This window comes from Clostridium lentum (genome assembly GCF_014287815.1).
In the GTDB taxonomy this organism is placed as follows: Bacteria; Bacillota; Clostridia; order Clostridiales; family Clostridiaceae; genus Clostridium; species Clostridium lentum.
In genome coordinates this window covers 1-57,671 of sequence record NZ_JACOOQ010000006.1, presented here as the reverse complement: position 1 = coordinate 57,671, position 57,671 = coordinate 1, and the positions used below count along the sequence as shown (strand labels likewise).

At 29.4% G+C, this 57,671-nt stretch carries 50 protein-coding genes, 1 other RNA gene and 1 pseudogene (1 of these 52 running past the window's edge); 47 read left to right on the top strand and 5 right to left on the bottom strand.

All coding sequences use genetic code 11. The annotated features are described in order from the left end of the window. From lepA to dnaJ, 8 genes are all read left to right on the top strand, one after another. Positions 1 to 1,029: the 3' portion of a translation elongation factor 4 gene (gene lepA / locus H8R92_RS05030; protein WP_022212512.1), read on the top strand. Its footprint begins 777 nt before the window's first position; only the last 1,029 of its 1,806 coding nucleotides appear in the window; its start codon lies off the left edge, out of view; the stop codon is at positions 1,027 to 1,029. 198 nt (positions 1,030 to 1,227) lie between these two features. After that, a complete protein-coding gene (locus H8R92_RS05025) occupies positions 1,228 to 1,497 on the top strand; it encodes a hypothetical protein (RefSeq protein ID WP_022167181.1) in 270 nt (89 codons plus the stop codon). 268 nt (positions 1,498 to 1,765) lie between these two features. Beyond that, positions 1,766 to 2,932, top strand: a complete 1,167-nt coding sequence (locus H8R92_RS05020; protein WP_186834870.1) for an MFS transporter — start codon at positions 1,766 to 1,768, stop codon at positions 2,930 to 2,932. Positions 2,933 to 3,140: 208 nt separating this feature from the next. Beyond that, positions 3,141 to 4,271, top strand: a complete 1,131-nt coding sequence (gene hemW / locus H8R92_RS05015; protein WP_186834869.1) for a radical SAM family heme chaperone HemW — start codon at positions 3,141 to 3,143, stop codon at positions 4,269 to 4,271. A gap of 184 nt (positions 4,272 to 4,455) precedes the next feature. Continuing rightward, positions 4,456 to 5,487, top strand: a complete 1,032-nt coding sequence (gene hrcA / locus H8R92_RS05010) for a heat-inducible transcriptional repressor HrcA (RefSeq protein WP_186834868.1) — start codon at positions 4,456 to 4,458, stop codon at positions 5,485 to 5,487. 20 nt (positions 5,488 to 5,507) lie between these two features. Continuing rightward, entirely contained in the window at positions 5,508 to 6,071 is a 564-nt protein-coding gene (gene grpE / locus H8R92_RS05005) for a nucleotide exchange factor GrpE (RefSeq protein WP_186834867.1), read from the top strand. Between the two features lie 38 nt (positions 6,072 to 6,109). Further along, complete coding sequence (dnaK, locus tag H8R92_RS05000) at positions 6,110 to 7,966, top strand: molecular chaperone DnaK (RefSeq protein ID WP_022212579.1); 1,857 nt, start codon at positions 6,110 to 6,112, stop codon at positions 7,964 to 7,966. 123 nt (positions 7,967 to 8,089) lie between these two features. Beyond that, positions 8,090 to 9,226 (top strand): molecular chaperone DnaJ, encoded by a 1,137-nt coding sequence (gene dnaJ, locus H8R92_RS04995; protein ID WP_186834866.1) that lies wholly within the window; start codon positions 8,090 to 8,092, stop codon positions 9,224 to 9,226. A 48-nt stretch (positions 9,227 to 9,274) separates the two neighbouring features. On the opposite strand, the gene H8R92_RS04990 is transcribed toward dnaJ, so the two are convergent. After that, a complete protein-coding gene (locus H8R92_RS04990) occupies positions 9,275 to 9,937 on the bottom strand; it encodes a hypothetical protein (protein ID WP_186834865.1) in 663 nt (220 codons plus the stop codon). 215 nt (positions 9,938 to 10,152) lie between these two features. On the opposite strand from H8R92_RS04990, the gene H8R92_RS04985 reads away from it, so the two are divergent. The 18 genes from H8R92_RS04985 (at position 10,153) to ppdK (ending at position 29,213) form a co-directional block, all read left to right on the top strand. Beyond that, complete coding sequence (locus tag H8R92_RS04985; protein WP_186834864.1) at positions 10,153 to 11,703, top strand: nitrite/sulfite reductase; 1,551 nt, start codon at positions 10,153 to 10,155, stop codon at positions 11,701 to 11,703. Positions 11,704 to 11,876: 173 nt separating this feature from the next. Next, a complete protein-coding gene (gene trmB / locus H8R92_RS04980) occupies positions 11,877 to 12,536 on the top strand; it encodes a tRNA (guanosine(46)-N7)-methyltransferase TrmB (protein WP_186834863.1) in 660 nt (219 codons plus the stop codon). 218 nt (positions 12,537 to 12,754) lie between these two features. Continuing rightward, positions 12,755 to 13,915: an O-antigen ligase family protein gene (locus H8R92_RS04975; RefSeq protein WP_186834862.1), complete on the top strand. Its 1,161-nt coding sequence runs from the start codon at positions 12,755 to 12,757 to the stop codon at positions 13,913 to 13,915. Positions 13,916 to 14,107: 192 nt separating this feature from the next. Then, a complete protein-coding gene (gene prmA, locus H8R92_RS04970) occupies positions 14,108 to 15,049 on the top strand; it encodes a 50S ribosomal protein L11 methyltransferase (RefSeq protein WP_186834861.1) in 942 nt (313 codons plus the stop codon). Between the two features lie 19 nt (positions 15,050 to 15,068). Beyond that, complete coding sequence (locus H8R92_RS04965) at positions 15,069 to 15,833, top strand: RsmE family RNA methyltransferase (protein ID WP_022212572.1); 765 nt, start codon at positions 15,069 to 15,071, stop codon at positions 15,831 to 15,833. Further along, on the top strand, positions 15,833 to 17,137 hold the full coding sequence (mtaB, locus tag H8R92_RS04960) for a tRNA (N(6)-L-threonylcarbamoyladenosine(37)-C(2))-methylthiotransferase MtaB (RefSeq protein ID WP_186834860.1): 1,305 nt from the start codon (positions 15,833 to 15,835) through the stop codon (positions 17,135 to 17,137). Before H8R92_RS04965 ends, mtaB begins: the two co-directional genes overlap by 1 nt. Before the next feature lie 130 nt (positions 17,138 to 17,267). Further along, positions 17,268 to 17,612, top strand: coding sequence for a histidine triad nucleotide-binding protein (locus tag H8R92_RS04955; protein WP_022212570.1), 345 nt, complete (start codon positions 17,268 to 17,270; stop codon positions 17,610 to 17,612). A gap of 120 nt (positions 17,613 to 17,732) precedes the next feature. Next, the gene (gene rpsU, locus H8R92_RS04950) at positions 17,733 to 17,909 is read left to right on the top strand and encodes a 30S ribosomal protein S21 (protein WP_003441547.1); all 177 of its coding nucleotides are present in this window, start codon (positions 17,733 to 17,735) and stop codon (positions 17,907 to 17,909) included. 458 nt (positions 17,910 to 18,367) lie between these two features. Beyond that, positions 18,368 to 18,646, top strand: a complete 279-nt coding sequence (yqfC, locus tag H8R92_RS04945) for a sporulation protein YqfC (RefSeq protein ID WP_022212569.1) — start codon at positions 18,368 to 18,370, stop codon at positions 18,644 to 18,646. A gap of 10 nt (positions 18,647 to 18,656) precedes the next feature. Continuing rightward, complete coding sequence (yqfD, locus tag H8R92_RS04940; protein ID WP_186834859.1) at positions 18,657 to 19,790, top strand: sporulation protein YqfD; 1,134 nt, start codon at positions 18,657 to 18,659, stop codon at positions 19,788 to 19,790. A gap of 29 nt (positions 19,791 to 19,819) precedes the next feature. Beyond that, positions 19,820 to 21,856: an HD family phosphohydrolase gene (locus H8R92_RS04935; protein WP_243166601.1), complete on the top strand. Its 2,037-nt coding sequence runs from the start codon at positions 19,820 to 19,822 to the stop codon at positions 21,854 to 21,856. 81 nt (positions 21,857 to 21,937) lie between these two features. Further along, positions 21,938 to 22,438 (top strand): rRNA maturation RNase YbeY, encoded by a 501-nt coding sequence (ybeY, locus tag H8R92_RS04930; RefSeq protein WP_022212566.1) that lies wholly within the window; start codon positions 21,938 to 21,940, stop codon positions 22,436 to 22,438. 26 nt (positions 22,439 to 22,464) lie between these two features. Continuing rightward, on the top strand, positions 22,465 to 23,166 hold the full coding sequence (locus H8R92_RS04925; protein WP_186834858.1) for a diacylglycerol kinase: 702 nt from the start codon (positions 22,465 to 22,467) through the stop codon (positions 23,164 to 23,166). 92 nt (positions 23,167 to 23,258) lie between these two features. Beyond that, on the top strand, positions 23,259 to 24,149 hold the full coding sequence (era, locus tag H8R92_RS04920; protein ID WP_022212564.1) for a GTPase Era: 891 nt from the start codon (positions 23,259 to 23,261) through the stop codon (positions 24,147 to 24,149). A 16-nt stretch (positions 24,150 to 24,165) separates the two neighbouring features. Beyond that, the gene (recO, locus tag H8R92_RS04915; protein WP_022212563.1) at positions 24,166 to 24,906 is read left to right on the top strand and encodes a DNA repair protein RecO; all 741 of its coding nucleotides are present in this window, start codon (positions 24,166 to 24,168) and stop codon (positions 24,904 to 24,906) included. Positions 24,907 to 24,911: 5 nt separating this feature from the next. Then, on the top strand, positions 24,912 to 25,523 hold the full coding sequence (locus H8R92_RS04910; protein ID WP_022212562.1) for a DUF4342 domain-containing protein: 612 nt from the start codon (positions 24,912 to 24,914) through the stop codon (positions 25,521 to 25,523). A gap of 191 nt (positions 25,524 to 25,714) precedes the next feature. Continuing rightward, positions 25,715 to 26,353: a transcriptional regulator CcpN gene (gene ccpN, locus H8R92_RS04905; protein WP_022212561.1), complete on the top strand. Its 639-nt coding sequence runs from the start codon at positions 25,715 to 25,717 to the stop codon at positions 26,351 to 26,353. Between the two features lie 229 nt (positions 26,354 to 26,582). Beyond that, complete coding sequence (gene ppdK, locus H8R92_RS04900) at positions 26,583 to 29,213, top strand: pyruvate, phosphate dikinase (protein WP_186834857.1); 2,631 nt, start codon at positions 26,583 to 26,585, stop codon at positions 29,211 to 29,213. A gap of 45 nt (positions 29,214 to 29,258) precedes the next feature. Here ppdK and H8R92_RS04895 read toward each other — a convergent pair whose 3' ends face one another. Further along, positions 29,259 to 30,323 (bottom strand): CotS family spore coat protein, encoded by a 1,065-nt coding sequence (locus tag H8R92_RS04895; RefSeq protein ID WP_022212559.1) that lies wholly within the window; start codon positions 30,321 to 30,323, stop codon positions 29,259 to 29,261. Between the two features lie 149 nt (positions 30,324 to 30,472). Here H8R92_RS04895 and H8R92_RS04890 point away from each other — a divergent pair, with 149 nt between their 5' ends. The 9 genes from H8R92_RS04890 (at position 30,473) to H8R92_RS04850 (ending at position 38,598) form a co-directional block, all read left to right on the top strand. Further along, a complete protein-coding gene (locus H8R92_RS04890; RefSeq protein ID WP_186834856.1) occupies positions 30,473 to 31,501 on the top strand; it encodes a deoxyguanosinetriphosphate triphosphohydrolase in 1,029 nt (342 codons plus the stop codon). Between the two features lie 183 nt (positions 31,502 to 31,684). Then, the gene (gene dnaG / locus H8R92_RS04885) at positions 31,685 to 33,466 is read left to right on the top strand and encodes a DNA primase (protein WP_186834855.1); all 1,782 of its coding nucleotides are present in this window, start codon (positions 31,685 to 31,687) and stop codon (positions 33,464 to 33,466) included. Positions 33,467 to 33,492: 26 nt separating this feature from the next. After that, complete coding sequence (rpoD, locus tag H8R92_RS04880) at positions 33,493 to 34,608, top strand: RNA polymerase sigma factor RpoD (protein ID WP_022212556.1); 1,116 nt, start codon at positions 33,493 to 33,495, stop codon at positions 34,606 to 34,608. Between the two features lie 149 nt (positions 34,609 to 34,757). Beyond that, the gene (locus tag H8R92_RS04875) at positions 34,758 to 35,453 is read left to right on the top strand and encodes a tRNA (adenine(22)-N(1))-methyltransferase (protein ID WP_186834854.1); all 696 of its coding nucleotides are present in this window, start codon (positions 34,758 to 34,760) and stop codon (positions 35,451 to 35,453) included. 20 nt (positions 35,454 to 35,473) lie between these two features. Beyond that, positions 35,474 to 36,256, top strand: coding sequence for a Nif3-like dinuclear metal center hexameric protein (locus H8R92_RS04870; protein ID WP_186834917.1), 783 nt, complete (start codon positions 35,474 to 35,476; stop codon positions 36,254 to 36,256). 78 nt (positions 36,257 to 36,334) lie between these two features. After that, on the top strand, positions 36,335 to 36,550 hold the full coding sequence (locus H8R92_RS04865) for a hypothetical protein (RefSeq protein ID WP_022212553.1): 216 nt from the start codon (positions 36,335 to 36,337) through the stop codon (positions 36,548 to 36,550). A 44-nt stretch (positions 36,551 to 36,594) separates the two neighbouring features. After that, positions 36,595 to 36,962: RNase P RNA component class A (rnpB, locus tag H8R92_RS04860), an RNA gene on the top strand. A 228-nt stretch (positions 36,963 to 37,190) separates the two neighbouring features. After that, a complete protein-coding gene (locus H8R92_RS04855) occupies positions 37,191 to 37,829 on the top strand; it encodes a hypothetical protein (protein WP_186834853.1) in 639 nt (212 codons plus the stop codon). A 124-nt stretch (positions 37,830 to 37,953) separates the two neighbouring features. Continuing rightward, positions 37,954 to 38,598, top strand: a complete 645-nt coding sequence (locus H8R92_RS04850) for a pentapeptide repeat-containing protein (protein ID WP_022212551.1) — start codon at positions 37,954 to 37,956, stop codon at positions 38,596 to 38,598. A 60-nt stretch (positions 38,599 to 38,658) separates the two neighbouring features. Here H8R92_RS04850 and H8R92_RS04845 read toward each other — a convergent pair whose 3' ends face one another. Then, a complete protein-coding gene (locus H8R92_RS04845; protein WP_186834852.1) occupies positions 38,659 to 40,230 on the bottom strand; it encodes a ClC family H(+)/Cl(-) exchange transporter in 1,572 nt (523 codons plus the stop codon). 389 nt (positions 40,231 to 40,619) lie between these two features. Between H8R92_RS04845 and H8R92_RS04840 the strand changes: the two genes are divergently transcribed. From H8R92_RS04840 to H8R92_RS04820, 5 genes are all read left to right on the top strand, one after another. Next, entirely contained in the window at positions 40,620 to 42,698 is a 2,079-nt protein-coding gene (locus tag H8R92_RS04840) for an efflux RND transporter permease subunit (protein WP_186834851.1), read from the top strand. Then, entirely contained in the window at positions 42,699 to 45,200 is a 2,502-nt protein-coding gene (locus tag H8R92_RS04835) for a hypothetical protein (protein ID WP_186834850.1), read from the top strand. Positions 45,201 to 45,401: 201 nt separating this feature from the next. Continuing rightward, positions 45,402 to 46,367 (top strand): Ig-like domain-containing protein, encoded by a 966-nt coding sequence (locus tag H8R92_RS04830; RefSeq protein WP_022212547.1) that lies wholly within the window; start codon positions 45,402 to 45,404, stop codon positions 46,365 to 46,367. A 160-nt stretch (positions 46,368 to 46,527) separates the two neighbouring features. Continuing rightward, positions 46,528 to 48,549 carry a tetratricopeptide repeat protein gene (locus H8R92_RS04825; RefSeq protein WP_186834849.1) on the top strand — a complete coding sequence of 674 codons (2,022 nt, stop codon included), beginning with the start codon at positions 46,528 to 46,530 and terminating at the stop codon, positions 48,547 to 48,549. 134 nt (positions 48,550 to 48,683) lie between these two features. Beyond that, a complete protein-coding gene (locus H8R92_RS04820) occupies positions 48,684 to 49,877 on the top strand; it encodes an acetate/propionate family kinase (RefSeq protein WP_022212545.1) in 1,194 nt (397 codons plus the stop codon). Between the two features lie 129 nt (positions 49,878 to 50,006). Here the strand turns inward: H8R92_RS04820 and H8R92_RS04815 are convergent, their stop codons facing one another. Further along, positions 50,007 to 51,179, bottom strand: coding sequence for an AI-2E family transporter (locus tag H8R92_RS04815; protein WP_022212544.1), 1,173 nt, complete (start codon positions 51,177 to 51,179; stop codon positions 50,007 to 50,009). A 229-nt stretch (positions 51,180 to 51,408) separates the two neighbouring features. On the opposite strand from H8R92_RS04815, the gene H8R92_RS04810 reads away from it, so the two are divergent. From H8R92_RS04810 to H8R92_RS04800, 3 genes are read left to right on the top strand one after another with little or no spacing between them, the layout of a single operon-like run. Continuing rightward, complete coding sequence (locus H8R92_RS04810) at positions 51,409 to 52,497, top strand: ribose-phosphate pyrophosphokinase (protein ID WP_022212543.1); 1,089 nt, start codon at positions 51,409 to 51,411, stop codon at positions 52,495 to 52,497. 30 nt (positions 52,498 to 52,527) lie between these two features. Continuing rightward, positions 52,528 to 52,719, top strand: coding sequence for a hypothetical protein (locus tag H8R92_RS04805; RefSeq protein WP_022212542.1), 192 nt, complete (start codon positions 52,528 to 52,530; stop codon positions 52,717 to 52,719). A 16-nt stretch (positions 52,720 to 52,735) separates the two neighbouring features. Then, the gene (locus H8R92_RS04800; RefSeq protein WP_022212541.1) at positions 52,736 to 53,590 is read left to right on the top strand and encodes a DUF6734 family protein; all 855 of its coding nucleotides are present in this window, start codon (positions 52,736 to 52,738) and stop codon (positions 53,588 to 53,590) included. A 51-nt stretch (positions 53,591 to 53,641) separates the two neighbouring features. Here the strand turns inward: H8R92_RS04800 and H8R92_RS04795 are convergent, their stop codons facing one another. Beyond that, complete coding sequence (locus tag H8R92_RS04795) at positions 53,642 to 54,322, bottom strand: DUF624 domain-containing protein (protein ID WP_022212540.1); 681 nt, start codon at positions 54,320 to 54,322, stop codon at positions 53,642 to 53,644. A 424-nt stretch (positions 54,323 to 54,746) separates the two neighbouring features. Here H8R92_RS04795 and H8R92_RS13160 point away from each other — a divergent pair. The 4 genes and pseudogenes from H8R92_RS13160 to rplT form a co-directional block, all read left to right on the top strand. Further along, positions 54,747 to 55,385 (top strand): annotated as a pseudogene (locus H8R92_RS13160) (hypothetical protein); the annotation flags it as partial. A gap of 186 nt (positions 55,386 to 55,571) precedes the next feature. Beyond that, the gene (locus H8R92_RS13155; RefSeq protein WP_022212538.1) at positions 55,572 to 56,606 is read left to right on the top strand and encodes an MGH1-like glycoside hydrolase domain-containing protein; all 1,035 of its coding nucleotides are present in this window, start codon (positions 55,572 to 55,574) and stop codon (positions 56,604 to 56,606) included. A gap of 341 nt (positions 56,607 to 56,947) precedes the next feature. Further along, positions 56,948 to 57,145, top strand: coding sequence for a 50S ribosomal protein L35 (rpmI, locus tag H8R92_RS04785; RefSeq protein ID WP_022211151.1), 198 nt, complete (start codon positions 56,948 to 56,950; stop codon positions 57,143 to 57,145). A 25-nt stretch (positions 57,146 to 57,170) separates the two neighbouring features. Continuing rightward, complete coding sequence (gene rplT / locus H8R92_RS04780) at positions 57,171 to 57,530, top strand: 50S ribosomal protein L20 (RefSeq protein ID WP_022167232.1); 360 nt, start codon at positions 57,171 to 57,173, stop codon at positions 57,528 to 57,530. The last annotated feature ends 141 nt before the right edge of the window (positions 57,531 to 57,671 follow it).

The window sequence follows — 57,671 nt, the reverse complement described above, 5'->3', positions numbered from 1 at the left end:
GTAGGATATATAACAGCATCTATAAAAAATGTAGCAGATGCCAGAGTTGGGGATACAGTAACAGAAGCAAATCGTCCAACAGCAGAAGCTCTTCCGGGATATAAGAAAGCTGTACCAATGGTTTACTCTGGTATATATCCAGTAGATGGTGCTAAGTATGATGAATTAAAGGAAGCATTAGAAAAGTTACAAATTAATGATGCTGCTTTAGATTTTGAACCTGAAACATCTATAGCATTAGGTTTTGGATTTAGATGTGGATTTTTAGGACTTCTTCATATGGAAATAATCCAAGAAAGAATTGAAAGAGAATTTAATTTAGATATTATTACAACAGCTCCATCAGTTGTTTATAAGGTTACTAAAACTAATGGAGAAACAATTGAGCTTACTAACCCAACTAATCTTCCTGAACCGACAGAGATAGATTATATGGAAGAGCCAATTGTTAAGGCATCAATTATTGCGCCAACAGATTATGTAGGTGCTATAATGGATTTATGTCAAGAAAGAAGAGGAATTTATATAGATATGGAATATCTTGAAACAACAAGAGTTGCTATTAACTATGAAATTCCTTTAAATGAAATAGTATATGATTTCTTCGATACATTAAAATCAAGAACAAGAGGATATGCTTCATTTGATTATGAATTTAAAGGATATACTACTACTGAACTTGTTAAGCTTGATATATTATTAAATGGAGATGTTGTTGATGCATTATCAATGATAGTTCCTAAAGAAAGAGCTTACCATAAAGGTAGAGGAATTGCTGAAAAGCTAAAAGAAATAATTCCAAGACAAATGTTTGAAGTTCCAATACAAGCAGCAGTTGGATCTAAAGTTATAGCCAGAGAAACCGTTAAAGCTATGAGAAAAGACGTTCTTGCTAAATGTTATGGTGGGGATATTTCAAGAAAGAAGAAACTTTTAGAAAAGCAAAAAGAAGGAAAGAAGAGAATGAGACAAGTTGGATCTGTAGAAGTACCACAAGAAGCATTCATGGCAGTACTAAAAGTAGACTAGTAAAAAAGCTGGAGATTTTAAAATCTCTAGCTTTTTTTATAATTATGAATGATGAGTGATGAATGATGAATTAAGGAATAAACTCACAGAGTTTAGAAAAAATTAATAGTGTTCTGTAATTCATCATTGATAATTCACAATTCATCATTGGAACAAGTATATTATATAGAAAATTATTTTTATAGGTAGAAAAGCTTTATGCTGGAATTAAGTATTAGGGATGTAGGAATTAAAGGTAAGAAACTGAGGAATAAGGGGTTAGTAACTGGAACACTTAGAAGAAAAGATGGACAGATAATACCTATCTTTCTTTCAAGTAATCTATTAGAACAATATATTGTTATTACTGATTATTGCAAAGACTTAGATGTTAAATTTGAAAATGAAATAATACATGTGCATATAAAAGAAGCTCAAAGACATTTTACTAAGAATAATGTTATTAATATGGACTTTATAGAAATATAATAATATAAAGATTTAATTATTGAGTTTTGCATTATTTTGAAAAATTTATTTGCGGCAATGAAGAGCCATATCAAGAAAAGTTCCTTGGTATGGCTTTTTATGCTTATAATATATGATTGTTGCATCTTTTTTATAAAAATAGTAAAATTAGGTTGAAATATAAAGGAGAGATAAATATATGTTTAGACCAATTTAAAAACTTCATTAAGGAAAAATACCTATATTTTTTATAGGTTTATTTGTGCTACTGAAAATGGAGGGATTAAAATTGAATAAGAAGAACATATATTTAATGTATTTAATAATTTTTTTACAAAGTTTAGTTTTTTATGGTTCTATAGCAACTTTATATAGGCAAAAAAGAGGGCTTTCTATGACGGAAATTTTTATTATTGAGTCGGCGTACTTTATAATAGTTATAATCTTAGAAGTGCCATGGGGGAAGCTTGCTGATAAAATAGGTTACAAGAAGATAGTGGTCATTGCTAATTTTATTTACTTTTTATCAAAGATAGTTTTTTATAATTCAGGTTCATTTTTAGGCTTTTTAATAGAACGAATATTTTTAGCGGCAGCTTTAGCGGGACTGTCTGGCTGTGACTCGGCATATTTATATAATTCTATATATGATAAATCGTTATGCGATAAGGTTTTTTCAAAATACAATTTTTATACAACTTTAGGATTTTTACTAGCTTCACTTAGTAGTGTTTTTATAATTGAAATTTCTATGGAAAGTACAGTGTTATTTACCATAGTGGCTTATGGAATTGCATTTATACTGTCACTGTTCTTAGATGAAGTTCCTAAGGATGAAAAAAATGCAAGTATAAAAATGAATTTTAAAGAAACGTTTAATAATAAGAATATTATCGTATTTATTATTTCAATTACCTTATTTTCGGAAATCGTACAAGGCATAACCGTATATTTAAATCAAAATAAATATATTAGTTGTGGTATAGACGTAAAAAAATTTGGTATTATATTAGCTCTTTCTCAAATAATATCTTTGATTACAGGGAAATCATATTACTTTAAAAGAATCTTAGGTGAAAGAAAATATATAAATATATTATATTTAATTATTTTAGTAGCAACGTTGATATTGTGGAGAACAACATCAGCAGTGGTAAGTGTTATTTCGGTAATGAGTATTTCACTAAGTGATGCATTGTTTGCACCAATAGTGATGGAGATAGAAAATAAGTCTGTAACCACCGGAGATAGGGCAACGATTTTGTCCATATATTCTGTAATAGGTAGTGTGGTTTCTGCAGTTATTAATCCGCTAATAGGATTAGGTGCTGATTATTCATTAAGAACTTCTTTTTTGCTTTGTAGTATGCTGTGTGTTATAGCTTTGATAGCAATGAATTACTATTTAGCAAGAGAAAATAGCAAAATGAAGCTATGTGATGAGAAGAGGATATAAAAAGTCAGTGTTAATTTAAAATAGTATAGTTTCATAAAGTAATATATAATAATAGCCATAGTGTAAGTGGCTATTATTTTTTTTACGCTTAGAAAATTATAAAATTTTTAGCATATGGGATACTAATAAATTAGCCACTTCTTATATACGTCGTTACTAATGCGTTAAAAAGAAAATTATAGTGCTATAAAAATTTGGAGGAATAAGAATGAAGGAAACAAGTTTATATATACATATACCATTTTGCAAACAGAAGTGTTTTTATTGTGATTTTCCATCTTTTGCAGGAAAGGAGAAGTATAGGGAAGATTATATAGAAGCTTTATGTAAGGAGATATTAGATAAGTGTCAGAAATACAAAATAAAAAGTATATTTATTGGTGGAGGAACTCCTTCATATTTAGAAGTACATGAAATTAAAAAGCTCCTTGAAACAGTAAATAAGCTTCAGTTTGCAGATAATATGGAGTTTACCATGGAATGTAATCCAGGTACAGTTAATGAGGAAAAGCTTATTGCCATGAAGGATGGTGGAATAAATAGAATAAGCTTTGGTTTGCAGTCATGTAATAATGAGCTCCTTAAAGTAATAGGAAGAATACATACTTATGAAGAATTTGTAGAAAATTATAAATTAGCTAGGAAGCTAGGTTTTAATAATATAAACGTAGATCTTATGTATGGTCTGCCAAATTTGACAGTGGATTTATGGAAGGATACTCTTGCAAAGATATGTAGTTTAAAGCCAGAGCATATATCAGCATATAGCCTTATCATAGAAGAAGGAACTGCTTTTTATACATTGCATATGAAGGGTAAATTAAATTTACCATCTGAAGAAGAGGAAAGAGAAATGGATAAACTAACAAAAGATATACTTGGTAGTGGTGGTTATAATCAGTATGAAATATCTAACTATAGCTTAGAAGGAAGAGAATGTGAACATAATAAAGTTTATTGGAAACTTAAAGAATATATAGGGGTGGGTTCATCATCTAGTTCGTATATAGATGGCTTTAGGGTTGTTAATAATCCAGATGTAAAAAGTTATATTGAAAAAATACAAAAAAATGAAAGTGTTGAAATTGAGAGATATAAAAATACCATTAAAGATGAAATTGAAGAATATATGTTTATGGGATTAAGACTTAATGAAGGTATAAGTAAAATGGAATTTAAGCAAAAGTTTAACACTGATATAGACAGTATATATGGAAATATAATAGAGAAGAATATTAAAAGAGATCTTCTTGAGCTAAAAGATGATAAATTATCTTTGACGGTAAAAGGAATAAGCTTAGCAAATGAGGCTATGTCAGACTTTATATTAGAAAAATAGATTGAATAGAAAATAAGAGTAATTTAAAGAAAAAAAGAGAAAAATCACACTATTTTAAATAGTAAATAATAGGTGGCAGAATATGAGAAAATATGAAATTGACAAAAAAAGCGAATAAGAATATATTGATATTGTAGTCATTAGCACTCGGTGTTAGTGAGTGCTAACAATAGGGGTGATGAGATTGGCTATTGATGATAGAAAAATTAGAATACTCCAAGCCATTATAAACGACTATATTGTGACAGGTGAACCTGTTGGATCAAGAACAATAGCTAAAAAATACGACTTAGGTATAGGATCTGCCACTATTAGGAATGAAATGGCCGACTTAGAGGAGATGGGATATTTAGAGCAGCCTCATACATCTGCAGGCAGAATCCCCTCCAGTAAAGGCTATAGATTATATGTAGATCAATTGATGCAGAGGGAACAGCTTACAAGAGAAGAAGAGCTTAGAATTAAGGAATATATCATTAATTCAGCTATGTATGAAGTGGATAAGGTATTAAAAGAAGCATGTGTGTTATTATCAGAGTTAACTAATTTAACTTGTATAGTGGAAACTCCTTCTATGAAAAGAAGCAGGATAGTATCGATGCAGCTTATAGGTATTGATAAGTCCAATATAGTAGCTATAATAGTTACAGATAGTGGAGTTATAAAAAACCATAGAATAAGAGTATCACATATGCCTATGGAAAGTGAATTAGATAGAATCAATGAAGTTCTTAATATTAAGTTAAAAAACCTAACAATAGATGCAATAAATCTACAGGTGATTAATGAAATAAAGGAAGAACTTAAGGGATTTGATGATTTATTTAATGCAATACTTCCAGCTCTATATAAGAGTTTAAATGAAAGTACAAAATCAGATTTATTAGTTGAAGGAACTACCAATCTTTTCAATTATGCAGAATATAACGATATTGAAAAAGTCAAAGATATGCTTCAACTTATAAGTAATAAAGATTGTGTTATTGAATTATTAGAGCCAAGTGGTGATATTACCATAAAGATTGGTGATGAAAATTATATTCCAGAAGCAAAAGATTGTTCTGTAATAACAGCAGAATATTGTTTAGGTGGAAGACCAATTGGTAATATAGGTTTAATTGGACCACAGAGAATTAATTATTCAAAAGTAATTTCAATAATGGCTCAAGTAATAAAAGAACTAAATAAAAGTTTAAGAAATCAGAGTCTTGAGTAGTGTGAGAAGAGGTGTATTGAATGGAAGAAAATAAAGATTTAAATGAAGAAATCATTGATGAAGCAGAAGCTACAACAGAAAGTACTGAAGAGGTTAATGAGGCTGAAAACAATGAAGAAAATGATTTAGCTTTAGTTAAAAAGTTAAAAGAAGAAAATGATAAACTTTCAAAAGAAGTTGAAGCATTTAAAGATAGATTATTAAGGGTTACAGCCGAATATGAAAACTTTAGAAAGAGAACTGCCAAGGAAAAGGAAGGAATATATGCAGATGCATGTGCAGATGTATTAAAAGAAGTTATTCCAACAATAGATAATCTTGAAAGAGCTTTAGCAGTTGATGGAAGCGTTGAAGATTTGAAAAAAGGAATTGAAATGACTATTAAAGGATTTCAAACTTCACTTGAAAAACTTGGAGTTGAAGAGATAAGTGTTGAAGAAGGATTTGATCCTAATATGCATCAAGCAGTAATGCATATTCAAGATGAAAATTTAGATAAAAACGTTGTTGCTGAAGTATTCCTGAAAGGATATAAGAAAGGTGACAAAGTAATAAGATATTCAATGGTAAAAGTAGCAAATTAGTTTAATTTTAATAGATAGAAATTTAGGAGGAAATAATTATGGGAAAAATTATAGGTATTGACTTAGGTACAACAAATTCATGTGTAGCAGTTATGGAAGGTGGAGAGCCAGTCGTAATAGCAAACTCAGAAGGAGCAAGAACTACTCCATCAGTAGTTTCATTCCAAGCTAACGGAGAAAGATTAGTTGGTCAAGTAGCTAAAAGACAAGCGATTACTAATCCAGATCATACAATAATTTCAATAAAGAGAGAGATGGGTACAGACCATAAAACTCATATTGATGATAAAGAATATTCACCACAAGAAATATCAGCAATGATTCTTCAAAAGATAAAAGCTGATGCAGAAGCTTATTTAGGTGAACCAGTAACTCAAGCAGTTATCACAGTACCAGCTTACTTCAATGATGCTGAAAGACAAGCAACTAAAGATGCTGGTAGAATAGCTGGATTAGAAGTATTAAGAATAATAAACGAACCAACAGCAGCTTCACTTGCTTATGGATTAGATAAAACAGATCACAGCGAAAAGATATTCGTATATGACTTAGGTGGTGGTACATTCGACGTATCTATACTAGAATTAGGTGATGGTGTATTCGAAGTATTATCAACAAATGGAGATACTAAGCTTGGTGGAGATGACTTTGATAACAAAGTTATGGATTATATAGCTGAAACATTCAAAGCAGAAAATGGTATTGATTTAAGAAATGATAAGATGGCTCTTCAAAGATTAAAAGAAGCAGCTGAAAAAGCTAAGATTGAATTATCATCTTCAATGCAAACAAATATTAACTTACCATTCATCACTGCTGATGCAACAGGTCCAAAGCACATAAATTTAGATTTAACTAGAGCTAAATTCAATGAATTAACTCATGATTTAGTTCAAAGAAGTATCGAACCAATGAAGAAAGCTTTAGCAGATGCAGGACTTTCAATTAGTCAAATAGACAAGGTTATATTAGTTGGTGGATCAACAAGAATACCAGCTGTTCAAGAAGCAGTTAAGAACTTTACAGGAAAAGAACCATCTAAGGGAGTTAATCCAGATGAATGTGTTGCTGTAGGTGCTGCAATACAAGCAGGTGTATTAACTGGAGAAGTTAAAGACGTATTATTATTAGACGTTACACCATTAACATTAGGAATTGAAACAATGGGTGGTATAGCTACACCATTAATTGAAAGAAATACAACTATTCCAGCTAAGAAGAGTCAAGTTTTCTCAACTGCAGCAGATGGTCAAACATCAGTGGAAATTCACGTAGTTCAAGGTGAAAGACAAATGGCAGCAGATAACAAGACTTTAGGAAGATTTACTCTATCAGGAATTGCTCCAGCTCCAAGAGGAATTCCACAAATCGAAGTAACATTTGATATAGATGCAAATGGTATAGTTAAAGTTTCAGCTTTAGATAAGGGAACAGGAAAAGAAGCAAACATCACAATTACAGCTTCAACTAACCTTTCAGATGAAGAAGTAGAAAAGGCAGTAAAAGAAGCAGAAAGATTTGCTGAAGAAGATAAGAAGAGAAAAGAGGGCATAGAAGTTAAGAATAATGCTGATCAAATAGTATATCAAACTGAAAAAACTTTAGAAGAATTAGGAGATAAAGTATCTGCTGATGATAAAGCTAAGGTTACAGCTAAATTAGATGCATTAAAGGCTATTAAAGATGGTGAAGACTTAGAATCAATTAAGAAAGCAATGGATGAATTAAATCAAGAATTCTATGCTATATCTTCTAAGATGTATGCACAAGCTGGAGGACAACAAGGTGCTGAAGGATTTGATCCAAACAATATGGGTGGAGCAAATGCAGATGCTGGTACAGCTCACGATGACAATGTAGTAGATGCTGATTTTGAAGTTAAAGATGACAAATAATTAAATTAATTTTAGAGGGAAGACAAAAGTCGTCTTCCCTTTTTAAAAGTACAGTATTTAATAATTATTATTATAATGTTATTATATAAAGGTAAATTTGTAATAAGGTGGTGACATTTGTAGATGGCAAGTAAAGACTATTATGAAGTGCTTGGCCTTCAAAAAGGGGCAAGTGAAGATGAAATAAAAAGAGCCTTTAGAAAGCTAGCTATTAAATACCATCCTGATAAGAATCAAGGAAATACAGAAGCAGAAGCTAAGTTTAAAGAGATAAATGAAGCTTATCAAGTACTTTCTGATCCTGAAAAGAAAGCAAGATATGATCAATTTGGATCAGCTGACTTTGATGGAAGTGGATTTGGAGCAGGTGGATTTGGTGGTTTTGACTTCAATGATATGGGTGGTTTTGGAGATATTTTTGAAAGTTTCTTTGGTGGTGGCGGAAGTTCATCAAGAAGAAGAAATGGACCGGTTAAGGGTGCTGATTTAGAATACACTATTAATTTATCCTTTGAAGAAGCTATATTTGGTGTTGAAAAAGAAATCACAATTAATAGAAGTGAAAACTGTGAAGAGTGTCATGGATCAGGAGCTAAACCTGGAACGTCTCCAAAAACATGTCCAACATGTAATGGTTCAGGGCAAGTAAGGGTTCAAAGACAAACTCCATTAGGAAACTTCGTAACTACATCTACATGTGATAGATGTGGAGGTAGAGGAACTGTAGTTGAAGAACCATGTCATTCATGTGCAGGAAAAGGTAAAGTAAGAAAGAGTAGAAAGATAAATGTTAAGATACCAGCAGGTGTTGATACAGGAAATGTACTACCACTTAGAGGGCAAGGTGAGCACGGTGCTAACGGAGGGCCTCCAGGAGATATATATGTAAGAATCAATGTTGCTAGATCAAGTAAATTTGATAGACGTGGACATGATATTTATATAGATACTCATATATCTATGTCTAGAGCTGCACTAGGATGTGAAATAACAGTACCTACAGTAGATGGTGATGTTAAATATACTGTTCCAGCAGGAACACAATCAGGTACACTTTTCAGATTAAAAGGAAAAGGAGTTCCAAGAGTAAATGGTTCGGGAAGAGGAGATCAGTACGTAAAAGTTGTAGTTGAAATTCCTAAGAATTTAAATGAAAAGCAAGTGGAAGCATTAAAAGCATTTATGGAAGCTTGTGGAGAAGAACCAGACAATGTTGAAGTTCCACACAAAAAAGGATTTAAAAACATCTTTAAAAAATAGATATATTTTAATTAAAAACAGCCTGTTGTATTTAAAGCGACAGGCTGTTTATTTCGTTAATACATTTAAAACATCCATGGCATGTTCTTTTCTTTCGGAGTTAACAATGATTGTAAGGATATTATCCTTGGAAGGAAAGTCAATCTCTTTAAGTAAATTTAAAGAATCTATTTTAATACCATATATACCTTCAGTATCATTTGAGTCAGAAGCTTTAACAAGTAGTTCTTCTGGAATATTTAAGTTTTCAAAACCATCTATAGTGGAGATATCTTCAAACATATCTTGTGATACTTGCGCATTGAAGTATTCTTCATTAACAATGGCAAGATCAATTTCTTTAGCAGCTATTTTTATAGCGATTTCTTCAGTAGGGGTTAATCTATATCCAGTATTTGAGTCACTCCAGATAGGATTAATAAGTATTGTTGACTTTTCAAGATTTTCAATAAGTAGATCATTAAGTGTATCCCTAAGGGAGTATAACTGATTTTCATCTATATAAGAATTATAATAAGTTATGGTACAGTAAGTAGATTTTTTAGTCATCATTGTATGAATGAAAGAAGCTAGTCCTACTATAGAAAGTAATGTAATAATTATATGAATTTTATAATATTCCCATATATATCTATATTTTTCTTTGGGAGATAAAGCTTTGAATTTTTCTTTAATTGATATTTCAGAATCAAGTTGTGTTTCTTTTTCCATATTATCCTCCTGATTTATGTATATGTTTACTTAAGTTAAGTTTATAGAAAAAAATTACAAAAATCAATGGAATTTATAAAATTTTTACTTCTTTAATATAATAAAAAATAAAAAAAATATTGTAGAAATATGAAAACAATATATAATATATTTTGAATATTTATTTAAATAAGAAGGCATAGTAAAGATAGAAAAGATTAGTATGAGGTGAAGCAATGGAAGAAATAAAAAAAGAGATATTATGTGAAATAGAGCCTTTTAAAGAAAATGGGTATGAATTTCTAAATAAGAATATGTCAAAAATGGATTTTAGATCAATATCATGCGGATTTGGAGTATATGCTCAAAGAAATCAAAAAGATTTTGTTATTAGACTTAGGACCTCTTCTGGAGTTATAGCCTTAGATCAATTAAAGAAAATATATGAATGGGCTAATAAATATGAAGTAGAATATTTGCATTTTACAACACGCCAATCTATTCAATATCATGGATTGACTATAGATGATACATGTAGCTTAATGGAAGAGGCATTAAATTATAATATTTTTACAAGAGGTGCTGGAGGAAATTATCCAAGAAATGTAGCACTATCTCCTTTATCTGGAGTAGATAAAAATGAAGCATTTGATGTAACTCAATATGCTATAGCTTGTGATAATTATTTTATGAAGAGAATAACTTCATATAAATTACCAAGAAAAATAAAAGTAGCATTTTCTAACTCAGAAGAGGATACAGCATGTTGTACAGTTCAAGATTTAGGATTTATGGCTGTAAATAATGAAGGGAAAAAATGCTTTAGAGTATATGTAGGGGGAGGTCTAGGAAGAAATCCTAAAAAAGCGTTAGTTTATCCAGAATTAATAGATGCAAATGAAGTTTTATACTACGTTCAAGGAATGGTAGATTTCTTTATTTCAGAAGGTAATTATGAAAATAAGAGTAAAGCAAGAATTAGATATATAGTTGAAAAATTAGGTGAAGAAGGTTTTATAGAATGTTATAAGAAACATGTGGAAGCAGCTAAAGCTAAAGGTGGATTAAGTTTAGAGTGTGAAGAAATTAAAAATACAAAAAAAGGTATAAAAGTTGATATTATTGATAATAGATTAACTGAGCAAAAGCAAGAAGGGTTATATAGTGTATATTTACATCCAGTTGGAGGGCAAATAGCATTAGAAAATTTAAAAGAGATAATAATGATACTGGAAACATGTGAATCACCAGAGATAAGATTATCTAAAACAGAAGGAATATATTTTAGAAACCTTAATGGAGTTGAAGCTAAAGATCTTTTAGAAATTACTAAAGATATGGGTGGAGAAAGTGATTTCGAACAAAGTATTTCATGTATAGGTGTACCAACTTGCCAAATAGGAATTTGTGATAGTCAAGACACTTTAAGAGAAATGATTACTTATGTAAAAGAAAATAAAGGAGATACTAAGTATCTTCCAAAAGTATATATATCAGGATGTGGAAATTCTTGTGGGGCTCAAGAAATTGGAGCAATAGGTTTTGCTGGAAAGAAAAAAAGAGTAGATAATGAATTATTAGAATGTTTTGAGTTATTTGTTGATGGAAGTCATAAAGCAAATGAAGTTAGATTAGCTGAAAAATATGGAGAAATTTTAAAACGAGATATACCTAAATTTATGCTAGAACTATCTAATATTTTAAAAGAAAGTAATAAGAGTTTCAGAGAATATATAAGCGTTAAAAATGATGATTTTAAAGAACTAGTAGAAAAATATAATAGTTAGAATATATAGTATAAAGAAAGTTAGATTAATATTTCTATGTTTATAGAAGTATTTTATAAAGTCTAACTTTCTTTTGCTGTTGAAATAAGTCTATAAATCTGTATAATTAATTTATAGCAAGGAATAGTTAGAAGGAATTTATTGATTATAGATGGAAGTTGGAGTGAAAAAATATGAGAATGCGTAAAAAGCCTTGGGCTAGACCAGAATTAGAGGCATGTAAGTTCTTTATACAAAATCCAAGTGAGTATAAAGGAAGATGGAAAGAGTTTTTCGGCAATGATAAGCCTATATACATGGAATTAGGATGTGGAAAAGGAACATTCATGGCTGTTCATGGTTCAGAAAATCCTGATAAGAATTATATTACTATAGATATAAAAGATGAAGTTTTAGTGTTAGCTAAGAGAAATATTGAAGCAGCTTATGAGAAAAAAGGGCAAGAAATAGATAATGTTGCATTAATGTCACAAGAAATTGCTATAATTGATAACATGTTAGGTGACGGTGATGAAATAAGTAGAATATACATTAACTTCTGTAATCCATGGCCAAAAGATAGACATAAAAAAAGAAGACTTACTCATCCTAGACAAATTGAAAAATATAAAAAATTTTTAAAGGATGGTTCAGAAATCTGGTTTAAGACAGATGATGATGAGCTGTTTGATGAATCTTTAGAATACTTTAAAGAATGTAATTTGGAAACAAAATTTATCACAAGGGATTTACATAACAGTGGATTTGGAGGAAATGTAGTTACAGAGCATGAAAGAATGTTTACAGAGCAAGGGATAAAGACTAAATTCATAATTCTACAATATAATAAATAAAGAATAAAAAGGTTTAATTATAAATAAAATTGTAATTAAGCCTTTATTATTTTTTAGTAAAAATTAAAAACTATCTCTAAAATAATTATAGATTTACACTTAAAGGTTAATAATATTAACAAGTAAAAAGTAAATACCAAAAACAATAAGGAATTAAAGAATATTATTTGAAGGATTAATTAGCTGATTTCAAAAATAATATCTTAATGGTGGTTATTATGAATTTATTTGTTTTAATGGTAGTATTATCACCTTTTACAGCAGTTATACCTGGAATATATGGGATATATATCTTATATAAGAAAAAAGCAGAGGTGCTTAAAAACTATCTAACTGTAAGTTTGATGTTACTTTTTTTATGCTTTTTCCTTAGTGGGGTGGTGAATGCAAGCATTTTATCTGTATGTGGCTCTTTTTTACTATTAATCTATATAGGGATAGCCATATTAAGTCAGAAATATTTTGTAACTCAAAAGAGGGTGAATGATGTTTTAAGGTTATTATTAAAGCTATCATCCTTAACAGCTTTAATTGGTATTGTAGAAAAGATAGTATTTATTTTTAATGGGAAAGAAAATCATAGAATATTTAGTACATATGGAAATCCTAATATGACAGGTGCATGGTTTGGCAGTATGATACTAATAGCCATGTTTTTAAAAGATGGTCATAGTGATAAAACTGAAAATAAAAAGCTAAATCTTTTATTGGTACTTATGACTGTAGCGTTACTACTAACTGAATCAACAGGAGCTTTTATTGCTCTATTATCATCTATGGGAGCTTATTTTTTGGTGGATAAAAATAGAGAAACTAAGAAGAGTATAATAATGATTATGACCATTATATTTGTTATAGTATCATTTGTGTTTTTTCAAAGAAGCATTAATTCAATAACTGTAATAGATGAATTGAGAACATCTTTTAGTTCCCGTTATGATATTTGGTTTGGTTCAGTTGAAATGTTTTTAATAAAGCCATTGTTAGGATGGGGAGCACTAGGAACATTAGAGCATGGAATTGACTTCATGTATAATAATGGCAATGTAATTCATTCACATAATATTTGGTTAACTTTTTTAGTTTCTGGTGGAATTTTAGCATTTAGTATATATATTTTTGTTAAAATTAAAATTTTTAAAGATTTGCTGATAATATATATAAGATATGATCATTATGTATGTTTATTAACTGCTTTGAATATGATGGTTATAATTCAAGGACTAGTAGATTGTAGTGTTTATGCGCCCCAGTTAGGTATGTTGTTTATTGCTGCTAATTCAATACTGTTTAATATAGCAAATGGAAGGATAAAGGAAAATGAAAAGATAGAGGAAGGAGAAATTGAAGATTGCAATAAGGATATGGTGGCAAACTAAAATAATTGATAAGTTAGTAATTGAAAATGAAAAATTAAGGAAGGGACTCTGATGAGTTCCTTTTATATTAGATTTTAAAATATAGATAATTATCCATTATCAAATTTCAATTAAATAGGGTGGACTTTATTTGTCATACCGTGTAAAATAAAGTATTAGTCATTATGTTAAAAAGAAGAAAGGATGATATAGATGAATGGAACTTGGGTAGAAGTTAGAGTTATAACAATAAGTGAAGCTTTAGAACCAATAGCAGGAATATTTTATGGATTAGATTGTAAGGGAGTTGCAATAGAAGACCCTAATGATATATTAGGAAGAGAGCAAGGACCTTTAACTTGGGATTTTGCTGATATTAATGTTTTAGAACATAGAGGAGAAGCAGCTGTAGTAAAAGGTTATTTCTCAGAAGAAGATAATGTTGAAGAGATAGTTACATATATAGAAGAAAAGGTTAATGAAATAAAAGAACTGGGAATAAACGTTGGTGAAGGAAAGGTTGAAAGTGAAGTTAAATATGAAAAAGATTGGGCTGACACTTGGAAACAATATTATAAACCAGTTTTAGTTGGAGAAAGAATAGTGGTTAAACCGATATGGGAAGAGTATGAGCCAAAGGGCAATGAATTAGTGGTTGAATTAGATCCAGGCATGGCATTTGGTACAGGAACTCACGAAACTACAAGAATGTGCATACAGGCATTAGAAAGATATGTAAATGAAGATGCTACAGTGTTTGATGTAGGATGTGGTTCAGGAATATTAACAATTGCAGCGGCTAAATTAGGAGCAAAATTATCAGTTGGGGTAGATTTAGATCCAGTAGCTGTTGAATCATCAAAGGAAAATGTAACATACAATAAATTAAACAACATAGAAATCTTAGAAGGAAACTTAGTGGAAGTAATAGATGGTAAAGCTGATGTTGTTGTTGCTAATATATTAGCAGAAATAATATGTATATTAACAGATGATGTTAAGAGAGTATTAAAGGATAATGGTATATTTATTACATCAGGAATAATTCACGATAGAGTGGAAATGGTATGTGAAAAACTAGAAGCTACTGGGTTTGAAGTTATAGAAAAGAACAGAGATGGAGAATGGAATTGTATAGTAGCTAAATTAAAATAGTTTATAGGAGCTAAGGAAAATGCATAAATTTTTTACACCTAAAGAATTAATAAGTGAAAATATAGCCAAAATAATAGGTGAAGATGTTAAGCATATTATTAAGGTTTTAAGGATAGAAGCAGGAGAAAAGGTTGTTTTGAACGATTGTCAAGGTACAGAATACCTTGCAGTGATAAGCTCTACTAGCAAACAAGAAGTTGAATTTGAAATACTTGAGAAGCTAGATGTAAACAATGAAAGTCCTGTTAAAATACACCTATATCAAGGGCTTCCAAAGGCTCAAAAGATGGATTTAATAGTACAAAAAGGAACAGAGCTAGGAATTAGTGATTTCATACCTGTAATAACTTTAAGAGTTGATGTAAAACTGAAAGGTGAATTTAAAAAACTAGATAGGCTTAATAGAATAGCATTAGAGGCAGCAAAGCAAAGTAAAAGAAGTATAGTGCCTAAGGTATTAGAACCTATAAGTTTTGATGAGGCATTAGAAAGTATGAAGGAGTTAGATTTAATAATTGTTCCTTATGAAAATGCAGAAGGGTTTGGCATAAAATCGTTGATTAATAAATTAAGAGAAGAAAATGCTACATTAAATGAAATTAGTGAAGTAGGAATATTTATTGGACCTGAAGGTGGAATTGAGGAAGATGAGATATTAAAATTGAAAGAAATAGGAGCTCATATAGTTACTTTAGGAAACAGAATTTTAAGAACGGAAACTGCTGGTTTTACGGCAGCTTCATTAATTCAATATGAGCTTGGAGATTTAGGAGGAATTATTTAATGAAAGTTGCATTTGCTACTTTAGGGTGCAGAGTTAATTTTTATGAGTCAGAAGCAATGGCTGAAAAATTTATTAGAGAGGGGTATGAAGTTGTAGACTTTGATACTTTTGCTGATGTATATGTAATAAACACTTGTACTGTTACAAATATGGGAGATAAAAAATCAAGACAAATTATAAGTAGAGCTAGAAGAAGCAATCCAGAGGCTATAATAGCTGCTGTAGGATGTTACTCACAAATGTCTCCTAAAGAAGTGTCAGCAATAGAAGGTGTTGATGTAGTCCTTGGAACACGTAATAAAGGAGATGTAGTTTATTATGTAAATAAGGCTAGAGAAGAAGGCGAGCCTCAAGTTCATGTAGAAGGCGTACTTAAAAATAAGAAGTTTGAAGATTTAAAGATAGAAGAATATCAAGATAAAACAAGAGCTTTCTTAAAAATACAAGATGGATGTAATAGATTCTGTACTTTCTGTACAATACCATATGCAAGAGGGTCTGTATGTTCAAAAGACCCAAATAAAGTTATAGAAGAAGTAAAAGAATTAGCAACTAATGGATTTAAAGAAGTTATTTTATCAGGTATACACACAGCATCATATGGTCTTGATTTAGAAGGTACAGTAAATCTTCTTACTATAATTGAAGACATTGAAGCTATTGATGGTATAGAAAGAATAAGAATAGGTTCATTAGAACCAGGATTCTTTAGTGAAGAAAATATTGAAAAAATCAAAGGTTTTAAGAAATTATGCCCTCACTTCCACTTATCTCTTCAAAGTGGATGTAATACAGTGTTAAAGAGAATGAATAGAAGATACTCAGCTGAGGAATATAAAATGGCTGTAGAAAACATAAGAAAAGCGATACCATATGTATCGATTTCTACAGATGTAATTGTTGGATTCCCAGGAGAAACTGAAGAAGAATTTAATGAAACATATAAATTTTTACAAGATATTAAGTTGACAAAAACACATGTATTTAAATATAGTCCAAGAAAAGGTACAAAGGCAGCAGATATGCCTAATCAAATTGATGGAAGGACTAAAGATGAAAGAAGTAAGCTTTTAATTGAACTTAGTAACAAAAATGAACATGACTTTATTGAAAAGTTTGTAGGAAAAGAAATGGATATTTTAGTTGAAAAAGAATTAAAAGATAGACCTAATATATTTGAAGGGTATACGAAAAATTATATAAAAGTTGAGATTGATTGTATGGCAGCAGATATAACTGGTAAAATAGTAGATATAAAGATTGAAAAAGCAGAGGGAGAATATGCTATTGGAGATCTCTTATAGTTAAATACTGAATAACGCTACGATTATTAATTAGTTAAGTATTAATTTTAACTATGGAAGTGTTTAACTAGCCAAAGGCTACTTAACTAATTACTATAACGTTTAATTATAAAGAAGGGTGGTGAAGTTTATGAGTGATTGTATTTTTTGTAAGATTATAAAAAGTGAAATACCTTCAAAAAAAATATATGAAGATGAAAAAGTATTAGCTTTTTATGATATTAGTCCAGAAGCGCCAGTTCATTTTTTAGTTATACCAAAAGAGCATATAGTAAGTGCTAATGATATAACAGAAAAAAATGCAGAAGTTGTTTCACATATATTTGTTGTTATTAATAAAATAGCAAGAGAGTTAAAAATTAATGAAACGGGCTATAGAATAGTAAATAACTGTGGAGAACAGGGTGGTCAGACTGTAGGACATATGCATTTCCATGTGTTAGGTGCAAGGGATATGAAGTGGCCACCAGGCTAATAAGAAAAATAAATTTTATTGACATTTTAAGTTAAACTATAGTATAATATAGTATGTGTTATTAAGCCTGTAGCTTTAGTTTGTCGGACTAAATTGAGCTAGCGGAGGGAGGGATAATAGATGTCAGAAATCAAAGTTGGAGAAAACGAAACACTTGAAAGCGCATTAAGAAGATTTAAGAGAAAATGTGCAAGAGCTGGAGTTCTTTCAGAAGTTAGAAAGAGAGAACATTATGAAAAACCAAGCGTTAAGAGAAAGAAGAAATCAGAAGCTGCGAGAAAGAGAAAGTTCAAGTAGGATTTATAAAACTATTTTTTGGTCTATATATTATGCTTAAGACAATGAGATTATTCATTAGAAAGAGAGAAGTAAGCAATGATTAAATATTTGCTAGACTTCAAAAAAGGAATGATAAAATATATTTATGTATATTTTATGAAGTGCCTTCCTCAGCATTTTAAAGAAGATAAATTTTACGGTCGTAAGAAGCTTAGCTACTTAAATTGGCAAAATAGCATAAAGCATAGATAAGCTTTTGTCATAAGTGAATTAGAGACTTATAGTTCATATAGATTATGTTTTAAATTAAATAGTTAGATAATAATGTTAAATATTTAAGGACTCAATTATATTGAGTCCTTTTTTTATGCAAAAATATGAATAATTTTTGCTAGATACTTTTTTATATAAATTGTGATTTTATTAGTTACATAAACATAAAGTACATTGAAGGAATATTATTTAGGAGAGGTCTCATGGAAGATAAGCTAAAAAAGAGAAAAAAGGTTTTAGTAGATAAATTGGAAATGCCTAAGGAAATTGTTTTAGATGTACCTAGGATTACTGTAATTGGGCGTAACGAAATAACTATTGAAAATCATAAGGGAATACTTATTTTTGAAAAGAATGAAATAAAAATAAAAACAAGTCTTGAGCCGTTAACGATAAAAGGAAATTCTTTTGAAATATTATATATAGCTACTTCTACTTTGATTATAAGTGGATATTTTGATTATATAGGGTATGGGGAGTGATGTTTAATATATGGAAGGGATAAAAAAAGGGAAAATAAAAGTTGAAATACTAGTAAAAGATATAGAGAAGATACTTAATATACTATGGCTTCAAAATATAGCAGTAAGTAAAGTTATAAAAGTAAATATAACTACCTTAAGGTTGGAAGTAGATTATATAAATTATGGTAGATTATGTGAGGTAGTACGTTCTGTTGGTGGTAAGGTAAGAGTATTAGAAGGAAAAGGGCTTATATTTTTACTAGGAAAGATGAAGAAGAGATATTCAATAGTAATAGCTGTTGTAGTGTTTTTTGCAATTATATATTTTTTATCAACGTATATATGGTCTATAGATATAACTGTAGGGAAGAATGTTACACCCTTTGAAATAAGAGAACAACTTAAGGAAATAGGAGTATCTCCAGGGGTAAGGAAAAGCTCTTTAGATGAAAAAGAAATAGAAAGGAAATTAGAAAGCTTAAATTCTGAAATTTTGTGGTTAAGGGTAAGGGTTGAAGGGTCAATATTAAAGGTTGTAATTACTGAAAAAGTAAATCCGCCAGTGAAAGATGAAGATAAGTATGGTAACCTTGTGGCTGATATGGATGGTCAGATAAAGAGGATTTATACTTATTCAGGAAGAGCTGTTGTAAAAAATGATGATATAGTAAAAAAAGGTGCAGTAGTTATTGAAGGGATAGATGGTAATGAAGGTGGAGAATATGTAGTAAGACCAAGTGGTATGGTTATTGCTAATACATTTTATGAAAAGGAAATGAATATTAAAATATCAGGAGTTGAATATAAGAGAAGTGGAAACAAAGATTTAGATATTTATATAGAGCTTTTTGGTAAGAAAATATATCTTAAAAAATCTACAAAAGATTTTGAAAAGTATGATAAAATAGAAAAGAGTGGCAAAATATTTAATGAAGTGATATATTATGAAAGAGTAGCATCCACCATTGAAATTACTGAAAGTGAAGGAGTTAAATCGGTTTTAGATACTTTAGAAAAATCATTGTCTAAGGATTTAAAAAGAGATAGTAAAATTATAGATAAAATAGTCACAAAAGAAAGAATTGATGATGAATACTTAAATATAAAAGTCGTTTTTGTTGTAGAACAAAATATTGTAAGTGATGAGGTTGTAGAGTATTGAGGTTACTAAAGGATGAGAAGGTGATTTAAATGATGAAAAAACAAAATAATAGTAAAAGAAATTGGAAGAAGTTCTATATATTTTCTGCACTTATCTTTATTACTTATTTCATTTTATTAACTGCTGTAACTCCTAAAAAGTACAATTTAGTTAAGGGAGATATAGCAAGTGAAGATATTAAGGCTACAAGAGATATTGTAGATGAAGAGGCTACTGAAGTGAAAGAAAATGAAGCACGGGAATTAGTTCCTAAACAGTTTTCTTTAAAGACTGATGTAAAAATAGAAGCTTTTCAAAATATAACAAATTTTTTTAATAAATTAATTAATTTAAAAAGTAGTGAAGAGGATGAAACATTAAAAATAACGGCATTAAAGAAATTTGGAAGTTTTACACTTAGTGATACAGAATACAAAGCATTGCTAGGTTTGACAGTTGAAAAAGATACAGAGATTCAAAGAATAATGCTAAATATACTGGATACGGTATATGCAGATAGCATATCTGAAGACAATGATAAAGAATTAGAATCTGCTAAAGAAGTAGCAGAAGAAAAAATATTAGATACTGAGATCGATGCAAATATTAAATCTATTATGATTAAAATGATTAATAGCCAGATAAAGCCTAATTATGTAGAAGATACTGAAAAAAGAGAAGAATTAATTAAGGAAGCTCTTAAATCTGTAGAAAAGGTGATGATTAAAAAGAATCAGACAGTAGTTAAGGAAGGTGAGCCTATTACAGAAAGGCAAATAAAAATACTTACTGAATTAGGTCTAGTTGGAGATTATATGGGAAGAGGCTCACTGGTTACTTATATAATATTAGGAGTTTTAGTGATGACTGTTTTTGTGTTGGAGTATTTCATAATAAAGAAAGAAATAGCACAAAATTATAAGATGGCTATTTTAATTTTATTGCTTAATATAATAACACTTATATTATCTTTTGGTTTAAAGAGTTTATCGATTTTTATAATTCCTATTGCTTGTGTACCAATGATTATGGCAGTGCTGATAGATTATAGAATCTCTCTTTTAATAAATATAATAAATCTAATTTTGGTAAGTATCATAGTTGAATTCAATCCACAATTTATTCTTATGGCTTTATTAAGTATAATTGTTGCTGTAAGTACATTGAAAAGAGCTAATCAAAGAAATGACATATTATACTCAACGGTATATGTAGGAATAGTAGCAGCTATAGTAGTTTTTGCTACAGGAATGCTTTTATCAAGTGATATAACTGTAATATTAAAAAATGCAAGTTGTGTAGCTGTTAGTTCTGTTATTTCTGGAATTCTTGCTGTAGGTATGCTACCATTTTTAGAATCAAGTTTCAATATAAATACTAATATGAGTTTGTTAGAACTGGCAAACCCTAATAGTCCGTTATTAAAGAGACTTTTGATGGAAGCACCAGGAACATATCACCATAGTATCATGGTAGCTAATCTGGCGGAAGTGGCAGCAGAAGAAATAAATGCTAATTCAGTAATTGTAAGAGTTGGAGCATATTATCATGATGTTGGAAAGATAGTAAGACCTCTTTTCTTTGGAGAAAATCAAATTGGTCAGGATAATCCTCATAATAGAATAAATCCTAATTTAAGTGCATCACTTATTATTTCTCACGTAAAAGATGGTGGGGAGTTAGCAGATGAATATAAGCTACCTAAAGTTATAAAAGATATAATATTAGAGCATCATGGAACAACTATGGTGAAATATTTCTATTTTACAGCAAAGAAAAATGCAGATAATCCAGATGATGTTAAGGAAGAGGATTTTAGATATGAAGGACCAATTCCAAGTTCAAGGGAAGCTGGGATAGTAATGTTGGCAGATAGTGTTGAAGCATCAGTACGTTCAATCAAAGAGCCTACTATTGAAAAAATAGAAGATATGGTTAATAATATCATTAATGATAAGTTGAATTCTCATCAATTAGATGACTGTGAACTAACTTTAAAAGATATTGCTACTATAAAGAAATGTTTTTTAAAAGTTTTAAACGGACTTTATCATAAAAGGATAGAGTATCCGAAGGAGGAAAAGTAGATGAGAAGGTGAAAGCCTTCTTATTTATTTATGATTTGTAAAATTAATCATTTTAGAAGTATACATAAAAGGAGTTTAAAAATGATTTATACTGATAATAGACAAGAAAAATTAAATGTTGATGAAGAATTTATTAATTCTTTAGAGAAAGTATGTGATTTTGTATTAAAAAAAGAGGAAGTAAATTGTAGGTATCAAATTTCATTACTATTTGTAGATAATGATGGGATTAGAGAAATAAATAGAGAAACAAGAAATATTGATAGAGCAACCGATGTGTTATCATTCCCTATGCTTGATTATCCAAACAAAAAGTTTTTTAAAGATGTTTATATGGATTACAAATTTGATGAAACTTTTTTAGATGGCGACGAATTAGTTTTAGGTGATATAGTTTTATCATTAGAAAGAGCGTTAGAACAAAGTGAGGAATATAATCATTCATATAAAAGGGAAGTATCATATTTAGTTGTACATTCAATATTACATCTTCTAGGATATGATCATATGGAGGAAGATGACAAATTAATTATGAGAAAAAGAGAAGAAGAGTTACTAGGAGAATTAAATATTTCAAGATAGGTAATTTTTAGGGAGTTGAAGGATTAATGGGAATGAAGAAAATGCTGGAGAGTTTTAATCATGCAATAAATGGGATTGTTGATACTGCTAGAACACAGAGAAATATGAAAATTCATTTGGTGGCAGCAGTATTGGTGCTAGGTGCATGTTTTTTCTTAGATATATCTAAGGGGGAGTTTTTAGCTTTAGCAATAACCATAACTATGGTTATTGTTGCTGAAATGATTAATACAGCTATTGAAGCAGTGGTTGATTTAAATACAAATTTCTATCATCCATTGTCAAAAGTAGCTAAGAATACAGCAGCAGGTGCAGTTCTAATTACTGCAATAAATGCAGTTTTGGTAGGTTACATAGTTTTTTGGGATAAGTTATCACAATTTTCTTATGAGATTGTCCATAAAGTAAAAAAATCTGAGCCGTATATGATATTTATAGCTCTTGTGATTGTAATAATAACAACGGTGATAGTTAAAGCAATTTTTGGTGAAGGAACGCCGCTTAAGGGAGGAATGCCAAGTGGGCATAGTGCATTAGCATTTTCACTATCTACAGCAATATCCCTTATAACAGAGAAACCTATATGCATAATTCTAGCTTATCTTATGGCTTTTATTACTGCCCAAAGTAGGGTAGATTCAGAAGTTCACTCTGTCTTTGAAGTAATAGTAGGTGGACTTTTAGGTATTTTACTGACATTATTAGTATTTACAATATTTAAGCTGTAATAAATTGAGGAAATAGTATATAATAAAGTTCAATAAAAGATGTATTAGCGTAAAAAGTCTCAAGAGGAGACTTAAGTAAACAGGAGGAAATGATGTTTAAATCAGGATTTGTAACAATTGTAGGAAGACCAAATGTTGGGAAATCAACGTTAACAAATAAAATAATGGGTGAAAAATTATCTATAGTATCTAATAAACCACAAACTACTAGAAATAATATACAAACAATACTTACTGGGGAAGATTATCAAATAGTATTTGTTGATACTCCAGGTATACATAAACCTAAACATAAATTAGGTGAGTATATGGTTAATTCAGCAAAGGATTCCATTAAAGAAGTGGACTTAGTTTTATTCCTTATTAATCCATGTGATGAAATTGGTAAAGGTGATAAATTTATCATTGAAGCATTAAAATCACAAAATGCTCCAGTATTTTTAGTTGTGAATAAGGTTGATGAAAATACTCATGAAAGAGTAGCAAAAACACTTGATATGTATTCAAAAGAATATGATTTTAAAGAAATAATACCGATATCAGCTTTAAGAGGAAAAAATGTTGATACTTTAGTGGAGCTTATGGTTCAGAATCTTCCAGAAGGTCCACAATTCTATCCAGAAGATATGATAACAGATGTACAAGAAAGATTTATAGTTTCAGAAATAGTAAGAGAAAAAGCATTAAGAAATTTAAGAGACGAAGTACCACATGGTATAGCTGTAGATATAATACAAATGAAGCAAAATGAAAAAGGAACATATCATATAGAAGTAGACTTAATATGTGAAAAAACATCACATAAAGGAATAATAATAGGTAAAAATGGAGCAGTACTAAAGAAAATTGGTGAAACTGCAAGATATGAAATAGAAAAACTTTTAAATGCAAAGGTAAACTTAAAAATATGGGTTAAGGTTAGAAAAGAATGGAGAGATAATAATTTACTACTTAAGGAATTAGGATATAAGAAATTAAAATAATAGGGGATGGACAGTTTTGGCACTGGTAAAAACTAAGGGAGTCATTATAAAAGTACAAGATTACAAGGAAAATGATAAACTGCTATGGATGTATACAGAGGAGTTAGGTAAGGTAACTTGTATAGCTAAAGGTGCAAAGAGAAGTAAAAGCCAGCTTTTATCAGTTACACTACCTCTATGTTTTGGTGAATATCTGTTATTTAAAGGCAAGAATTTATATAATCTTCAGGAAGGAAAAATAATAAATTCATTCCAAGGGTTATTGAATAATCTGGAAAAGTTAACATATTCATCTTATTTATGTGAACTAATTGATATATGTGTAGAAAGTGATGAAACAAATGCTACACTATTTAAAGAATTTATGGTCTGTCTTTATTTATTAAATACAGATGTACTAGATTATGAGCTACTGGTAAGAGCATTTGAACTAAGGCTCTTAGAAGCAACAGGATATAACTTAGAGTTAGATAAATGTTGTATTTGTAAAAATAAGATAGCAGTAGCTGATTATATATCATTATCACATTATGGTGGAGTTTGTGATGAATGCAATAAAGAATATGGTTTTTTTATCAGTAAACCTGCATATAATGCATTGAGATTTTTAAAGAATACACCAATGGATAAAGTATATAGGCTAAACGTAAATAATGAAATAAAAAAGCAGATGGAAAGAGTGGTTACTAATATAATTGCTAATAATTACTCTAAAAGACCAAAGAGCTTGGAAATGTTAAGTTATATAAAGGAGTGATAGGTATGGAAATAACACTTGAAAAAGTTGATCAGGTAAGGGAAAGGACAGGAGTATCTTATGCTAAGGCAAAAGAAACATTAGAGCATACTAAAGGCGATGTTTTAGATGCAATTATTCTTTTAGAAGATGAAATGAAAAATGAAAATTCCTCTAATGATAAAATGGCAGGAAATAATACTACAGAAACTATTGAAGAATTTAAGGTATGGCTTAAAGAACTTATTAACAAGGGAAATATATCTAGAATAAGAGTATCAAAGGATGAAAAGGTATTAGTTGATGTTCCAGTAAATGCAGGAATTGCAGCTGGTATAATCAGTATCATAATTCCACCAATCTTAGCTTTTGTAGTAGTGGCTGCGGTGGTAACGCAAGTTACTATTGAAATAACAAAGAGTGATGGAAATGTAGAAGTCGTAAACAAATACATTACCAAGACTGTTAATGATGTAAAAGAAAAAGCAGCAGACTTAACAGAAAAAGTAAAAGAAAAATTTGAAGATATTAATGTAGATATAGGCAGTAGTACTTCAAAAAATAAGGATACAGACCTAGGTGAAAATACGTTTACTTACACTGTTAAATTTGAAGATATAGATGATAAAAAAGAATAGCGAAGAAAATAAAAGAAAAATAGAGATATTTCATTTGAAATAATGATAAACTATATGTATTCAGATAATTTGATTGAATTTTCAGAAAAATCAGCATAGAAAAAAAAAGATAAAATGTTATAATTATACTGTAAATATGAAAATATAAAAGTTATCTGAATATTTCTATTTGTTTAGAAAGAGGGATTAATTTGAAATTTTCACAAAGACAAGAGGAAATAATAAAGTTAGTCAAAGAGGGACAGCCTATAACTAGTGAAAATTTAGCCGAAAAACTAGGTGTTACTAGGGCAGCTTTAAGAGCAGATTTGGCTATACTAACAATGACAGGGACTTTAGATGCAAGACCTAAAGTAGGATATGTTTATTTAGGACGAAAAACCAATGGAGATGTTTTGGAAAACCTACTAAAAATAAGAGCAGGAGACGTAATGTCAAAGCCTGTAACCGTTAATGAAAATACTATGGTTTACGATGCGATAGTATATTTATTTTTAAACGATGTAGGAACTTTATTTGTAGAAAATAATGATGCTTTAGTTGGAGCAGTGTCTAGAAAGGATTTCTTAAAGATAGCTATTGGTGGCACTGATATTCATAAGGTACCTGTAGGTGTAATAATGACAAGAATGCCTAACATAATATGTGGTAGCAGGGACGATAGTGCAATAATTCTAGCTAAAAAAATAATAGAACATGAAATAGACAGTATACCAATTGTTGAAAAGGTAAAAAGTGATGATGGTTCTAGGGAAGTAATTAAGATAGTTGGTAAGATGTCAAAGACAAATATTACAAAACTATTTGCAGGATTAGGGGAAGAGAACTAAGGTTAATAAAATTAACTGCAAAAGAAAAGGGTTTATATCATACGTAGGATAAGAGCTATTTAATAGTGGCTTTTAGCTAATTTAAATACTTATAAATAGTTTATTTATAAGTATTTATTATTACTCTCAAAATAAAGGCTTATGAAAGCTTTTATACTTAAGTGCGCTACGGAGCTAAGCTTCGATAGTATATACATTTATAGATTAAAATGATCGGAGGAGTATTGAGATGAATAATAAAAAGTATGTTTACCTTTTCAAAGAGGGAAATGAAACAATGAGGAACCTACTTGGAGGTAAAGGAGCAAACTTAGCAGAAATGACCATATTAGGAATTCCTGTTCCACAAGGATTCATTGTTACAACTGAGGCTTGCAATAAATATTATAATGATGGAAAAGTAATTTCAGAAGAAGTTCTTGAACAAATTCAAAATCATATTGCAAAATTAGAAGAAATAACAGGTAAAAAATTTGGAAGCTTAGAAAATCCACTATTAGTATCTGTAAGGTCAGGTGCAAGAGTTTCTATGCCAGGAATGATGGATACTATTTTAAATCTTGGCTTGAATGATGAAGCAGTGGAAGTGGTAGCAAAGCAAACAAATAACCCAAGGTTTGCTTACGACTCATATAGGCGTTTTGTGCAAATGTTTTCAGATGTTGTAATGGGTGTTGAAAAAAGGCTATTTGAAAATATCATTGATGAAATGAAAGAGGCGAGAGGTGTTCATTATGATACTGAATTAACAGCAGATGATTTGAAGGAATTGGTGGTTAAATTTAAGGATTTATATAAAAAGGAAATGAAAAAAGATTTCCCACAAGATCCTAAGGAACAATTAGTTGAAGCTATAACTGCTGTATTTAGATCATGGGATAATCCAAGAGCAATAGTTTATAGAAGACTTAATGATATTCCAGGGGAATGGGGAACAGCAGTTAATGTTCAAGAGATGGTATTTGGTAACAAGGGAGATACTTCTGGAACAGGTGTTGCTTTTTCAAGAAATCCAGCTACAGGTGAAAAAGGAATATATGGTGAATATTTAATGAATGCACAAGGAGAAGATGTTGTTGCAGGTATTAGAACACCACTTTCAATCACTAAATTAAATGAGCAAAATCCAGCTTTGTATAAACAGTTTATTGATATAGTTAATAAACTTGAAAATCATTATAAAGATATGCAGGATATGGAATTTACCATTGAAGAAGGAAAGTTATTCTTCTTGCAAACAAGAAATGGTAAGAGAACAGCTCAAGCAGCCTTGAAGATTGCTGTTGACTTAGTTTCAGAAGGTATGTTAAGTAAAGAAGAAGCTATTTTAAAGGTGGAACCAAAACAATTAGATTCACTTTTACATCCAACCTTTGAAGCTTCAGCACTTAAAAATACTAAGGAAATAGCTAAGGGATTACCAGCTTCACCAGGTGCTGCTTGTGGAAAGATAGCTTTCACAGCAGAAGAAGCAAAGGAAAGAGCAGAGAAAGGTGAAAAGGTAGTTTTAGTAAGGCTTGAAACTTCACCAGAAGATATCGAAGGTATGATAGCTGCTGAAGGTATTTTAACAGTTCGTGGAGGAATGACATCACATGCTGCTGTTGTTGCTAGAGGTATGGGTACTTGTTGTGTAGCTGGATGTGGAGAATTAAAAGTAGATGAAGAAAAGAGAACTTTAGAAGTTGGAGGTAAGGTATATACTGACAAGGATTATATTTCTATTGATGGGTCAACTGGTAATATTTATGGAGAAGCAATTAAGACTGTTACTCCAGAAATATCAGGATATTTTGCAACATTTATGTCTTGGGCAGATGAGATAAGAAAGCTTCAAGTTAGGACTAATGCTGATACTCCAAGGGATACAAAGCAAGCTGTTGAATTTGGTGCAGAAGGTATTGGATTATGTAGGACTGAGCATATGTTCTTTGATGAAGATAGAATTATGCCAATGAGAGAAATGATTGTTGCTAAAACAGAAGAAGAAAGAAGAAGAGCACTTGGAAAACTTCTTCCAATGCAAAAAGGAGATTTTAAGGCCATGTATGAAGCTTTGGAAGGAAGACCAGCAACTATTAGATTCTTAGATCCACCACTACATGAATTTGTTCCTCATAGTGATGAAGAAATCAGAGAACTTGCAGGACAGATGTCATTAGATTTCGATGAATTAAAAGCTACTGTGGAGGGATTACATGAATTCAATCCTATGCTTGGTCATAGAGGATGTAGATTAGCTGTAACTTATCCAGAAATAGCTGAAATGCAAACTAGAGCTGTAATAGAAGCTGCTATAGAAGTTAAGAATGAAAAAGGGTATGATATAGTACCAGAAATAATGATTCCATTAGTTGGTGAAGTTAAAGAGTTTAAGTTTGTTAAAGATATTGTTGATAGTACTGCTAAGGCTGTAATGAATGAAAAGGGTGTTACATTAGAATATCACGTAGGTACAATGATTGAAATACCTAGAGCTGCATTAACAGCTGATGAGATTGCTAAAGAAGCTGAGTTTTTCTCATTTGGTACTAATGATTTAACTCAAATGACTTTTGGTTTTTCAAGAGATGATGCAGGTAAGTTCTTAAATGATTATTATGAAAGAAAGATTTATGAACAAGATCCATTTGCTAAATTAGATCAGGTTGGTGTAGGTCAACTTGTTAAGATGGCAGCAGAAAAAGGAAGAGCTACAAGACCAAGTATTAAATTAGGTATTTGTGGTGAACATGGAGGAGACCCATCTTCAGTTGAATTCTGTCATAATGTTGGTTTAGATTATGTATCATGCTCACCATTTAGAGTACCTCTAGCAAGACTTGCTGCTGCACAAGCTCAAGTTAAAAATCCTAGATAATTAATAAAGAGACTATATTAGAAATGATATAGTCTCTTATTAATTTTATAAAATATTTATGGAATATTTATCTTTTAAAATTCGAACAAGTCTATAGATAAAATCTAATTGAGTTTCACTTCTTTCTAAGCCTTTCTCAAGCAATGTGCAAAAGGAAATAGGATTACATTTCTTGATATTGTTATAGTAATCTCTTGAGATTTTCCAAAATTTTTGAGGAAAAGCAATATAAGCTAAAATATATTTAAAATCAGATTCAGTTAAAGAATTATTTTCTAAGTATGAATCAATAACTTTTAAAGTAAGATAAGTGCTCCAGTTAGAAGATGGACGTTTTAATAATCTTCTTAAGAAATAGGCGATATCATGTGAGCAATAATCATAAGAACATTTATCAAAATCTATTATCCATATACAATCTTTATTAATTATTATATTTTTATTTACATAGTCACCATGGCAAAGCGAGGTGGATAAATCATCTTTATCCATAGATGAAGTAAAAGAAAGGGCAAGTTTGGCAAGTTCTAAATTGTAGTCTAAATTTTTCAGAAATATTTTAGAAAACTTATCCTGATAATTATTAGCTAAATTAGCACATTTCAAAATTGAATTTAAATGTTTAGTTAGTGTAAGGTGGTAATCATCTAAAGATTGTCTTTTGACACTGCCAAAAATTGGAGTAAAATTCTTACTTGTTTTATGTATTTTGCCAAGAGTTTTAGATGATAAATAAAGATGATTAATATTATCAAAATCACACTTGTCTCCTTCTACCCAATAAGTTAAAATAAATAACATGTTATTATATATAACAAACCTATTACCATTATTTGCAGGGAGAAGTTTTGGGACTTTAATACCGTTTCTATATAGCCATTCCATAGCAGAATACACAAATAAAAGATTTGCTTCATCATAATAAACCTTTTTTATACAATAGCAATTATTATTATAATTTATCTTAAATACAGCCCGTTGCTTAGTGGTATCTTTGATTTTAACAGTATTTATATCAGCATTATATATAGAATATTTAGGTAAAATATTATTTTTAATAGTATCAATTGTCAAAAGTTCATCTATTGAAGAATTTTCTGAATTTATCATATTAAAACTCCTTCATCAATATTCATTATAATAATATTAGAATTATATTGGAAATATACATATACATTCATTAGGATGTATATATTATTTATATAATAATAGAGGAATTTTGAGATACTTATAGAATAAATTACTTTGAGGTGAGTTAAATGATAATACGTGAAAAAATAGAAAAGTTTGAGGACTTGACATTAATAAGAGAAGCAACTTTCAGTAAAAATAGTTCTGGAAGAAAGGTAACAGAAGAAAGTGACAACGTTAGAACTTGTTTTATGGTCGATCGTGATAGAATAATTCACTCAAAGTCTTTTAGAAGGTTAAAGCATAAAACTCAAGTATATATAAAGACCTTTGGAGATCATTATAGAACTAGGCTTACGCATACACTAGAAGTTTCACAGGTTGCAAGAACTATAGGAGTTGGTATTGGTCTTAATGAAAACTTGATAGAAGCCATTGCTTTAGGACATGATTTAGGGCATGTAGCATTTGCTCATAATGGAGAAGAAGTGTTAAATGCTTTTTTAGATGAAGGGTTCAGGCACAACGAACAAAGTGTAAGAGTAGTGGAGAGATTAGAGAATGATGGAAGAGGTCTTAATTTGACAGAAGAAGTTATCGATGGAATACTTCATCATAGCGGGCTGGGGGAAAGTACCTCAGAAGCAAAGACTTTAGAAGGTCGTATAGTTAGGTATAGTGATAAAATAGCCTATTTAAATCATGATATTGATGACTCTATTAGAGCAGGACTTTTAACTGAGGAATCTTTGCCCAAAGAAATAATACGCGTATTAGGAAATAGCCGTTCAGAAAGAATAGATACTTTAGTAAATGATATTATTAAAGAGACAATCAAGAATATTGGTGATGGTAAATATGGTGTAGCTCAAAGCAAAGAAGTTAAAGAAGCTATGATTGAATTAAGAAAATTTATGTTTAAAAATATATATTTAGGTGCACATTTAAAAGAAGAGAGAAATAAAGCTAAATTTGTATTAGAGCAGTTAGTTAATTACTATGTTAAAAACTCTAATGAACTGCCAGATGTATATAAAAAAATAGAAGAGAGTGAAGGAACTAAAAGAGCTGTAGCAGATTATATTGCAGGAATGAGTGATGATTATTGCTTAGCAACCTTTAATAAAATTTATGTACCTAAGTTTGTAATTTTTTAGAAAAATCAGTTTAAAATAGAGTTTTAGGGTAGAATATATGTTATAAAATATAAAGTTTTATAAGTATTTATGATTAAAAAATCATAATAATAAATTTTAAATAAATTGAGAAGGAATTTATTAAAATATGTCGAATTATATAATGTGCATTAATTTAAATATAAAGTAGGGAGGGGAATCTCCTTGCAGATTTCAGAAGAAATTATTCAAAAAATTAAAGAACAAAATGATATAGTAGATATTATTTCAGAAACTGTTAAGTTAAAAAAGACAGGAAGAAGCTTTAGTGGATTATGCCCATTTCATAATGAAAAAAGCCCATCCTTTTCTGTATCACAGGAAAAACAGATTTATAAATGTTTTGGATGTGGTGAAGCAGGTAATGTAATTTCATTTGTCATGAAGACAAAAAATATGCAATTTTTAGAAGCTGTAAGATATCTTGCAGATAGGGCAAATATACATTTAGATTTTGGTAATAAAGAAAATAATAAGACTGCACAAAAAAAAGATTTGTTATATAAGATAAATGTAGAGGCAGCAAGATTTTTCTTTTCAAATTTAATGAATAATCAAAAATCTAAAGAATATTTCTTAAATAGAGGAGTAAAGATTGAAACTATAAAGAGGTTCGGTTTAGGCTATTCAAATGATAGTTGGAACAGTCTTATTTATCACTTAAGAAAAAGAGGTTTTTCTGAAGAACTTATGACTGAAGCAGGATTAATATCTATTAACGCGGAAAAAGGTAGAAAATATGATAGGTTCAGAAATCGTGTAATGTTTCCTGTGTTTGATTATCGAGGAAAGGTTATAGGGTTTGGAGGAAGAGTTTTAGATGACTCAAAGCCTAAATACTTGAATTCACCAGAAACTTTAGTTTTTCAAAAAGGAACTAATTTATATGGTTTGAATTTTGCTTTAAAAAGCAATATGCAAGAAAGATATTTTATTATAGTTGAAGGCTATATGGATTTAATTGCTTTATATCAAAGTGGAATAACTAATGTAGTAGCCTCTTTAGGAACAGCACTAACCATCAATCAGGCTAGGTTATTAAAGAGATATGCCGATAAGGTAGTAATATCATATGATGCTGATATGGCAGGACAAATGGCAACTATGAGAGGACTTGAAATACTTAGGAATGCAGGCTTTGATGTACGAGTTTTATCGATACCAAAAGGTAAAGATCCAGATGAATTCATAAAAAGTAATGGTAAGGAAGCATTTTTAAAATTAGTAAATTCAGCAGAGCCCTTGATAGATTATAGGCTTAGAAAAGCTGAAGAAGGTATTAATTTTAGAAATACTGAAGCAATAATTAAATATTCACAAAATGTTATGGAAATTATTGCAGATCTAAATCCTTTAGAAAAAGATGTATACATAAAAAAGGCATCTGAAAATACAGGAATTAAAGAGCAAGCTTTATATGATATTTTAGGTAAAAAGCTAAATGGTGCTATGGAAAATAGCAAAAACAGATTTAGTAGAGAAAGTGAAAAAAAAATACATGCTGAAGCAGGATATATAAAGGCAGAAAGATCATTACTTAAGTTTATGATTATAGAAGCAGAGTATTTATTCTATATAATGGAAAGAATATCTGAAAAAGACTTTATTTTGGAAGAACATAAACAAATTTTCACTGTTATTATTGAGGGTAGAGGGGAAAATATTAATAATATTATATCTTACTTAGAGTCCAAATTAGATTCTGCAGAAACAATTGCAGAACTAGTAAAAATTAAAGAATGCAAAATATTCTTAGATGGTGATGTTAATAAGCAAATTGATGATTTTATTAATGAAATAAAAACTCAAAATTTAAAAATTGAAATTGAAAACTTAAAAAGACAACAAAAGGTATTAGAAGGTAAAGGCGAGGTAGAAGAGTCCATTAAATTAGCTATTAAATTATCACAATTAATGCAACGGTTAAATAATGGAAAAAGAGGGTAAGTGGTCATGAAGGAGGTAATTGATTAGTGGAAGGAAAAACAAAAGCAAACGTAGCTAAGGTAAAAGAAAATAAAGATAGAACTAATAAAATGGTTATTGTTAAGAGTTTAATTGAAAAAGGTAAAAAGAGTGGTATACTAACATATAAGGAAATAATGGATGAAATAGACCATATAGATTTAGAACCTGAACAAATTGAAAAGATTTATGAAGTTCTTGAATCAATGGGAATTGAAGTTCAAGGAGATATGAACGAAGTTAGTGGTGTTGAAGAAGAAGAATTAGAATTAGATTTATCAATACCAGAAGGTGTTGCAATTGATGATCCTGTAAGAATGTATCTTAAGGAAATTGGTAAAGTGCCACTACTTTCTTCAGAAGAAGAAATAGAATTAGCTAAGAAAATAGAAGAAGGAAGCCAATATGCAAAGAAAAAACTTGCAGAAGCTAACCTTAGACTTGTTGTTAGTATTGCGAAAAGATATGTTGGTAGAGGAATGTTATTTTTAGATTTAATTCAAGAAGGAAATTTAGGTTTAATTAAAGCTGTAGAGAAGTTTGATTATAGAAAAGGATATAAATTCTCTACTTATGCTACATGGTGGATTAGACAGGCGATAACAAGAGCTATAGCTGACCAAGCTAGAACTATTAGAATACCTGTACACATGGTAGAAACTATAAATAAGCTTATAAGAGTACAAAGACAATTACTTCAAGAATTAGGAAGAGATCCATTCCCTGAAGAAATATCAAAAGTTATGGATTTACCTGTAGAAAAGGTAAGAGAAATTCAAAAGATAGCTCAAGAGCCTGTTTCATTAGAAACACCTATAGGTGAGGAAGAAGATTCACACTTAGGAGACTTTATACCTGATGATGATGCACCAGCACCAGCTGAAGCTGCAGCTTTTACAATGTTAAAGGAACAATTAATCAATGTTTTAGATACATTAACACCTAGAGAAGAAAAAGTACTTAGATTAAGATTCGGATTAGATGATGGAAGAGCAAGAACATTAGAAGAGGTAGGAAAAGAATTTAATGTAACTAGAGAAAGAATTAGACAAATTGAAGCAAAGGCTTTAAGAAAATTAAGACACCCATCTAGAAGTAAGAAATTAAAAGATTATTTAGATTAAGAATTAGCACCTTGTGGTGCTAATTTTTATGTTTTGTGATTCATGGAAAATAATGAGAAAATAAAAATATTAAAATGTACATTAATAAATTAAATTGTTTATTTTGTAGATAAATATTTTTAAAATACGAAGAAAAAGAGGTACGAAAAATGGATGTAAGTAAAAGAATAGAATTTATAGTAGATAGCTTAGATAAAGTTGGATGTTTAGCAGATATAGGAACTGATCATGGATATGTTCCCCTTTTAGCTTTAGAAAGAGAAAAGGCTGATAAGGTAATTGCATGTGATATAAATAAGGATCCTTTAGATAAGGCTAAATTAAATGCTATTCTTGAAGGTATAGTTGGAGATGAAATAGATTTTAGATTAGGTTCTGGACTAAAACCATTAGAAATTAAAGAAGCTAATTCAGTTGTTATTGCTGGAATGGGTGGAAATTTAATAAGAGATATTCTTGAAGCTGATATAGAAAAGGTAAATTCATTAGAAGAATTAATATTAGTTCCAGCACAAAATCCAGAAGTTTTAAGAGAATACTTATATGAAAATAATTATGAAATAATAAAAGAAGATTTATGTTTTGATGAAGGTGTTTATTATGAATTATTTAAGGTTAAAAGAGCAGAAGATCATGCAACTGAACTAGACAGTATCTATTATGAAGTAAGTCCAATGTTATTAAAACAAAAACATCCTTTAATGAAAGAATATCTAGAAAGTAAAATAGAAAATTATTCTAAAATATTAGGATTCATATCTGAAGATAGCGAAAGTGCTATTTTGAGAAAGAAAGAAGTAGAAGAAAAAATTAGTATAATAAATTCCATGATGAATTATTTATAAAATAAGGTGATATAGTTATGATGTTATTAAGTGATATTATAAAATTAATTGAAGATTTTGCTCCTAAATATATCAAGGAAGATTTTGATAATGTAGGATTAATGGTAGGTGATAAGAAGAGAGGTATTTCTAAAATATTACTTGCTCTTGATTGCACAAATGAGGTTATTGAAGAGGCTAAAATAAATGGCGTAGATTTAATTATTACTCATCATCCATTGATTTTTAGAAAGCCAAGTAGTATAACAACTGATACTTTACAGGGAAGTAAGATTATGGAGCTTATAAAGCACGATATAGCCTTATACTCTGCTCACACTAACTTGGATAGTGCTAAAAATGGTATGAATGAAACTATAGCAAAAATATTAGGATTAAAAGAAAGTAAGCTTATAGAAGTAAATTTTAAAGATAATAAAGCTGGAATAGGAAGAATAGGTTTGTTAGAAGAGGAAGTTTCCATAGAAGATTATGCTAAAAAAGTAATGGCAGCATTAGGGATTAACCATGGAAGATTGGTAAAAGGTAATGAAAGTGCTAAGAAGATTGCAATAATCAATGGTAGCGGACAGGATTTTATAGGTAAAGCAGTAGCAATGGGAGCAGATACTGTGGTAACAGGTGATACTACATATCATTTTGCTTCAGATTATAAAGAAATGGGAATAAACATTATAGATATAGGGCATTTTGGATCAGAGTGGACTATATTCTTAAAGGTTATGGAAGGTTTATATAAAGATTTTAAGGATGTAGAAGTTATAGAAAGTAAAAAATGTAAAGATCCATATACATTTATATAAATACTTATTTAAATAGAGCGATTTACGCTCTATTTTTGCATATAAATAATTATAAGCAAGATTTTTATGGAGGAACATATGTCTAAAAAAACAGATTGGGGCAAAGTGGTTAGAGATACTGTTAATGATGTAATTTGTGCTATTAAAAATAGTCCTAAGTTACCAAGTACTCCAAATCCAAGAGCACGCATTTGTGTATTGGTTTTAATGATATTGACCCTTTTATTATCTGGCATAAGTTTTTACAGTTGGTTAATAATAATAATGCTTTTTATAATTTTACAATTTATCTAAAAAACATTTGTTTTATTATAGAATTTATGATAATATAAATCTTGCGAGTGATACGTGCAATCGCTGCTAGCTTTAAGCTAGGAGAGGAAAGTCGGAGCTCCAAAGGGCAGGGTGCTGGCTAACGGCCAGTCAAGGCGACTTGAAGGATAGTGCAACAGAGATATACCGCCAGAAAATCTTAGGATTTGAGTTTGCTTAAAGCAATTGGTAAGGGTGGAAAGGTGATGGTAAGAGCTCACCAGCGGTATGGAGACATATCGGCTATGTAAACCCCACCTGGAGCAAGACCGAGTAATGGCTTTATGGGGCGGCCCGTCCCGCCATGTGGTGTGTCGCTTGAGCTTGCTGGCAACAGTAAGCCTAGATAGATGATTGCTTAATACAGAACTCCGCTTATGGATTATCTCGCAACATGAAAAGCATTAGGAAATATCTAATGCTTTTCTTTTTTAATTATAAAAATAGAATTACAAAAATGTAATAAAACTGTAATATATTTAGATATAAGAAGGTGTAAAATAAAGTTATAATATAAATATAGATCAAATATATTAGGAAAAAATATGTTTTTTGATAACATAATTAAGAAAACTTAATATAAGGCGATAATAAAGTAAGAAATTTCTAAGGAGAAATAAATATGGACAAGATAACTAGTTATATAGAATCTAATGATTTTGGAGAACTTGAAGCATCAGTTAAGCATTTTAAAGGTAAACCTAGGATTACTTTCAATTATATTTTAAAAAGTAATAGCAAAAGACAAAGAAAGCTTAAGGTGCTGACTATTGAAAAAGAAGAACAGTGGTTTAAATTAAATAGCATATTAAAGATATCTAAAAAAAGGTATCAAAAAGTTATTGAAATACATGAAGATGAGTTTGAGGCAGTGATTGCTAATATTCAATATACCATAAAAATGTTTTTTGAAATAAAAAGATGGTTTGCTTCAATTGTAGAGTTTCATTATATAAAGTTTCCGGATAATATTAAAGTTTTTAATGATTTAGACTTTATTTATGGTAATGAAGACATTAGTTATAGGTTTTCGTTAAATCCTGGAGGGCTTTTAGTTAGAGTGAAATTATTAAATTATTCCAAAGGTGCAGTAGAATTGTTACAGTATATATCAGAAAGTTGTAATATGTACGGAGGAACATGTGTTATTGAAAATACTAATGAGAATAAGACAGATATATTTACAAGGGTAGAAGGATATATGGAGCCCAAGAAAAAAAGAATAGAACTTAGTGATGAAGAAATTAAAATCACAACTTAGAAGAGATTTTTAATAGGACTTTTTAGATTATTTCGTTGACTTTTACCAAAACTACATATACTATACATAAGAAGGATTGATATTTAAATAGTACCAATAAAAAGTTATATGTATGGAGGTAATAATGGCAATAAATAGAAGTACACCAGAAAACTTTATTTATGACAATACAAGTAAAATTAATAAAAATTTTGTATATAAAAATTTAAAAAGAAGTAAATGTTATAATTGTGATTTCTCAGGATCAAATTTTGATTTTACCAGCTTAAGAGGAGCGCATTTTAAGAAATGTAATTTTTATAGATGTAGCTTTAAAGAAGCAGAATTTATAGGCTCAAACTTAAAGGGATGTAAATTTAGAGAAGCTATGTTCGAAGATGCAATTTTTGAAGGTGCAAGTCTTGCAAATGTAGATTTTAGAGACGCTAAATTTATCAATACAACTTTTGTAGGTTGTGATTTAAGTACAGCAAAGAATTTTGATATAAACAGTCCTAAGATTAGAGTATATGATGAAATGCCACATTTAGATATTAGTAATGAATTAGAAATGGCAATTCTTTCTGCAATGGAAAATGAATATATTAAGAAATCTAGAGTATTAGATACAAAAGAAGGTTCAATAAACGGATTATCAATAATGATTTTAAAGGAAAGATTTTCAGAGGAAACCTTAATTAAAGGGATGAAATATATAAAGGAAAACATTGATAGAGATTTTCATACTTTAAGCTATATTTCAAGAATTATTAAAAGTATGGATAAATAGAGGATAATAAAAGCTATCTTAAGTTAAATGGTAAGATAGCTTTTTTATTTTTTTAAAGTATTACTCCATTGGGTCTGTATATTCTTTTTCTGTTAATTCATCCATAAATTTTCTAACCTTCCATTCATCTTTAAGATTTGTCATGGTAATGATTTCATCACCAGCCTTAATTATTGTATTACCATTTGGTGTGATAGATATTTCACCACGATTTATAGATACAATTAATGTATTTTCTGGAAGATTAATATCTTTAACAGACATTTTTTCTATTAATGAGCCATAGTGAACCATATTTGTTATTAGAGTTTTTTTCTTGCTATGTTTATGATATTCATTAATATTATTTTTAAGCAGTAAATTTTCCATTAATGAATCATAAATAGGGGCACTGTTCAATAAGTCTGCAATAATGTAAGCGATAATTGATACTATTGATAATGGAAGCAAATGATTGAAGGAACCTGTCATTTCAGTAATTAAAATTATACCTGTTATAGGAGCTCTGACAATGGCAGTAAAGTAACCTGCCATAGATAATATAATAAAACTTGTAAAGTAGGTTTCATTGATGAAAAAGTAATTTATGCATATATATCCAAATATTGAACCAATTGATCCACCAATAATAAGTAAAGGAAAGAATATTCCACCAGGAGCTCCTGAACCAAAACTAATTATAGAAAATAATAATTTACCAATAAAAACTAAAGATAAAAGCAATAATGTATTACTTAGAGAAAATTCTTCAAGAGCTGCATGTCCACCACATAGTAATACTGGAAATATGAGTCCTAAAATACCAGCTAAAGCAAAAGGAATTAATAATTTCATAGAAGTAGATAACTTGATTTTGTTGTATAACTTTTGAGTAAGTAATGTTGCCCAATTATAAAAGGAACCAAGAGCTCCTAGCATTATGCCAAGAAAAAGTAAAATCCAATAATTTTTAAGTGGTAATGCACTAGTTGAAGTAAACTTGAATACTGGATTTAAGCCAAAAAAGTGTTTTGAAATAAAGTCTGCGGATACAGCAGCTACTGTTGTAGATAATAAAACAACAGGAGAAAAATATTTATATATTTCTTCTAAGCAAAAAAGTACTCCTGATAATGGTGCATTAAAAGCAGCTGATAGTCCGGCACTGGCACCACTACTTATTAAAAGGCGCCTTTGTAGCCTTGAACTTTTAAAAAACTTGCTTATGAGATCGCCTGTACAAGCACCGAGTTGTACAGAAGGACCTTCACGCCCTAAAGAAAGTCCTCCTAGAATTGAAAGAGTTCCACCGATAAATTTATTTATTATGGTACTGACAGGTCTATTTTTTATATATCCACCCATTATAGCTTTTATTTGAGGAATACCACTGCCACTGATATAAGGCTCTTTATCCATTAATTTGCCAACTATGTATGCAATGGAAAATAATATTAAAAACCATAGAGGAATAGCCCATTTATTTTTAGAAATATATTCATAAATATTAAAGGCTATTTTTTCTGCATATGATAATGCAAATCGGTATAATATAACAACTAATGATGTAATAATACCAACTATCAATGACTTTAGCACTAAGACTATTTTTTCATGTCCAGAATCAGTAATGATATCTAAATTGTTATTCATAATAAAATCACCTCTAAAGATAGTATACATTAAAATATCTTTAATATCATAATTTATAGAATAGTCTGAAACATTTATTTTTAGTTAAAAAATATTTCTTAATTAAAAATAAATTTTACAAATTTGTAAATATAATAAAAAATAAATTTTATAAGAAATAGGCTCTTTTTAGCTTGATACAGAAAAAATTAAAATTAATTAATAAAAAGTTAATAAAGATTAGTACTACTAATTAAAAACAAAGATATAAGCTGTTTAATAAAGAATTACAGTGATAATCAAGCAAAATAAAAGTTGGATAGATTAAATGTAAAAAAATACCATAAAATTCCTTTTGCTTAAACTAACTAGTCAGTTTAAAATGTATCACAACGAGAGGGGGAATAGAGATGAATAAAGTATCAAAGGCCATAGCCCAAAGTAGGATGCTTATATTAGTAATAGCATTTCTTTTATTAATACCATCAGTATTGGGATATTTAAAGACAGATGTTAATTATGATATTTTAGGATATTTACCAGATGAATTAGATACGAGGATTGCACAATCTATTTTAAAAGATGATTTTGATTGTGGATCATTAGGAATGCTTATAGTGGAAAATATGGAAAACAAAGATGTAAGCAAATTAAAAGAAGAAGTTAAGAAGGTAGAAGGGGTTAATGATGTTATCTGGATTGATGATGCAATAGATTTATCTGTACCAAAAGAAATTTTACCAGAAGATATCAGAGATATTTTCTATTCAGAAAACTCCACATTAATGATAATTAAATTTGCTGGCACAGATGCCAGTACTGAAACAGAAAAGGCTTTAAGTGATGTCCGTAAGATTGCTGGGAAACAAGCTTTTCTTAGTGGCGTAGCAGGGGTGATAAAGGATACAAAAGATCTGGCTAATAAAGAAACTCCTATTTATGTACTGATAGCAGTAATATTATCAATTATAATCCTATCAATTACCATGGAATCATATGTAATACCAATTGTTTTTTTATCAAGTATAGGAATAGCAATTATTTATAATATGGGATCAAATGTGATCTTTGAAAATATATCTTATGTAACTAAAGCTTTATCAGCAGTACTTCAGCTTGGAGTTACCATGGATTATTCAATATTCTTGCTTCATAGGTATGATGAGGAGAGGGAAAGTAGAGAGAATAAGGTTGAAGCCATGGCTAATGCTATTGAAGCTACCATAGAATCTGTTGTGGGGAGTGCTTTGACAACAGTAGCAGGTTTTTTAGCACTATGTGTTATGGATTTAGCTTTAGGAAAAGATATAGGATTAGTAATGGCAAAAGGAGTTGTTATAGGAGTTATTTGTACAATTACCATATTGCCAGCTTTAGTTTTAACTTTCGATAAAGTAATTCATAAGTACAAACATAAAAATATATTACCTACTTTTCAAAAAAGCAGTAGTTTTATTATTAAACATCATAAAGTAATAGTTTTAATTTCTCTATTGATATTAATTCCAGCAGCTATAGGTAAGGAAAAGGCTAGTGTTTATTATAATCTTGATGAGTCACTGCCAGATAATTTACCTTCAATAGTTGCTAATGATAAGTTGAAGAATGAGTTTAATATGGTATCAACCAACATTATCTTGGTGAGAGATGATTTAGATAGATATAAGGTTAAAGAAATGGTTAAAGAATTAAATAATGTAGATGGTGTTACCATGGCGGCAGCATTAGAATCTGTATTAGGATCTAGAATACCAGAAAACTTTTTGCCTAATGAGTTATTAGAACAGGTAAAGAAAGGTGGCTATGAAGGAATTATTGTCAATTCAAAATATAAATCAGCTACCAATGAAGTGGCAGTGCAGTTAGATGAAATTAATGAGATTGTGAAGAAATATGATCCAGAAGGATTAGTTGGAGGGGAAGCACCACTTACCAATGACCTTGTAACAATAGCCGATAGTGATTTTAAAAAGGTGAGTATATTTTCAATAGTAGCAATATTTTTAATAATTATGGTCATATTTAAATCTATATCAGTACCAGTTCTATTAGTGCTAGCCATAGAACTAGCTATTTTTATAAATCTTGGAATACCGTATTACACAGGTACCACAATTCCATTTATTTCATCAATCGTAATAGGAACAATACAATTAGGAGCCACAGTAGATTATGCAATACTTCTTACTTCAAGATTTAAAGAAGAGTTATCAAACACTAATGATAAGAAGGAAGCAATGATAAAAGCATTACAAAGTTCATCAAGATCAATAATAACTAGTGCATTGACATTCTTTGGAGCTACAGCAGGAGTAGGGATTATTTCAGAATTGGAAATGATAAGTTCACTATGTGTGTTGATGGCCAGAGGAGCAATAATAAGTATGCTAGTTATACTATTTGTATTACCAGGAGTTTTATTAATGTTTGAAGGTATAATTGTAAAAACAAGTAAATCTTTTATAATGTGTAAGAAGGAGGAAAAGTAAATGAAAAGAAAGTCATTATCTAAAAAATTAGTATTTTTAGTTGTTATGGCAACAACAATGAGTAATTTTACTGCTTATGCAGGGGAAATGCATAAGGATGAAACTGTATATGTAATTTTAGATGAAAATGGAAAACCAACAAGTAATATTGTATCAGATAAAATAAGTAGTGATGAGGTATTAGGTGAATTTGAAGATAAATCATCTTTGAGTAATATAAAAAATGTTAAAAGTGATGAGAAAGCGAAGATAAATGGTGAGACTTTAAAATGGAATGTTAATTCTAATGAATTATATTATGAAGGCAATAGTGAAAAAGAGCTTCCTTTAAGTATAGAAATAAAATATGAATTTAATAATAAAGAAGTGGATCCTAAAGATGTTTTAGGCAAAGAAGGATCATTTAAGATAAGTATTAATGTAAAGAATAATAAATATGAAACAAAGAGGATTAAAGGAGAAGATAGAAAGATATATCTTCCAATATTGACAGCCACAGAATGTATATTGCCTAATGATGTTTTCTCTAATATTAAGGTAAGTGCAGGGAAGATTATAGATGATGGAAGCAATTCAATGATAACTTTAATTTCCATACCAGGATTAGAGGAGTCTTTGAATTTAAATGAATTAACCAAGGGTATTAAGAAAAAGGAAAATATTTTTGATATTCAGTTAAAGGATAGTATAGAGATAGAAGGAAATACTACAGATTTTCAAGTACCTTATATAGCATTAGTGGGTACAGTTATTAATGAAGAACTTGATGGATTAGATGAAGTAGAATCTTTTTCAGATATAAAAGATAAATTAAATCAATTAGAAGAAGGTGGAGAGGAACTACTAAATGGACAAAAAGAGTTACAAGAAAATTACATTTTATTCGATGAAGGGGTAGACAAGGCTGCTTCAGGCAGTGAAGATTTAAATAGTGGATTATCACAGCTAAATGATAAGATTCCTACAATAAAAGCTGGAATGATAGAATTAAGGGATGGAATAAATCAATTGTATGGAAAGTCTCCTGAATTAGTTCAGGGTATTAAGGATATGAGTGATGGAGCAAGAGAATTAAATGATGGTATTAGTCAAATAAATAATAAAGCACCGGAATTATATAATGGAACAACAGAACTAAATAGTGGATTAAATGAATTGCAAAGTAAGATTCCAGGACTTGAAGGAGGAATAACTGCAGTAGATAATGGAATAAATACTGTCAATGATAATATGCAAACATTAGCTGCTGGCGCTACTTCATTAAATGAAGGGTTAGCAAGTTTAAATGATTCAGAAAGTATATTTACAGAAGGGGTAAATGGATTTACATCTAGTATAAAGAGTTTAAGAGATGGATATAATAAAATAGATTTTGGTATTAAGGCAGCAAAAGATGGCACTTCCCAACTTAAGATTGGACTAAGTGAAGGAATAAATGATATAGGACGTCTAAGAGATTCTACTGATACTATAGATGGTTTAAATCTTCAAATAAATCAGGTATATGAAGCTATAAAAGAATCAAATCCAGAGGCAGCAGAACAATTACTTAATATAAGTAATTCTTTAAGTTATGTATCAACAGCACAAAGAGAAGGAATAGATGAAGTTATAAGTAAATCTAATGAAGCATTATTAGCAGCAGGTCAGCTTGAGGGAGGGCTAAGTGAAGTGTCAGAGGGCTCCAACTCTTTTATGGAAAATTTCGATGCTCTTGTTAATGGAGCAGATAATATAAATACAAGTGCTTTGCAAATTAAAGAAGGAGTTACTAATTTATATGCTGGAAGTAATGATTTGGTAAATGGAGCTAATGAATTATATGTAGGAACAAGTAATTTAGCAGAAGGAAGCTCAAGTTTAAAAAGTGCTTCTGGTGAATTGGAATCAGGAGTAAATAGGTTAGCGGAAGGAAGTAGTAAGTTAGTTGAAGGAACTAGTACTTTGAAAGATGGAGTAAGTAGGCTGGCAGAAGGAAGCAATAGCTTGTCAGAAGGAGGAAAGACATTAGAGTCTGCTTCAAGCGAATTAAGTACAGGCGTTGAAGCCTTGGAAAAAGGAGGAAATGAACTTGCTGATGGAGGATCAGTGTTAAGTGATGCAGTAGGAAAGCTTGCTGAAGGTAGTAGTGAATTAGCAGGTGGTACTAGCACATTGAGAGATAAATCAAAACAGGTGTTAGAAGCCACAGGTAAGCTTGTGGATGGAACAAAGCAGATAAAAGAAGAGGGGCTAGATCAAATTTGTAATTTGGGAAATGAGGCAGTAGATTCTATAGAGGAATTGAAAGATGTAAAAAATGAGTTAGTGAAAATGGCAGATGACTATGGATTATACTCAGGAATAAATGAAAATATGACTGGCAATATTAAATTTATTATGAGGACAGAAGCCATAAAAGCAGAAAATAAAAAGAGTAGTAAAGTAGAGAATAAAAAAACAGTTAAAACAGATGATGAAGGATTTTTTAGTAAATTATTAGCTAAATTTAAAAATCTATAGATAATTTAAAGGAGCTGAGCACTAATTATTTAGTGCTACAGTTCTTTTTTCTAAAAAGGAATAAAAAAATAATTGGAAAATAATATAAAATATGGTAATATAAACTATAGAAAGTGAATCTATATTAAAAAATAAAAGTTGGTTTAAAGGGGATGAAGGTATTTAAAGCAGGCTTAATTTTAATTTGTGGGAGGAATAAGAATGAAAAGAAAATTAATTTTAATGGCAATAATTGCTTTTAGCGGATTTTCAATAGAAGCCAATGCAGCAGTAAATGATGAAGCCTTATCTAATGTGCAAAATAAGATGATAGAGTATATTAATAATTACTCATTTAGTAATAATGCCGATGAAAGTGCAACAGAAGGTACAACTAATAATACAGTTGATTTTAATTGGAGCGATTATGTAAATAATGCAGGTAATGTTTATAAAGATGCAGTAGAGCAAATTGTAAGTGAACTTCCTGAAATAACTGTTCCTGAAACATCAGTACAGTCCCCAGAAACTTCAGAAGCACCAGATATTTCTGTTACACCAGACATTACAGAAGATTCAGGTAGTATAAATGAAGATGTATTAATACAACCTTTTGTAATTGATAATATATTAAGGATTGTTCATGTAGGAGAAAGCTATACAATCAATGTATTACATTCACCTGGTGAAGTAGTATTTACCAGTAGTAATCCAGAAGTAGCTACAGTTGATGGAAATGGAAATGTAGTTGCTATAGCACCTGGTAAAGCATATATTACAGTTTCTACAGCTGATAGTTGTAGAACTAGAAAAGCAGTTGTAAGGGTTTTAGGAGAAAATGAACTTCCAGATGTTGATTTACCAGATACTGATAACGATATTAATATTGATACTGACATTAATATTGGTAATGATAATAACATTAATATAGATATAAGTATAAATAAACCATCAGGTAATTGGCCATCAATTAATTGGCCAACAGGCGGAACAATAGGCGGAACAACAGGTGGAACAATTGGAAGCTTAGGAAGTGCTAATAAGATATCAACTACACCTACAACATTAAGTAGTACTAAGGGAACATCAACTTCAACATTGCCTAATACTGGTGCACCAATACCAGTGGAAGCAATTGGGGTACTATCATTATTAGGTGGTTTAGGAATTTATAAGAAGAGAAAATAATATTTAAAAGAAGGATCTAGTTTAGGTCCTTTTTTTACGTAAAAAAACTTTAACTTTAATGTTTTTTATAGTAATAAATAAAAATTAATTAATAAAAGAAAAAGTTGTAATATTATGGTACAATAAATGTGTATAATATAAAATTTAGTGAGGTATTTAGATGAGTTTATTTAATAAAATATTAGGGAAAAAAGAACAGGGTACAAAAACTAATGAAGAAATTAAAAAAAAAGATGTAAATGATTTAAATGTGAAGAAGATTAATAGCTCCACTGATAGTGGAGAAAGTAAGATAACAAATATTTCAATAGATAAATCTTCTAAAGAAAATGTAAAGATGATGAATATTATTGACCAAAATGGAAAAAGAATACAGATTACTATGGATGAGTGGAGAGAAAAAGTTCTACCAATTGCCTTAAAAAATCATTGGGATAATGCTAATTTGTTATATAACGATGTACTAAAGGCAATTCAAAACAATTTTATAAGTGATGTGGAAGATGCAGCAATGCATTTGAAAGAAATAGATACAATAAAGGAAAGAGGTTATAATACATTAGCAATAATTTATTTAAAAAATAAAGAGTTTAATAAAGCTAATGAATTATTATTAGAATATCTAGAAAGTAATCCAAAGACAGGAACAATACTTACTAATTTAGCTAAGAGTTATTATGGAAAAGATGAAAAAGAAAAGGCAATGGAAGTTTTATGGGAAGGACTTACTATTAATCCAAATCAAAACAACGGTCTTCCATGGTATGCATCTATATGTAAAGATAAAGATGGAATGGAAGGATATATTGATGCGTTAAGAAGAGCAAGTGAAATAAATGGAAGCTGGCTTCCACAATTGCTTTTAGCAAGACAACAGTTAAATGAAAAAAATATTGAAGGTGCCAAAGAACTTCTGAAAATTGCTTTAAGTGAGGGGCATTTAACACAGGAAGCATTACTTGTAATTTCAGGTGAATTAGGTGCTAAAGGTTATAGCAAAGAATTAATAGAGTTAATTGAACCAGTATATGATTTTAATAAAAATGATATTAGAGTAGGTTTAAATTTATTACAAGCGTATCTTCAAAATAAGGAAATACAAAAAGGTGAAAGTTTATTAAATAAATTGATGATGTTAGAAAGAGCAGATTTAAAAAATGTATTACTTAAAATATCTAATAAGTTCGATAAGCTTAAAGTGGAAGAAAAAGTATCTACAGCAAAGAAAGACGTACAAATAAATATGATGGTACTAGATAATCCCGTTTGGCAGTATGGTCTTAAAACAAGTAAATGGTTTATAAATAATAAAGAAGTAAAAGGAAATATAGCAGTTCTTCCTTATGCAGATGAAACTGTAAGAGAAAAAGAGATAAGAGGCTATCAAAAAGATAATGAGACAAGTATGTTATCAAGAGGAATTCCTCTATATGTAAGTGAAATGATAAATTATTATACAGATTATAATAATAAAGTGGTAATGCCATTTGTTAAAGATTTCGGTCCAGTTATAACAAATAAACAATATAATGAGGCAGCTCTAGAGGATATAGGTAAGAAAATAAATGCTGATATAGTAATTACAGGAAGTGTAATAAATGCAGAAATAGGATACTTAATAAAAAATATTGTTTATAATATGAGTGATAAGTCATCAAAGAAAATAGAGATGTTCATTCAAAAAGATAATTTTGGTAATAGATTTAACGCAATGATAAAAGAACTAAGAAGTGAACTAGCTGGAGCAGAGAAAAGTAATATTGAGTTTTATAGTCTTCCAGAAGATAAGGAAGTACTACATTATTTAGCGTCATTAGGGCATTCGTTAACTCAAACTTTAATTCAAGGAAAGTTTTTAGATAAAGAGTTACTTTTAGGTGAAAGAAATTTACTTAATTGGTATTTAAATATGGTTATGGCTTATCCAGAAAATCAAGCTATTAAAATGATGCTTGTTTCAGGAATTGAAAAAAGTAAAGAATACGGATCAAATGTATATCTAGAGTTTAAAAAGCAAACTTTAGCAGTGATGATGAAGAGTAAGAATGAAGAAATTAAGAAGAGATTAATACCAGAAATCTATAAGATATATGGTATGGAAAACGAACTTAAAGCATTAAAAGAAAAGTTAACTAATGAAAGTAGTGATAAAGAATATATAGAATGGCTAAATAATATTTAATACTGCATATAATAGTAAAATTGATTGACAATTCTGAAAGATTAGAATAATGAATTATTTTTAATTTCCTGAAATTTATAGTATAATAATAGTTAGGTACAATATAATCATGAAATAAAAAAGGAGTAAGAGAGTTGAAGACATTAGTTATTAATTGTGGAAGCTCTTCATTAAAATATCAATTAATAGATATGAGTAATGAAGAATCGATGGTTCAAGGTTTAGTAGAAAGAATAGGGATTGAAGGCTCTGCTTTAACACAAAAGACACCAGGAAAAGGTAAGCATGTTATTAATACAGAAATAAAAGATCATAAAGATGCAATAAAATTAGTATTAGAAGCATTAGTAAATGAAGAATATGGTGTTATTAAATCAATGGATCAAATTTCAGCAGTTGGACACAGAGTAGTACATGGTGGTGAAAAATATTCAGAGTCAGTATTAATTACTGATGAAGTTTTAAATTCAATAAGAGACTGTATTGCTTTAGCACCTTTACACAATCCACCAAATATAATCGGAATTGAATCTTGTAGAGAATTAATGCCAAATATTCCAATGGTAGCAGTGTTTGATACAGCATTCCATCAAACAATGCCAAAGAATGCTTATATTTGTCCATTACCATATGAGTTATATGAAAAATATGGTGTAAGAAAATATGGATTCCATGGAACATCACATAAATATGTTTCAAATAAAGTTGCTGAAGTCATGGGAAAAGATATTAAAGATTTAAAGATAGTTACATGTCATTTAGGAAATGGTTGTTCTTTAGCAGCAGTTAAAGGTGGAAAATCAATAGATACTTCTATGGGATTCACACCATTAGCAGGAATAATGATGGGAACAAGAGCAGGAAGTATAGATCCATCTGTTATATCTTTCTTAATTGAAGAAAAAGGATATACAATAGAACAAGTTGATGAAATGTTAAATAAGAAATCAGGAGTTTTAGGGGTTTCAGGAGTTTCATCAGATTTTAGAGATGTAAGAGCAGCAGCACAAGAAGGAAATGAAAGAGCACAACTTGCTTTAGATATATTCCATTATAAGATTAAAACTCAAATTGCAGCATATGCAGGTGCAATGGGAGGGATTGATGTTATAGTGTTTACAGCAGGAATTGGTGAAAATGCAGCTTTAGTTAGAAGTGAAAGCTTAAAAGGATTAGAGTTCTTAGGATTCAATTTAGATGCTAAGAAAAATGAAATAGCAGGAGAAATTGGTGAAATATCAACTGACGATTCAAGAGTTAAGGTATATGTTATACCAACTAATGAAGAGTTAATGATAGCGAGAGATACTGCAAGATTAGCACAATAATTTAAAGCATCAAGATAATTTAGTTTATCTTGATGCTTTTTAACATTTAGGATAGCAATGGAAGGAACATATTATAAATTCAGGTTAAAAAATGAGCATCTGTATAAAAATATAACAGATGCTCATTTTTTAAATCTGATTAACCTTTTTTTCATACCAGATGTTAAATAAAACTCTAAAAGAAGCAGCTAAAGGAACAGCTATAAGCATTCCTATAAGACCAAAAGCATTTCCACCAATTATTATGGCAAGCATCGTAAATACTGCATGTAAACCTACGCTTTCACCAACAATCTTAGGAGCTAGCAGATTATTATCAATTTGCTGTACTATAAGCATGGCTATAATAGCATATATTATCTTAATAGGATTACCACTAAGAAGTCCCATAATAGCTGCTAGAATTGTACCAACAATAGGACCCACATATGGAATCATATTACATATTCCGGCGATTATACCAATTACAACAGCATAGTCAATACCTACAATAATAAGAGCAATAGATGATAATACACCTACAAATACTGCTTCTAATAATTGTCCACGGATAAATTTTGAAAATACATCATGAATTATTAAGAATATTTTCTTGGTGTATATGCCAGCTTTAGTTTTCCTGAACACTAAATAATAAAGTTTATTCCATAGTCCAATGAAGTATTCAGAATCTTTAAGAAGGTATATACTTAGAACAATAGCAATTAAAAAGGAAGCAATACTACTACCAATAGACATGATACTAGCAGTCATATTTCCTATATTAGTAATTAAGTAATTTTGCATAGAAGTTATTATATCAACTATGTAAGGCTCTAAAGTATTTAATAAAGGTATATTAAGTGATTTAATAGCTTGAGGAAGAGTGTTGCTAGAAAATGAAGCACTGTTAATATAACTATTAATATCTGAGAGTATATTAGCAATAGTTGTATTTTTAGATAATTGTCCTCCTATCATAAAATATATTCCGCATATTAATGCAAAAATTAGTCCAATTAGTAATACATAGGATAAAACTATAGAAAGTATTCTTCTATTTGATTCTTTCTTTATTTTATATAATTTGTTATCTTTAAATACTTTTTCTAAATACTTAGTTATTGGGTATAACAAATAAGAAATAACTAAGGCAATTAATAATGGTTTAATTAGTGAGAAAAAACTTGTTAATAATGAGAGTGATGTTTTAAATATTAAACCTATATTAGACATTAAATTAATAGCAATAAATATGGATATAACAGTAAATATGACATAAATAGAATATGTGAGTAATTTCTTATCGTAATTTATTTTCATTTTAGCCTCCTAATTATAATAAATATATACATAACTTTAACATAATTAATAAGAATATTAAAAGAGTAAATGATAAATTAATAGAAATTTAATGAGTAATACAATAGAATACTATTTAATAAAAGTTAAAAAAGCATAAAATGCTTAGTATAAAGTATGTTTTAAAATATATAAAAATAGTATATAATTACTAAAGGGCAATAAAGTGATAGAAGAAGGGGTGTAAAAAATGAGCGAAATAAATCATGAACTAGGAATAATTGCTTTAGAAAGTTGTAGAGAACTAGGTGAGCAAGTAAATAAAATTATACAGCAAAAGAGAAATACTGAAGAATCTTTATTAATACCAACAAATGAAATACGTTTTTCAAATGGTGAAGGTAAGGTTAAACTTCCAGAAACAGTTAGAGGAAAAGATATATATATATTATGCGATGTAGGAAACTATAGCTGTACATATAAGATGTTTGGATTTACTAATCATAAAGGTCCAGATGAACATTTTCAAGATATTAAGAGAACAGTATCAGCAATAAGAGGAAAGGCTGCAAGAATTACTGTTATAATGCCTCTTTTATATCAATCAAGGCAACATAGAAGAAAAGGAAGAGAATCTTTAGATTGTGCTTTAGCATTACAAGAGTTAGAAAGATTAGGTGTAGATGAAATATTAACATTTGATGTTCATGATCCTAATGTGCAAAATGCAATTCCTCTATTATCATTTGAAAATTTATATCCAACTTACGATATAGTAAAATCATTAATATCTAATGAAGATACTTTATCTTTAGATAAGGAAAAACTATTAGTTATAAGTCCTGATACAGGGGCTATGGATAGAGCTATATATTATTCTAGCGTATTAGGAGTAGATGTAGGATTATTTTATAAGAGAAGAGATCACTCAACAGTTGTTAATGGAAAGAACCCAATTGTAGAACATGAATATATGGGAAGAGAAGTTGAAGGGAAAGATGTTTTAATTGTTGATGATATGATAGCTTCTGGTGAATCAGTGCTTGATATAGCATTAGAATTAAAGAAGAGGAATGCAAAAAATGTCTATGTTGCAACAACATTTGCTTTCTTTACGGAAGGACTTGAAAAGTTTAATGAATATTATAGTGATGGAATAATTGCTAAAGTATATTCAACTAATTTAACATATATTTCACCAGAGCTTAGAGAAGCAAAATGGTTTAATGCTGTTGATATGTCTGAATTTTTATCAAGAATAATAAACAGGTTAAATTATGGTAAGTCAATAGCAAAATATATGGATGCCACAAGAATAATTAGAAGTTTATTAAAATAGCATTAACATATTTATAGGAGAATATAATTTATGAATAGTAAGTTAAGGTATCCAATAAGATTAGACGATGGTAAGATGATATACACAATAAAAGATGAAAAAGAGTTATTTATAATGAGAGAAGAAAACATAAGAAAGAAACTCTATTCAACAAGTGCAGTAAAAAAAGAGGGCTCAAAAGTAGGGTCTTCTTACTGTTGCTATGGGGTAGAGCTGATATGAGGGGTTAATTTAATTAATGAAGGCATTTCATTCAAACTGGACAGCACCATATTTAATAAATAGTAGCACTTATGAAATGAAGGATTATGAAATATTGATGACCATATTATCTGCATTAAAATGGCGAGAAAAAAATGGCAGTATAAAGATGGTTACTGATAAGACTGGAAAAGAGTATTATAAAAAAATCGGTATAGAAGCTATATGGGATTTAGGTATAGAATGTAAATTAGATGGTATATATGATTTAGTAAACAAGGAGATATTTTGGGCAGCAGGGAAAGTTTATGCTTTATCCATGGAAGATGGGCCTATAGCAATGATAGATACAGACTTTATCGTATGGAAGCCACTAGAGGAATTAATAAAAGAAAGTAGTTTAGCTGTTATTCATAGAGAAGGAATAGATCCTTTAGTATACCCAGATAAGGAATATTTTAATCTTAAGGAAGGGTATAGTTTTGATGATGCATGGAACTGGAAAGTAGAGCCTTGTAATACAGCTTTTGCTTATTTTAATGATAAAAAATTTATCAAGGAATATACAAAGGCAGCCATAGTATTTATGGAGAATGCAAAGGTTGATGACAATAGGATAACTAATATGGTTTTTGCTGAGCAGAGGATAATATCTATGGTTGCAGAAAAGATGAATTTGAAGATTTATGAAATGGAAACAATAGAGAGATTATTAAGCGGAAAGCAAAAAAGATATACTCATTTATGGGGATATAAAAGTACTTTAAATACTAATGAAATTTTAAGAAGGCAATTTTGCCAAAAGCTTATAGCAAGAATTATTAAAGAATTTCCTGAATATAAAAGTATGTTAATGAAAATTGAGCCAATAAGTACAAAATATAATATTTAGTAAAATTAAGAAAGCAAATGAGCGTTGTTAGTCTCATTTGCTTTCTTAATTTTAGTTTTTTATTACATACTGCTGTATCCCAGGCCAACTAAAGAATGAATTGGCAAAGGCAATCAAGCTAAAGCTTAAAGTGAAAATTATAAAAATTGTAAATGGCAATAAAAATATGCTTATTGAAAAGATTATAATAGCTAGGGCAATAGCAATTAAAGTGTTTTTTAATGAAATTATACTTAAAAGGAATGAATTTTTAAAAATATCTTTTAAGGATAATTTTACAGTTGTTAATAAAGGGAAACTGTATATAAATGAAAAGGCCAATAGCAAATTAATAAAAATACAAATAAATAAAGGTACGTATAAAAGATTATTATTAGATGATGCATTAGAATAAAAAATTAAGGAAATAGTTATTAATGAAAATAATAATAGAAAAATTATACCTAAAAGTGAAGATTGCTTCCAATTCTTTTTAAATGATTCCTTAAAATCATAAAATACAAATATATGTTGTTGGCGAGCAATTTTCATAGAAACATTAGTTAAAGCAGCAAAAGAAGCTGGAATGGTGATTATTGGAATAGAAAATAGTAGAAATAAGAAATTAAGTTTTATTAAATTCCAAAATTCCCTAATCAATGTATCTACAAATAAAGCGAAACCAGTCTTTTCAGGTGTATCTTTAGAAACACCTTTACCTTCCTTTTCAAAATTAGGTTTTAAAAATCCCATATAATATACCTCCTAGAAAAAAATGTATATAAATAAGTCTAACATTAATAAAAAATGTATTCAATATTTCCAATATTACCAAAAATAAGAATTAAGATAAATAAATTTATAGAAGAAATAAATAAAGTTCCTACTCAAATAATAGATAGTCTTAAGGCTGAAGTGTAAAGCTTATCACAAAATATATATTTAGAAGTAGAATTTATTTGACAACGATTACTTATGGTGATATTTTATATTTTTAGGAGGCTTTAATTAAAATTTAAAAAATAGTTTAAAATTTTATATAAAAAAAATAAATATGTTAGTATAGAGAAATTTATTTGAATAAATTTTAACATGAAATTATTGGGAGTTGTTTTTATACAAAAAAATCTCCGAAAATTGGACATGTAAATAATCTAAATGAAAATTAGTTCAAACTTATGATTTAACAGATTTTAAATTAACTTTAGAATTAATATTTGTTTCTAACAGAACTGCATTAATAAGAACTAAAATTGATAATAAAACAGATAAAGATTTAAATTTAAACTTAGAATGGACAGGAAATATATTTAATCAATTCAAAGAAAAATAAGGTGGCCAAGTATATAAATTAGGACAAAGCTTACAAGCTACTGAAAATGGAGTGCAAGTCAACTTCTCTAAAATTAGAGAAACTTGGAGCTACTTCTCAACAGAAGAAACTAAATTTGTAGTTAATTATGAAGGTGAGACTAAAACTATAGTTGAAGGAAACTCTTATAAAACAAACCTTATAGCTCCAGTAGTTATTAAGTCAAATGAATCATTTACAACAGAGGAGTTAAATAAAGAGCAATCAAAAATTCAAGATATGTTTAAGAATTCAGAAAAATATTTTGAAGAAAATAATATTCGTTGGCAAGGTTACTTAGATAAGACTTTTGCTAATATAAAAGGGAATAATGATAAAAGTTATAAAAATGCAGCTATAAAATCTATTGAGACATTAACTACTAACTGGAGAAGTGCAGCAGGAGATATATTACATGATGGTGTAGTTCCTTCAATGTCATATAAATGGTTTATTGGAATGTGAGCTTGGAATTCAGGGAAACAAGCAGTAGCTACAGCAAAATTTGATGGAGAATTAGCTAAAAATAATATAAGAGCATTATTTGATTACCAAATTAAAGAAGATGATAAATTAAGACCACAAGATTTTGGAACAATAATTGATGCTATATTCTATAACAAAGATGAAGCCAGAGGAGGAGACGGTGGAATGGTTCATGAATTAAATAATTCAAAAGAAGAAATTATATTAGCAGCAGCTTGGGAAAGTGGAATGGATAATGCTCCAAGATTTGATGTTGGAGGATATGGTGAAGAAGATACAGGTATAGATGTATTTGAAAATAAATCTGAAGATGGAAGGGTTTTAGGATATTCTATAAATCAAGAATCAGTAGACTTAAATGCATACCTTTATGCTGAAAAAGGATTCTTAAAATCAATGGCTGAGGTTTTAGGAAAAACTGAAGATGTTAAAAAATATACTGAAGAAGCAGAGTTCGTAAGAGAATATGTAAGTAAAAATATGTTTGACAAAGAAAGTGGATATTTCTATGATTTACAAATAAATGAAGATGGTTCAGAGAAGAAATTACTAGTTAATAGAGGAAAAGGACCAGAAGGTTGGATAGCATTATGGGCTAAAATGGCTACTAAAGAAGAAGCAGATAAAGTTGTAGAAAATATGTTAGATGGAAATAAATTCAATACAACTGTACCATTTGGAACAGCTTCTCAAGATAATCCAAGTTTCAGTGCAAATCAATATTGGAGAGGACCAGTTTGGTTAGACCAAGCCTTATATGGAGTTGAAGCTCTTCAGAACTATGGTTACTATGATCAAGCAGTGACATCTGCTAAAAAGATGTTCAATAATGCTGAAGGATTAATGGGAGATGGACCAATAAGAGAAAATTACAATCCATTAACTGGAGAAGGATTACATACTAAAAACTTCAGTTGGTCTGCATCAGCTTATTATTTAATGTATGAGAATACATTAGAAGGCAATGAAACAACTTCTCAAAAAGGATTTGCTATTCCAACTAATGTTGAAGTTCCTGGGACTCCAGAAGTTGAGGTGAAACCAGAAGTTAAACCAGAAGTCAAGCCAGAAGTTAAACCAGAAATCAAACCAAGTAAATCACTGCCAAAAACAGGTAGTGTGGTTAGTTCAGAAATTTTATCTGCAATAGGTGTAGTAAGTGCAGGTGTAGGTTTCTATTTAAATAAAAAGAATAAATAGTTAATTAGGTATATAGTATATTAAAAATATATATAAGTTAAACAATTATAAAAACAAACTATAAAGGGTTATTTAACTAAAAATTTATATATAATAAATATAAAAAAAATTGACAGGGTGAAAAAAAGATGATACAATAGTGTTTGTAAAGTAGAAACAAGCCGTTTCTCACCTTACGGCAGAGCTTAGTAAGGTATAGAGCTATTGAATTATATCTAGAAAAGAGATATTCTAGTGTTTATAAATAGTAGAGGCGGCTTCATGCTGCCTCTATTTTTTTCATAAAGAGGTTTGCACATATAGATAAGCCAAAAAAACAAAAGTAGAGGGGAGTTACTATCATGCCAAAAATGAAGACACATAAAGGTGCAGCAAAGAGATTTAGAAAGACAGGTACAGGTAAACTTAAAAGAGCTAAAGCTTTTAAGAGCCATATCTTAACTAAGAAAAGCGCTAAGAGAAAGAGAAACTTAAGAAAAGGTGCTTATGTTTCAACTACTCAAGAAAAAGCAATGAAGAAATTATTACCATACCTATAATATTATTACCTAGGAGGAACTAAGAATGGCTAGAGTTAAAAGAGCGGTTAATTCACGTAAAAATCATAAAAAAGTATTAAAACTTGCTAAGGGTTACTACGGTGGAAAGAGCAGATTATTTAAAACTGCTAATGAAACTGTAATAAGAGCATTAAGAAATGCATATGTAGGAAGAAGATTAAAGAAGAGAGATTTCAGAAGATTATGGATTGCTAGAATCAATGCTGCTTCAAGAATGAATGGATTATCATATTCAAAATTCATGAACGGAATGAAATTAGCTGGAATCGACATGAACAGAAAAATGTTATCTGAAATAGCTATAAACGATCCAAAAGCATTTGCTGATTTAGTAGAAGTTGCTAAAGCTCAATTAAGCAAATAATTAAGAAAATAATATAAAAAATGGGGACGTCTCATAAATGATTTTTAAATCATTTATGTAGACGACCTCTTTTTTGTTTTTTAGAAAAATTATTCAGTTTATATTATGTAATTAGTGGTAATAAATTTAATTTTAAACACA

Excerpts from the sequence above, each read along its gene's own strand:
- H8R92_RS04795 (WP_022212540.1), bottom strand. The coding sequence starts at position 54,322 with ATGGGATTTTTAAAACCTAATTTTGAAAAGGAAGGTAAAGGTGTTTCT.
- H8R92_RS04825 (WP_186834849.1), top strand. The coding sequence starts at position 46,528 with ATGAGTTTATTTAATAAAATATTAGGGAAAAAAGAACAGGGTACAAAA.
- H8R92_RS04815 (WP_022212544.1), bottom strand. The coding sequence starts at position 51,179 with ATGAAAATAAATTACGATAAGAAATTACTCACATATTCTATTTATGTC.
- H8R92_RS04910 (WP_022212562.1), top strand. The coding sequence starts at position 24,912 with ATGGAAATAACACTTGAAAAAGTTGATCAGGTAAGGGAAAGGACAGGA.
- H8R92_RS04865 (WP_022212553.1), top strand. The coding sequence starts at position 36,335 with ATGTCTAAAAAAACAGATTGGGGCAAAGTGGTTAGAGATACTGTTAAT.
- H8R92_RS04840 (WP_186834851.1), top strand. The coding sequence starts at position 40,620 with ATGAATAAAGTATCAAAGGCCATAGCCCAAAGTAGGATGCTTATATTA.
- rpsU (WP_003441547.1), top strand. The coding sequence starts at position 17,733 with ATGTCAGAAATCAAAGTTGGAGAAAACGAAACACTTGAAAGCGCATTA.
- H8R92_RS04975 (WP_186834862.1), top strand. The coding sequence starts at position 12,755 with ATGAATTTATTTGTTTTAATGGTAGTATTATCACCTTTTACAGCAGTT.
- mtaB (WP_186834860.1), top strand. The coding sequence starts at position 15,833 with ATGAAAGTTGCATTTGCTACTTTAGGGTGCAGAGTTAATTTTTATGAG.
- rplT (WP_022167232.1), top strand. The coding sequence starts at position 57,171 with ATGGCTAGAGTTAAAAGAGCGGTTAATTCACGTAAAAATCATAAAAAA.
- H8R92_RS04845 (WP_186834852.1), bottom strand. The coding sequence starts at position 40,230 with ATGAATAACAATTTAGATATCATTACTGATTCTGGACATGAAAAAATA.
- H8R92_RS04955 (WP_022212570.1), top strand. The coding sequence starts at position 17,268 with ATGAGTGATTGTATTTTTTGTAAGATTATAAAAAGTGAAATACCTTCA.
- yqfD (WP_186834859.1), top strand. The coding sequence starts at position 18,657 with ATGGAAGGGATAAAAAAAGGGAAAATAAAAGTTGAAATACTAGTAAAA.
- H8R92_RS04870 (WP_186834917.1), top strand. The coding sequence starts at position 35,474 with ATGTTATTAAGTGATATTATAAAATTAATTGAAGATTTTGCTCCTAAA.
- H8R92_RS04800 (WP_022212541.1), top strand. The coding sequence starts at position 52,736 with ATGAAGGCATTTCATTCAAACTGGACAGCACCATATTTAATAAATAGT.
- H8R92_RS04890 (WP_186834856.1), top strand. The coding sequence starts at position 30,473 with ATGATAATACGTGAAAAAATAGAAAAGTTTGAGGACTTGACATTAATA.
- H8R92_RS04990 (WP_186834865.1), bottom strand. The coding sequence starts at position 9,937 with ATGGAAAAAGAAACACAACTTGATTCTGAAATATCAATTAAAGAAAAA.
- dnaJ (WP_186834866.1), top strand. The coding sequence starts at position 8,090 with ATGGCAAGTAAAGACTATTATGAAGTGCTTGGCCTTCAAAAAGGGGCA.
- H8R92_RS04855 (WP_186834853.1), top strand. The coding sequence starts at position 37,191 with ATGGACAAGATAACTAGTTATATAGAATCTAATGATTTTGGAGAACTT.
- prmA (WP_186834861.1), top strand. The coding sequence starts at position 14,108 with ATGAATGGAACTTGGGTAGAAGTTAGAGTTATAACAATAAGTGAAGCT.
- H8R92_RS04875 (WP_186834854.1), top strand. The coding sequence starts at position 34,758 with ATGGATGTAAGTAAAAGAATAGAATTTATAGTAGATAGCTTAGATAAA.
- H8R92_RS04805 (WP_022212542.1), top strand. The coding sequence starts at position 52,528 with ATGAATAGTAAGTTAAGGTATCCAATAAGATTAGACGATGGTAAGATG.
- H8R92_RS04925 (WP_186834858.1), top strand. The coding sequence starts at position 22,465 with ATGGGAATGAAGAAAATGCTGGAGAGTTTTAATCATGCAATAAATGGG.
- dnaK (WP_022212579.1), top strand. The coding sequence starts at position 6,110 with ATGGGAAAAATTATAGGTATTGACTTAGGTACAACAAATTCATGTGTA.
- H8R92_RS05025 (WP_022167181.1), top strand. The coding sequence starts at position 1,228 with ATGCTGGAATTAAGTATTAGGGATGTAGGAATTAAAGGTAAGAAACTG.
- rpmI (WP_022211151.1), top strand. The coding sequence starts at position 56,948 with ATGCCAAAAATGAAGACACATAAAGGTGCAGCAAAGAGATTTAGAAAG.
- H8R92_RS04810 (WP_022212543.1), top strand. The coding sequence starts at position 51,409 with ATGAGCGAAATAAATCATGAACTAGGAATAATTGCTTTAGAAAGTTGT.
- H8R92_RS04895 (WP_022212559.1), bottom strand. The coding sequence starts at position 30,323 with ATGATAAATTCAGAAAATTCTTCAATAGATGAACTTTTGACAATTGAT.
- H8R92_RS04830 (WP_022212547.1), top strand. The coding sequence starts at position 45,402 with ATGAAAAGAAAATTAATTTTAATGGCAATAATTGCTTTTAGCGGATTT.
- grpE (WP_186834867.1), top strand. The coding sequence starts at position 5,508 with ATGGAAGAAAATAAAGATTTAAATGAAGAAATCATTGATGAAGCAGAA.
- H8R92_RS04985 (WP_186834864.1), top strand. The coding sequence starts at position 10,153 with ATGGAAGAAATAAAAAAAGAGATATTATGTGAAATAGAGCCTTTTAAA.
- yqfC (WP_022212569.1), top strand. The coding sequence starts at position 18,368 with ATGGAAGATAAGCTAAAAAAGAGAAAAAAGGTTTTAGTAGATAAATTG.
- H8R92_RS04935 (WP_243166601.1), top strand. The coding sequence starts at position 19,820 with ATGATGAAAAAACAAAATAATAGTAAAAGAAATTGGAAGAAGTTCTAT.
- ppdK (WP_186834857.1), top strand. The coding sequence starts at position 26,583 with ATGAATAATAAAAAGTATGTTTACCTTTTCAAAGAGGGAAATGAAACA.
- H8R92_RS13155 (WP_022212538.1), top strand. The coding sequence starts at position 55,572 with ATGGTTCATGAATTAAATAATTCAAAAGAAGAAATTATATTAGCAGCA.
- H8R92_RS04850 (WP_022212551.1), top strand. The coding sequence starts at position 37,954 with ATGGCAATAAATAGAAGTACACCAGAAAACTTTATTTATGACAATACA.
- ybeY (WP_022212566.1), top strand. The coding sequence starts at position 21,938 with ATGATTTATACTGATAATAGACAAGAAAAATTAAATGTTGATGAAGAA.
- hemW (WP_186834869.1), top strand. The coding sequence starts at position 3,141 with ATGAAGGAAACAAGTTTATATATACATATACCATTTTGCAAACAGAAG.
- trmB (WP_186834863.1), top strand. The coding sequence starts at position 11,877 with ATGAGAATGCGTAAAAAGCCTTGGGCTAGACCAGAATTAGAGGCATGT.
- H8R92_RS04835 (WP_186834850.1), top strand. The coding sequence starts at position 42,699 with ATGAAAAGAAAGTCATTATCTAAAAAATTAGTATTTTTAGTTGTTATG.
- era (WP_022212564.1), top strand. The coding sequence starts at position 23,259 with ATGTTTAAATCAGGATTTGTAACAATTGTAGGAAGACCAAATGTTGGG.
- H8R92_RS04965 (WP_022212572.1), top strand. The coding sequence starts at position 15,069 with ATGCATAAATTTTTTACACCTAAAGAATTAATAAGTGAAAATATAGCC.